This window comes from Liquorilactobacillus sp. (genome assembly GCF_047719775.1).
Lineage (GTDB): Bacteria > Bacillota > Bacilli > Lactobacillales > Lactobacillaceae > Liquorilactobacillus.
The window spans coordinates 57,672-115,342 of the sequence record NZ_JBDNTS010000002.1; the positions used below are offsets into that span (position 1 = coordinate 57,672).

Below are 57,671 nucleotides of genomic sequence, written 5' to 3' on the forward strand. Positions count from 1 at the left end.
TTAACCACCTTATTTTAATCCTGAACTGCTAATACTATTTAAAATATAGCGTTGAAAAATCAAATAAATCAGCAATGGCACAATAATCATAATAGTTGATAATGCCATAGCTAGAGGAAAATTGGTTCCCCCCTCGCTAGAAATATAGTTTTGTAATGCTAATGGCAATGTAAAACTATTCTTGTCTTTCAAAATTAATGTTGGCCAAACATACTCATTCCAAGAATTAATAAAGAAAATCGCTCCTATACTGATAATATTCGGTCGTAAAATAGGAACCACAATGTCCTTCAAAATCTTGTATGATGGAATATCATCAATTCGCACACTCTCTATCAAACTATTCGGAATTTTATCCATTGCTTTGAGAAAGAGCATAATACCTGTGGCATCACAAAGTTGCGGCAGAGCCACCCCTAGAGCTGTGTTCAATAGATTAAGCTTAGAAATCACTAAAAAGTTTGGAATCATTACTACTGTAAACGGAACAAAAATCGTGGAAATGAAAGCAAAGTAAAAAAATTTTTTGCCTTTGAATGAAAAATATTTAAATGCATATGCTGCTAATAAACCAGTAATAATTTTTCCCAATGTTACAATTGTTGCCATAAAAAATGTATTCCAAACTATTCTAAAAAGGTTGATTTGTTTATCCAAAGTCAAATAGTTGCTGAAAGTTGGATGTGTCGGAATAAGTTGCAGCATAGAATGATAAGAATCCTGCAGTGTCTTGAAAGAATTAGAAATCATGAAGAGTACTGGCAGTAGTAAAGTCAAACAGATTACTATCAATAGAAAATGCCAACCACTTTCTCTGAATTTATTCATATCTGTTCGTTCTCCCTTCAACAAATTTTATCTCCAAATAAAGGAGCACCAAAAAGATAACAAATGTAACTATGGCTAATGCCGATGCATTCCCTGTTTTGTAAAGAACAAAAGCATTCAAATAGGTGTGGTACAAAGCATTAGATGATCCGTAATATGGTCCACCTTGAGTAATTACACTAATTGGTGTAAAGACATATTGCAATCCTTGTACAATCGTCAAAATCAGAACATAAAAAGCAATACTTTTATTCAATGGAAGAACAATATCCCAAATCATTCTCCACTTGGGGATGCTATCCATCTTAGTCGCATCAATGATATTTTGTGGTACACTTCCAAGCCCTGTCAGCAGTAAGACAAAATTATAACCAAAAACTTTCCAATTAGTTATCAAACAAATTACTACAACAGCCATTGCTCCTGAATTAGTCCAGTTGGGTAAGGTAAGTCCTAGTCCCCGCATAAAAAAAGCAACCGGTCCCGAGACGGGATTCATAATCCAAGAAAAAAGCATTGCTCCCACTACCAATGAAAATAAACTAGGAATAAAAAAAATTATTTTATAAGCAGTTTGCATTTTACTAATGAAAAATTTAACTATTATTGAAATAAAATATGGAACTAAAAAATTTAAAAAGAGTAATAACAGAATATAGAAAACTGTATTTAAAAGAATCTTGCGATTGACTGGATCCGTAAAAATACTGAAATAATTTTCTAACCCAACAAAATCTTTTGTCGGTGCAATTAAGTTCCAATTAAAAAAGCTGAGATAGAACGTATATATTATCGGGGCTATAATAAAAACCAACAGTATGAGCGCTGTTGGAAAAAGATAAGCAATTGTTAAAGTCTTATTTTTTTTATTTCTGTTGTTCATTGATCTTCTCCTGTGCATTTTTCAATGTTGCTTGCACATTGCTTCCAGATAAAATCTTGTCACGTGCATCAATCATTGTCTGTTCTGCCTGTAAACCATTCTTAGCGAATGATGTCCATGCAACTGCTGTTTTAATTTGGCTAGCAGCGGGTTTCAACATTGGATTTTTACTTAGATAATTTTTAAATGTTTGTGAACTTAACGCACTTTGAGTAGGTGGAAGATAACCGGTTCCTTTACTCCAAGTTACCAGAGAACTATTTTTATACAGATACTTTTCAAAAGTCCAAGCTGCTTTTTGTTTTTCCGTACTCTGTGCAGTAATAGCAAGCATTGATCCTCCGACTGGAACAGTTGCCTTATGTCCTTTAAAGTGAGGCGAGGTAATTGCTTCTACATCAAAATTAGCACTTTGTTTAATATGAGATGCCTGCGCAACAGTAGTATACGCAATCGCAACCTTACCATTTACAAAATCATCAACCCCTTGCGCCCAAGGAGTATGTAATGCAGTCTTATCTTTGATAACCATATCTTGGTAGAATTGATAAGCTTTTACACCTGCAGCACTGGCAAATGCTGCTTTGCCATTCTTTTTGACTTTTGCTCCATTACTTAACTGTAAAGCTTGCTGTGCCCATGTATCAGCTGGTTCTTGGATATAAAGACCATAGTTTCCACTTGCTTCTTTAATTTTTTTAGCTGCCGCACTGACACCTTCCCAAGTTGAAAGACTGCTAGCTTTTATACCATATTTATCAAGCATTGTTTTGTTATAATACAAGACTGGTGTACTTAACGAATAAGGCAATCCAACCAATTTTCCTTTGCTGTCCTTAGCAAAAGACAAAGTTCGGGTAGTAAAATTCTTACTAATGAAAGTCTTACTGCCATCAAACTTACTTTGCGCATCAGTTGGTGTTAAATATTTAAAATTATCAGCAAAATAATTCATATATGCCCAACCAACTTGAACAACATCCGGTACTTTACCTGATGCTTGTGCAGATTGTAAGTTCTGCATTAGTCCCTGATACATATTAGGATTATATTTTGCTGTCACCTTTATGTATTTATGTGTTTTATTAAACTTCTTTACAAGAGCATCTACTGAGGCTCCTCCTTGAGTCTGTGCATTAACATGCCAATAGGAAATGTGAACAACCTTTTTTGAGGCTGCCTTACCACTTGAACAACCAGCAAACAAAACTGCTACCATCATTAAAACTATTATTCCAACTGTTCTCTTAAACAGAGTTAAAAACTTCAATTAAATCTCTCCCTTCATTACTAGTTAATGATAATCCTAGTTTGTATCCATTCTGTTTGAAAAAGGTAACGCGGATGTAAAAAATAAGTAAAGTACTTGTAAGTTCTCATTTGCAATCATCTTTATCTTTAATATTAGGTATACATTTACCATAAGCCTATTCTGAGAATAAAAACTACAAAGAGATCGTGCCATCATAATTGAAGTCTGGCATAACCTCTTTGTTAATTGCTACTCTATCAACATACTCTATAAGCCAAAATCTTTGCTCTAACTTTCGGAATTCGCTTTTATTCTCTATATTTTTGTTTTGCTGTTGGTTATTCTGTTTTGCCAACTCTAAGGTAAATAGGATTCTAAATCCTAATTTTTTTAATTCTGGTAGTTATGATATTTTTTCTAATATATTTTCCAAATAGGCTGTACAAAATCGAGAAAATATGAGTAATTTGAAGTTAGACGGAAAATTCTGACTTATGAAACACATTTATGCGTAATAATATATATAGACTAGATAAAAATTTAACTTTTGACCCAGCACCATAGTAGTTAAGTCTGATTGTGAACAGCGGTCCTAAAATCACTTAGATTATGACATCTTTATATAAAAAACTGGCATCGGTTATTCACCAATGCCAGTTTTTTATATAAGAGTACTACAGTTTAAAATAAGTCATATTCATTACTACTTATTTTTGTCATTATCTACCTCTATAGCCCCTAATATCGTTTTATATTTCAAATCTAGCTTTTGAATCTTCTAAAAAATGCAACTAGAGCAATTAAAACAATTACTAAACTGCCCATTATTGATAACCAAATTCCAGACTCATATCCAGTTTGTGGTAACCCAAATTTATTCTTATCATTAGTCTGCTGCTTATTTGAATTATTAGTATTATTTTGATTAGTTGCTGGTAGATTCTCAGGATAATCTTTTACTGTCAGATTAACTAATTTATTAGTATTTTGAAATTCGACAGTAAACAGTATCTGTTTGGAACTCAGCTTATATCCCTTTGGTGCACGTATTTCAATAAAGTAATAATTTCCTGGTTTCAAATTATCAACTTTGATTTGTCCCTTACCATCAGTTGTCAAGCCACTCGCAATCTTTGTTCCATCTGCTTTATACAGGTCAAAAACCGCACCGGCTAAGACTTTGCCAGTATTTCCATCTGTCTTAGTTAAAAGAACTGAGCCCGTTTTTTCTGTGTTTTCCGCTGATACAACTGCCACCTTGGCCGTTGTTTGTAATTCAACAACAAAACTATATTTAGTGTCTTTATTAAAATCATATCCGGCTGGAGCTGCGGTTTCCTTAAAGTAATAATTCCCTGGTCTCAAGTTATCAACTTTAATTTGTCCCTTGCTGTCAGTTGTCAAACCGCTCACAACCTTCGTTCCATCTGCCTTATACAGGTCAAATGTCGCTCCAGCTAAGGCTTTACCAGTGTCACCATCCGTTTTGGTCAAAATAACTGAACCAGTTTTTTCTGCATTTTCTGCAGATACAACTGCCACCTTGGCTGTTGTTTGTAATTCAACGATGAATCCATAATGCGTGTCTTTATTAAAATCATACCCAGCCGGGGCTTTAGTCTCAACAAAGTAATAATTCCCTGGCTTCAAATTATCAACTTTAATTTGTCCCTTGCTGTCAGTTGTTAAATCACTCTTGTTGATCTTTGTTCCATCTGCCTTATACAGGTCGAAAGTTGCTCCAGCTAAGGCTTTACCAGTATCACTATCGGTCTTGGTTAAGAGAACTGAACCAGTTGTTTCTGCGTTTGCCGCTGAAACAGTCGCAACTTGTGCTGTCGACTGGAACACAACAGTGAAATTCTTCTTACTACTATCGAGCTCATATCCCGCTGGGGCTTTAGTCTCAACAAAGTAATAATTGCCTGGTTTCAAGCTATCAACTTTAATTTGTCCATTGCTGTCAGTTGTCAAATCACTCGCAATCTTTGTTCCATCTGCATTGTATAAATCAAAAGTTGCACCGGCTAGTGTCTTCCCAGTATCACTATCCGTCTTCGTTAAAACAACTGAACCAGTTTTTTCTGCATTTGCCGCTGAAACTGTTGCCACCTTGGCTATTGTTTGTAATTCAACAGTGAAGCCATAATGTGTGTCCTTATTGAAATCATAGCCAGCTGGGGCCGCAGTTTCAACAAAGTAATAATTCCCTGGTTTCAAATCATCAACTTTAATTTGTCCATTGCTATCGGTTGTCAAATCACTCGTAATCTTTGTTCCATCCGCCTTATACAGGTCGAATGTCGCTCCAGCTAAGACTTTGCCAGTATCACTATCGGTCTTCGTTAAGAGAACTGAACCGGTTGTTTCTGCATTTGATGCTGAAACAGTCGCGACTTGAGCTGTCGACTGGAATATAACAGTGAAGCTCTTCTTACTACTATCAAGATCATATCCGGCTGGTGCTTTAGTCTCAACAAAGTAATAATCTCCTGGTTTTAAACCATTGGCTTTAATTTGTCCGTTGCTGTCAGTCGTTAAATCACTTTTGACCTTTGTTCCGTCCGCTTTATATAAATCAAAAGTTGCACCGGCTAATGTCTTCCCAGTATCACTATCGGTCTTGGTCAAAATAACTGAACCGGTTGTTTCTGCATTTGCCGCTGAAACAGTTGCTACCTTGGTTGTTGTCTGTAATTCAACAGAGAAGCTCTTCTTACTACTATCAAGATCATATCCTGCAGGTGCTGCTGTTTCGACGAAATAATAATTTCCTGGTTTCAAATTATCATAAGTGAGCTGTCCGTTACTGTCAGTTGTCAAACCACTCACAACCCTTGTTCCATCTGCCTTATACAGGTCGAAGGTTGCTCCAGCCAACGGTTGATTGGTATCACTATCGGTCTTGGTCAAAACAACTGAACCGGTTGTTTCTGTATTTCCTGCTGAAACAGTCGCTACCTTGGTTGTTGTCTGTAATTCAACAGTAAAATCATAATGTGTGTCTTTATTGAAATCGTATCCTGCTGGAGCTGCAGTTTCAACAAAGTAATAGCTTCCTGGTTTCAAATTATCATAGGTAAGCTGTCCCTTACTATCGGTTGTCAACCCACTTGCAACTTTGGTTCCATCCGCCTTATACAGATCAAGGTTGCACCAGCTAAGACTTTACCAGTATCACTATCGGTCTTCGTCAGAACAACTGAACCAGTCTTTTCAGCATCACTAACACTAAGTTTTTGCTGAATATTACTGCCATCAATTGTGAATGGCTGCTGGGTTGTATCTAGTTCATAACCTGCAGGTGCGTCTGTTTCAACTGCATAATATTCACCAGCGTTCAATCCCGAATAGCTAATCTCACCATTTTCGTCAGTCGTTAACCCTGATTTGACTAACGTTCCATCGTCTTTGTAAAGGCTAAAAACTGCACCAGCTAACGGTTTGGTAGTATCACTATCGGTCTTTTGAATCGTGATCTTTCCTTTTTCATTAGTAATCGACTGAGTGACTTGATTAGCAGCATTAGCAGCACTATAGTTGACAGTGATTTCTTTGCCACTCGCCAAGTCTGATGAGATCACATAACCATCTGGCGCTGAAGTCTCAACTAAAATATATTTACCTGACTTTAAATTATTCCATTGCAATTGACCATCAGAATCAGTTGTTCCTGAGCGCAACAGTTGTCCTTTTGCACCTGAAACATCTGCATACAATTCAAAACTAGCTCCAGCAATTGCAGCCTTGCTGTCTGCATCTGACTTAGTTACTACTAAATTTGTATTCTTCCCCGAAGCTGAGCCGCTATTGTTCACCACATTTGTAGATCCAATTGTGTTGCTTTCAACAGGCTTTTCACCCTGAGCATTTATCGAAGCTGTATTGGTAAGCTGATCATTTGTCAGTGATGAATTAATCAAAGAGCGATAATCAATTGAATATGCTGTGGTAATTTTGTTCTTGAAAATAATCTGTAATGTTTGCTTCCCAGTCAGCTGATCCGTCTCCAAATCAATTGTGTAATCCGTACCTAACTGCAATGGACTACTCTTATCTTCAGTGAAGCTCCCATCAGCTGCGACCTTCCCCGGATAAATTACGATTGAATCTTGATCAATAATTTGATTATCCGAAGGCTCATCCTTAACAACAACACCTGTTAGAGTTGACTGTGCCTTATTAACCCAGATATTCCAAGTAGCATATGCTGCATTGGTTGGGTCCTGTTTACCAGTTTTCTCAACAACATTCCCACTATTTGGAACTGTAACTTGGGCTGCTAAAGTACTCGAATTGCTGTTATTAACATAAGTCGCGGTATTATCATAGGTTGCTTGATCAATAACCTTATCAGCCAAACTCGTATCATACGTTAAAACATATGCTTTAGTGCTTCCTGCTGGCAGATTAGCTGTAATTGTCTTTGAACTGCTGTCATAACTGATGTCAGCATTATTAACCTGACTACCTTGAGTATATGATCCATTCGAATTGATAGTTGCCTCATATAATTTAGCGCTATCTGCCACATAATCTTGATCGCCAATGATTGGATCAGTGATCTTGGCATTTGTCAAAGTCCGTTGGTTATAGTTTGTTACAACATTCCACGTAATCTTTTTTGAGACAGCATTGTAACTACCAGATTTACTGCCATCGTTCTTAAATTCTGTTTTAGGAGTAAAATCAGCACTCCCATTGTTTGTATGCTTTGTACCTGTTTGCTCATACCAAGTTGCAGTTGCAGTATTAGTCCACGTGCTCCCTGTAGGCAGCTTTTGTGTTTCAAAACTAGTCTTATAACTTAATGTGTACCAATCTTTAGCACTGTTAGCCAAATCACCCTTAAAAGCAATTGTAAACCCATTACCATCCTGAGTGACTGTATAATCAGTCCCTTCTGTCAGGATTGTATTTGTATCCTTATCTTTTAAAACAAAGGAGTCATAATCAACCGTCAGACCATCTGGTACTGGATCCGTCATTGACCAATTCTTCATATCCTGACGTGCTTTGTTAATGTCAAAGTTCCATGTAGTGGTTTTGGCATTATAATCAACAGTTCCTAATGACTTGGTTAAGCCTTGTTGACCAACAGTCTGCTCACCTGCATCAGTTGTTTGCTCATCACTAGTAACCGAGTTATTGATTGTGGTGCTACCATCAATAGCTGCCGTCACTTGCGATTGATACGAAATCTTAACACCTTGTGTCAGACCATTGACAAAATTAATTGTCATTATTGACTTATCTGAACTATAACCCACAGTGTAATTGGCTGATGGAACAGTAGTACCATCTTCATAAGTTAATGTAGGCGTACCCGAAAAGGCCTGCCCAGCTGAAAGAGTGTCGACCAATGTTGCCTGATCAGCTGTTAGACTCTTTTCTCCATAATTATAATTAATATGCCAGTTGTACTTTTGACCCCCATTATTATCCTGCCCATCATAGGCTTTTTGGAGTAATTTCCCATAATTGGCACTCACAGTTGCCGTTGCTGGTGAGTCTTTTCCATCATTACTCAAAGTCGCTGTATTTGTAAAAGTTATTTTACCACCATCATTAGGAATAACAGAACTACTGCTATCAATATCCGTTTTATATTCGATTTTGAATGCTTGGTAGGTATCAGCATAACCACCAATGAATGTGACTGTACCATTTGAATCAATTGTATAATCAGTTCCCGCAACCAACGCAGCACCTGTAGCCGTTACTTTACCTGTTTGATCAACTGTTTGTGGATAAACAGCCACCGAGTTTAACTTAGTTCCATTTGGTAATGGATCGGTAACAGTTGCATCCTTCAATTCATTGCTATTAGTATTAATTGTTACATCCCAAGTGATACCGGTTGGATTATTACCAGAACTATTCGCACCGGTTAAAGTCCCAGCTTTTGCAATAGCACTTCCTCCAGTCGGCTTAACAACAATTGGAAAACTGACTGGCCCAGCAGTTGTATCAACTATAATATTTTGTTTTCCCGTTGTATAATCACTTGAAATACTTGAAGTATAATTAAAATCTCCACTAATAGTATCATGAGAATCAACTTTATCATTGAAAGTAAAAGTGACCTTACCATCACTAGTAATTGTGTAAGTTCCAAAGTCTCCTAATGAACCTGTTCCCGGTTTATATTGAACTCCACTTGGAAGACTAAAAGTAAAGTAATCTCCCCCTTTTATCTGATAGTTATCCGTCAGATTATTAGGAATTGACCACTTGTAATCAAAGTTCAAATTGGTCTCAGATGTAACATCATTAGCGTCAACTGCATTCCCCTTTGAATCAGTGAAAGCAAGCGTTGCACTATCAATAATCGTACCATTTGAAGCACTTGGTAGATATTGCGAGATGTCATTGCCACTGTTTACCGCAAGAGATACAACTTTACGAGTTGCTGCGCTTGATGAACTGGCTGAACTCGATGAAGCCGAACTAGAAGAACTGGCTGAACTTGACGAACTGGTCGTATCCGAGCTGGAAGAGCTAGTCGCACTTGATGTGCTCGATGAACTTGATGCCGCTTCCAAGCTAGCCGTAACTTTTTGTGCCTGCAATCCAAATTGTAATGTGCCCGTCAAAGATGAATCATCAGCTAAGTCCAATTTCAAAGTTACCGTTCCTTGTACGTTAGCTTTGCTTGATAAGATTAACTGACTATCCGTAACTTGATATTGTCCAAGTACAGTTGAATTATCGCTAGCAGTTATTGCTTCATTTGTAACCTGCTTCAACTTCACATTGTCTCCCGAACTAATATCTATTTTAGTCGTTTGTTCTTGGTCAGTTGAATTATCCAACTGAACTTTCAAATCAACTTGCTTCTCGTTGCTAGTATCCTGTTGTGCAGATATTAGCTTAACAGATGTTGAAGTATCACTGACTTGATCAGTCGTAGTCGCATCAACAATCGGCGTAAATATCTGCAATAATAACACAAGTGCTAGACTCACCGAATATACCCTTTCAAACCATTTTGTTTTCCTCACATTTGCTCTCCCCTTTAACTTTTTTATACAAATCACTAAAATCCCAAAAGAACAAGTAAACTTTACCCTTTTTTATAAAAGATTACTCATAATTTACATTTTACTTTATTGTATTAAGTATAATCAAGTTTTTATGTAGCATATTTGACTGTTTTTTTGGGTAAATATTTATTGTCCATTTAATTACACTAAAATAAACAAAAAATGAGACTAATAAAAAAGTTAACAGTATGAATAAAAGTCCTAAATAGCACAGCTTTCACCTCATAAACCACAAAAAAGTTATCTTTGTAACCCTGTAATAAACTTTGTAAATTATTGGCAAATAAAAAACTGGTCAATCCGACTCAACAAAATGGCAATTGCCAAAATGTTAGGGACTGTACCAGTTACTTTGTATATATTACTATTTTATTTTTCAACTTTGCCAAAAGACAAACCGACTACACTATCGCTACTAACCCAGCTGCCAGAATTCCTCCCACAAGCGGTCCAACCATAGGAACCCAAGCATACCCCCAATTAGGGTTTGTTTTGTTGGGGACTGGCAAAACTGTGTATGCTAATCTAGGACCCCAATCACGCGCAGGATTGAGGGCAAAACCGGTTGTTCCACCTAATGCCTGACCAACAACCGTAATTAACAAACCAACAATCAAAGGCTTGAGCCCTTGAGTAAAATTGCCTAGATTCAATAAGGTAAAAATAAAAATAAATGTCGCAATAACTTCACTTAAGAAATTAAAAACTGGGTTGTTAATTGCAGGTGCGGTAGCGAATATGCCAACAGTATTGCCTTCTTCAACTGTTTTAGAGTCTTTGAAATGCGGGTAATATTGTACGATAACAATCGCTGCACCGATGAAGGCACCAATGAATTGACCCAGTAAATATGGTAAGACTTGACTCCAAGGGAAAAATCCAAATAATGCAAATCCAATCGTTACTGCGGGGTTAAGATGTCCCAATGAACCGAATGCTCCAGCAACATATACACCAAAGGTCACCGCTAACCCCCATGCAATCGAGATGTACCACCAATTTTGTCCATTAGCATACGATTTTTTTAAGTTAACACCAGCTCCACATCCAACACCAAAGACAATTAAAACGGCTGTTCCAAATAACTCTCCCCAGAAACCATTCATTATTTTTCCCCCTTACTTAATCTTCAATGGTGCCAATTGTTGTTCAATATCTGCAAGTGTGACATCTGCTTCTAACAGAGTGGCTGCTGTATATGCACCCTCTATCAAAGCAACATCATAGATATTCACCTTCTTATCAGACATTTCAACGGCTAATTCCAGATTCATCTTAGAACTTCCCAAATCATAAAAAGCTAACAGTTCCTGTGCTTCGTTATGTTCAAAAGCATCCATGATTTTCCCCGCACTTGTGCCTATTTCATTGTCATCCGTTCCTCCAGCAAATGTAATTGAAACATCAGCTGCAACCTGTTCCAATAACTTAGGTATTCCCATGGCAACTTCTGGCACATGTGAGACGATCACTATTCCAATTTTTTTTGTCATTTAATCCCTCCTGCTGCAATGAAACTTTCAAATAAATACTGACTTGAAACAGCTCCCGGATCCAAATGACCAACTGAACGTTCACCTAAATACGAAGCTCTTCCCTTTTTCGCTACCAAATCCCTAGTTCCTTCAGCTGCTTCTTTCACCTTTTCAACCGATAAACTAGCGGCTGCTAGTGCATCAACAACTGGCGCCCAGACGTCAATCATTGTTTTATCACCTGTTGTTGCTCCACCGCGTTTTTTGATTCCTTCTAGTGCCAACTTAAACAATTCCGCCGGTTCCTGTGTTTCTTCACAATTTTTAGCCATTTCTAGAAATGCCGTTCCATACAACGGGCCAGCAGCTCCACCAACTTTGCTAATCAAGGACATGGCAATTGTTTTGAAAGTCAGCTTTAAATCTGGTTCAGAAAGCTTAGCAAGACCATCCTTAACTCCTTGCATCCCCCTCATCATATTATTGCCGTGATCACCATCACCAATTGGCGTATCAAGTTCACTTAAATATGCTTTTTGTTCGCTAATTTTCTGGTAAAATAATTCCATCCATTTATCCACTATCTCAACTGTTATCATCATATCTCTCCTTCTACCATGCAATCGTTTCAACTGGATAATTCAAATAATCCAGCCATTTTTCATCAACTAAGTCGAAAATTGTCAAGGATATTCCCGCCATATCAATTGAAGTCATGTAATTCCCAACCTTCATAAAAGCTGGTACAATCTTTTTCTTAGCAAGCTCATCAAGCAAATCATGGCTAAACACATATTGTTCCATTAACGGAGTCGCACCCATCCCATTAACCAGTACAGCATATTTATGTCCTGCATCCAACTTTAGCTCGCTATCGATTTTAGAAACTAATTCCTCAACCAGCTTACGCGAGGTCTTAATCTTCTCTCTGCGATAACCAGGTTCACTATGAATTCCGACTCCGTATTCGATCTCATCATCAGCAAGTTCAAACCCAGGCTTTCCTACTTCGGGAACCGTTGCTGCCGACAAAGCCACAGCAATCGTATTAATATGCGGCAATACTTCCTTTGCCAATTTTTCAATTTCTGCCAATGAAGCCCCTTGATCTGCAGCAGCCCCAACTATTTTGTGCATGATTACAGTTCCAGCAACTCCACGCCTTCCCTGAGTATATAGGCTGTCTTCAACCGCAATATCATCATCAACAATGATTGATTTAACCGGGATATCATCTAGTTCAGCCATATCACTAGCCATGTCGAAATTCATCACATCTCCAGAGTAATTCTTAATAACTAGAAATACCCCTTTACCTGTATTTACAGCTTTGATTGCCTCGTAAATCTGATCTGGTGTTGGTGAAGTGAAGACTTGACCTGCAACTGCTGCGCTTAGCATCCCTTTGCCTACAAAACCGGGATGTGCAGGTTCATGCCCGCTCCCGCCTCCGCTTACAATTCCGACTTTTCCATCCATTGAAGCTTTGTCACTTCTCACAACAGCCTCTGTCTCAGGTATGCGAGTTACATATTGCGGATATGCTCTAACCAAGCCATCGATCATTTCTGGGACAACATCTCCAGGATCATTAATTATCTTCTTCAATCTAATTACTCCCCTTCAAAAGTATCTTTCCATAATTAATACGCTTACAAAATAATCATAACGCACCTCTTATACACTTCTTTTTACCATAAATTTACCAATAATTATAGTGAAAAGGCTTACTGCAGTTAACAAATTGGTAAAATAAATGTTTAAAAAATATTTTCTTAACTAACTATATTTTTTATCATGAAGAAGTGTCACATACGACTGCTTAAATTTATATAAAATACAAAACAATTACATTTATCACACAATTCTCTTACAAGCGACAACTACACTTAAGTTGTTATAAATTAAAAATATTAAGGAGTAAGGCAATGTCTATTGAATTAACTAATATTTCAAAAACATATAATGGTTCAGACTTTATACTTTCAGATATTTCTGTCAAGATCGAAACAGGAGAATTCTTTGCGATTGTAGGTCCATCAGGATGTGGTAAAAGTACACTTTTACGTATGATTGCAGGATTAATTCCTATTTCAAATGGTCAGCTAAGAATTGATGATGAAGATGTTACCAACCTTCCTCCTCAAGAACGAGCATTGACCATGGTTTTTCAAAACTATGCCCTTTTCCCCTTTTTGAATGTCAAAGACAACGTGGCTTTTGGTCTAAAAGCACGTAAGATGAACAGCTCTGAAATCAATACTCGTGTTAACCATGCACTTGAACTAGTCAATTTAACAGATTTTAGTGAACGTAAACCAGGTGAACTCTCAGGTGGACAAAGGCAGCGTGTGGCCCTAGCTCGTGCAATTGCTAGCGATGCAAAAATCTGTCTCATGGACGAACCTCTCTCAAACTTAGATGCACAATTGCGCAATAAAATGCGTTCTGAAATTCGTGAATTACAACAAAAACTAGGTCTAACACTCATCTATGTCACTCATGATCAGGTTGAAGCAATGACAATGGCTGACAGAATTATGGTACTTAATGATGCAAAAGCACAACAAATTGACTCAGCTTCAAATATTTACGACACTCCCTCAAATACTTTTGTTGCAAGTTTCTTCGGTACCCCACAAATGAACTTGCTGCCCGTAACTTTAAAAGAAAATAAGCAACTCTCTGATGTTGAAACCAACTTAAAATTCTCTATAACAAATAGTCTAAAGGCAGGAAACTATCTGGTTGGTGTGAGACCTAATGCGCTCGCAATTGACGAAGTAAGTTCCAAGACAAATGCCATAGTAACTAATATTGAATACTTAGGAACACACTCAATTGTACATGCACAACTGGACAATTCACTGGAACTTCGAATCGAGGTTAGCAGTACTCGTAATTTATCAACCACTGAGCGAGTCTCTGTAAGTGTCACAGGAAATCATTACATTTTTAGTGAAGACGGTCAAAAGCTGTTGAATACGAATGGAGGATATACAGATGGAAACGCAAGCCAAGAACCCCAACTTCAACATAGCATCTAAAAAAAAGAAGAGCGCAGAGCTGTCACTTGGATACAATCCTTATGCAAAGGTTAAACTTTATGCAGTACTATTTTTAGGACCTTCGCTTTTAATTCTGGCGCTTTTTGTATTCTATCCGATGCTGCGCACCATCTATCTAAGCTTTTTCTTAACAAACAATCTTGGAAAACCCACTGTCTTCGTTGGACTTAAAAACTATTTCGCGCTATTTTCTTCGAACGCCTATATCAACAGTCTGATTGCAACACTTGTCTATGTTATTGCAGTCTCAATCTTCACAATTGCAATCGGTCTTGTCTTGGCACAGGCGGCTACCAAAAAAGTGGCTGGTATCAACTTCTTTAGAACCATATTCTCTGCAACGATGGGTGTTTCCGTATCAGTTGCAGCAATCTTTTGGCTATTTATCTTCAATCCTTCCGTTGGTTTGTTAAGTCAATTATTCACCGCGTTGAACCTGACACCAATTAATTGGTTGACTGAGCCAGGCTGGGCAATGACTGCCATTGTAATTTCAACAGTCTGGATGAATCTTGGCTTTACCTTTCTTATATTCTTCGGTGCGCTTCAGTCTGTGCCTTACACACTTTATGAAGCTGCACAAATAGAAGGTGTTTCTAAATCTTATCAATTTTTCCATATCACACTGCCAATGATTTCGCCAACAATTTTCTTTGTTTCAATTATCACATTGATTGAATCATTCAAAAGTTTCGGTCTAATTGATTTGATGACTGCAGGAGGACCCAATAATGCCACAAATTTACTTGTATATCGGATATATCAAGATGCATTTTTAAATGGTAATTATGGCTTAGCAAGTACCGAATCTGTCATTCTTGCGGTTATTATTGCACTTTTTACATTCATTCAATTCAAAGTTCTTGAAAAGCGAGTGACCTACTAATGACACAATATAAGAAAAGAAAAAAAATCCAACATATACTTCATTACTCATTGCTGATTATTCTAACAATTTTTATCATCATTCCTTTTTTATTGGGGCTTTGGACTAGCCTATTACCGACTGCAGATATCTCTAAAGGAGCTCTCTGGAGCAGTCATATTTCATTAGATAATTATGTGACTGCGATAACTCAGACACCTATTATTCGTTATCTCTTTAATAGCCTTGTAATTTCTTTATTAACAATGTTCGCTCAAGTCATCTTTTGTTCAATGAGCGCCTATTCCTTTGTCTTCCTCAAATTCAAAGGACGCGACTTATTATTCTATGTATTTCTTGCAACAATGATGCTGCCATTTGAAGCCGAAGTGATTCCTAACTTTACAACGGTACGTGGCCTAGGTCTGCTTAATCATTATGCGGTCATGATTATTCCTTTTCTGACTTCTGCCTTTGGTACATTCATGCTGCGCCAAGCTTTCTTGCAAATTCCAGGAGAATTGAAAGAGGCTGGGGATATCGAAGGACTATCACATTGGCAATATTACTATAAAGTTGTAATGCCTTACTCCAAAATCAGCGTTTATACACTCGCAGCATACAGCTTTCTTTCCAGTTGGAATCAATATCTGTGGCCAATGCTGACCACCTTCAGTGATAATTTTCGCCCAGTTCAAGACGGACTCAGACAGCTGCAATCACAGGAAACATTCAATAATTGGGGGATGATTCAAGCAAGTGCAGCAATCATTATAACCCCTACGTTAATCGCTTTATTCTTTGGCCAGCATTACTTCAAATCCGGACTTAATGAAGGTGCAATTAAATGAAAAGAAAAAGAACAATATTTGCCGCTCTAGTTATTATTTTTCTTGCAATAATCGGCTTTACTTTTTCACAAAAAAGTAGTGCAAAAGCTGACTCACGTATCAAGATTGTCTTTTGGCATGAAATGACTGGCCCTGGACAAGTTCAACTAAATAAATTCGTCAAAGAATTCAATGATTCACAAAACAAATACGTTGTTGTTCCACAATTCGAAGGCAACTACAACGAAGCTGTACAAAAAATATTGAACACACATGGAACCAGTACCTCGCCTGCGCTCTTCCAATCAATGGATATCTCAACAAGCCAGATTTATAACTCTGGCTACACAACGCCAGTTCAAAAGTTCATTGATAAAGAAGGCTATGACACAAGCAAAATTTCAGCTGTCGCACGTGCATTTTATTCCAAGAATGGTACACAACTCTCAATGCCATTCAATACTTCACAACCAGTACTATATTACAATGCAACTCTTCTGAAAAAATATGGCATAACTCCTCCTCCAGTCAATCCGAGCTACAGTGATATTACCAGAGTAGCCACCGAACTTTATCAGAAATCTGGGAAAAAAGTCAAAGGATTGAGTGTTGAAATCTACGGTTGGCTTTTTGAGCAATTTTTAGCTAACGGCGGCGAGTCATTGGCCAATAATGAAGATGGACATTCGGGAGTGCCAACTTCTGTTAACTTTTCAGGTACAGTGGCAACAAAAACAATGAAATGGCTGCAGGAAAATATTAAAAGCGGTGCATTCATGAACTTTGGTGCTGGTTCAAGCGCCTCTGCCAATGAGATGGCGGCATTTCTTTCAGGCAAGCTTGGAATGTTCCTGCAATCATCCGCTGATATTAGTCAGTTAACAGCTGGTACAAAAGATAAACTAGGTATCACCTATTATCCACATGCTGATGGACAAAAATCCAATGGCGTTTCAATTGGTGGAGCTTCACTCTGGATCTCAAACGATAAGTCCAGTGAAGTACAACAAGGTGCTTGGAACTTTATCAAATTCTTGATGAATGCCAAGAACCAGGCTACATGGCAAGTTGCGACTGGATACCTTGCCTTGAATAAAGATTCGCAAGATGAACCTGTACTCAAAAAATTATACAAGAGTCAACCAGAAGCAAAAGTTCCAGGACAACAGTTGCGACGTACAAAACCGAATAATACAAATTCTGGTATCTTCATGCAAGGATTGATTCAAGAACGTACCCTGACTCAGACTGCCATGGAACAAATCTATAACGGCAGCAATATTAAAAATTCGCTCGTTGAAGCGCAAAAGGCAATGAATAGCTATATAACCTCTAATAATTTGGCAAATAAGGTCAATCAAAAATAACACTAATTTCATTTTCTACGCTACACTAGCCAAATAAGAACAAAATAGAAAGGCTGGTCAAAAGTTAACTTTTGACCAGCCTTCTATTTATTCCGTATAAACGTGTTTCATAAATCATAATTCCTTTTTATATCCAACATGAAGAACGACGGCGCCTAGACTGAATTGCTGATAAGTAACTTTCCACAATCCAGTCTCTTCAAACATTTCCTTTAGCCTATTTGCAGAAACAAACTCCTTAGTCGTTTTCTGTAAATAATCATAATCTGCATAATTGTTTCCCCGCACCTTGGCAATCACAGGAACCAACTTGAAGAAGACATTCCAGACACTCTTCACGACCACATTTTGCGGCTGTGAGGTCTCCAAGCAAGCCACAAAACCTCCAGGTCTCACAACTCTCGTCATTTCACTCAGCACTTGACTTGCATCAGGAACATTTCTAAGTCCAAAACCAATTGTTGCTCCATCGAACGAATTATCCGCAAACGGCAACTCCATTGCATCTCCCTGCACTAAATCTATCTTGGCTTTTTGTTTTGTATTAAGCATTTTACCTTCAGCAAGTCTCAACATTTCTTTGCTAAAATCAAGCCCTGTAACATGTCCGCTCTCACCCAATTCGCTTGCTATGTCAGCGGTCCATGCCCCTGTTCCACAACAAACATCTAAGAGCTTTGAATTAGTCTTTATATCAAGCTTTTTCATAGTTTCCCTACGCCAATTTTTCTGTAATCCCATACTAATCCAATTATTCATCGAATCATATTCTGGAGCAACACGATCGAATAACGAATTAACTTTTTCTTCAGGTGTTTTGTTTGTGAGTACCAAATATTAGACCTCGCTTTTTATGATAGCTTTTTCAATTAATGCTATCACATTTTTTTGAATCCGCAAATTGTGCTTTTTAAAAAAGTTTCTAAAAATTAAATTTCCAATTATTGAACTATAAAAAGTAACACTTATAAAAATTAATAATACCTTATCCACTTTTCAGGCGATTCATTTTTGATATTGACTTTTGCTTAGTTCCAGCGATTAAATTTCCATTCAAAGAAAAGATTCAAAAAATGATTGACAATAAAAAATAAAAGAACTAGGATGTAATTGTAATAAAAAAAGTAACAAATAAGGAGAAAATTAATTATGACAACAATAAATGGATATGAACAAAGCGATCGTGAACAAAAATTAGATATTTTAAACTTATCTTCACTTGAAGAAAAAGCCAAAAAAATTATTCCCGCTGGCGGTTTTGGTTATATTAGCGGTGGTTCCGAAGATGAATGGACATTACATGAAAATACAAGTGCATTCAATCATATTCAGATTATTCCTCGTGCTCTTACCAATGTTGAGCAACCTACCACTGCTACTGAAGTTTTTGGATTAAAATTAAAAACACCTATTATGATGGCTCCTGCTGCTGCACAAGGTTTAGCACATTCACGAGGTGAGAAAGCAACGGCGGAAGGTTTGGCCAAAGTTGGCGGACTAATGGCTCAAAGTACCTATTCTTCAACATCAATTGCCGATACCGCTGTGGCTGGTAATGGTGCTCCTCAATTCTTCCAACTATATATGAGTAAAGATTGGAATTTCAATTACAGTCTGCTTGATGAAGCTGTAAAGGCTGGTGCTAAAGGAATTATTCTTACAGTAGATGCAACTGTAGATGGGTATAGAGAATCTGATATTATTAACAACTTCCAATTTCCAATTCCAATGGCTAACTTAGCTAAGTTCTCAGAAGGTGATGGCAAGGGAAAAGGAATTATGGAGATTTATGCCGCTGCTGCTCAAAAAATTGGGCCTGATGATGTCCGTCGGATTGCCGAATACACCAACTTACCTGTAATAGTTAAGGGAATTGAAAGTGCAGAAGATGCTTTGCTTGCAATTGGTGCCGGTGCCAAAGGAATCTATGTTTCAAATCACGGTGGTCGTCAATTAAATGGTGGACCTGCTTCGATTGATGTTTTGCATGAGGTTGCAAAAGCAGTTAACCACAAAGTCCCTGTTATCTTCGACAGTGGTGTTCGTCGCGGATCGCATGTTTTCAAAGCTCTTGCAAGCGGGGCTGATTTAGTTGCCCTTGCCCGTCCTATTATCTATGGGCTTGCTCTTGGCGGCGCTCAAGGTGTTGCTTCTGTAATCGATCACTTAAATGATGAACTAAAGATTGATATGCAATTAGCTGGAACGAAGACAATTGAAGATGTAAAGAAAGCTAAAGTTATTAGAAAATAAATTGTGGCAGACAAAACACATTTATTCGTAATAATATAGAGAAACTAAATTAAAAGTTAAATTTTGAAGTGCTCCATAATCGTTAGACAAAAATCTAATTATTATGGGGTATTTTTGACTTTTAAAACTAACTTAATATTGTTTATTGACAGCGCATTAATAAACAAGTACCCTTAGTGCATATCTATGAACGTTAAGGGGGCGACCTTTCTATGACATTTTTTAGCCCAAAAAAGATAGGGATGTTGCAAATCTGCAACCATACTTATTTTGCCATCAATCATGATTATAGAAAACTCCGTCACTTAATTAATTCATATTGTCTAGAGGGGCAGGGTCAAAAACTAAATTTTAACCTGGCTTCTTTTTTATTCCAGATAAATGTGTTCTATAAGTCTAAGTCAAAATTTTCCGCCTAACACGAAATTTTACTGCTTTATGACACACTTTATAAAACTACATCAATTGGGGGTTTATTACATGAAAAAAGGACTTTTGGTATTATTTGGGACCGTAATAGCTACAACACTTATATTGACTGCTTGCGGAAATAAGCAATCATCTGACACATCAAAGCAACAGGTCTTGACTGTGGCAACAGATGCCGAAATGGCGACTCTTAGTACAACTAAGTATAGTGATACTACTAGTCTTGAAGCATTACAGAACACTTTCGAAGGACTTTATCGTTTTAATTCAAGCAATAAACCAGTCCTTGCTGGGGCTTCAAGTGTTTCTGTCAGTTCAGATGAAAAAACCTACACTTTTACACTTAGAAAGAACGCAAAATGGTCAAATGGTGACGCCGTAACTGCACAAGATTACGTCTTTGCATGGAGAAAGATGGTGGATCCTTCATCAGCTTCTCCCAATTCACAACGTTTTGCATCCATTAAGAATGGTGATGCGATTGCAGCCGGTAAACTATCAGCTGACAAGTTGGGGATTAAAGCACTCAGCACTTATAAACTACAAGTTACACTTGAGTCGCCTATCAGTTACTTCTCAGAACTTATGACTGGTGCACCATTCTATCCACAAGATGAAAAAATTGTTAAAAAATATGGCAGCCAGTACGGCACAAGTGCCGCTAAGACAGTCTTTAATGGCCCCTTCGTTGTAACTAATTGGAACGGGACTAACTTGAAGTGGAATTATGTGAAGAACAGCAAGTATTGGGATAAAAAAGCAATTACACTAAAAAAAGTTAAAGTTCAAGTTGTTAAGGATTCCTCGACAGCCGCTAATCTATATCAGACAAACAAATTGGATTATGCAATGTTAACAACAGATTATATTAAACAATATCAAAAAACAGCTGGTTTTCATTCAAAAACAATCCCATTAATTGGCTACCTGTCATTTAATACTCATCGCCAAACAACAGCCAATGTTCACTTTAGAAAAGCGATTGCTCTAGCCTACAATAAGAATTCTCTAGTCAAGAATGTCTTGCATGCAGGCTCAGCACTAAATGGAATTGTTCCCAAGGACTTTGCCTTTAACACAAAGACTGGCGATGATTATCGTAAAGATGCAGGCAATATGTCAACTTATAATCTCAAAGAAGCTAAGAAACAATGGGCTGAAGCAAAGAAAGAGCTTGGCAAACAAAAAATTTCAATTGAATTATTAACTTCAGATACCACTGATTCCAAACAAATTGGAGAATATCTTCAAAGTCAACTTGAAACAAACTTACCAGGTTTATCGGTCAGTCTTCGTTCTATTCCACTGAAGTCTCGTTTAGCCGCAACAACTGACTATGATTTCGATATCGTCTATGGAACATGGCAACCTGATTATGCTGATCCTGTTAACTTCATCAGTGATGGTGGACAATATCATTTATCTGATGACTACAACAATAGTAACTTCCGCAGCCTGTTAAACAAGGCAGCGACTACCTATGCAACTAATCCAACAAAGCGTTGGTCAACTTTGATCAAAGCTGAGAAGCAGTTAATTACGACAGATACATTTACTGCACCAGTATATCAGGGCGGGATGTCTTATTTACTAAAGAATAAGGTCAAAGGACTCCAAATCTCACCATATGGAACAGTATTATTCTATCGAAACGTCCACATCAAATAGATAAGTGCAAAAAAAGAGCTGGGGTAAAAGTTAAATTTTGCCCAGCTCTTTTTACGGTTTCATTTATTAAACGACTGAAATAAATATTGTCATACTCATAGATTCAATCCAAAAGCAAAACTACTAAATTCTGATATTAAATCTCTTTTCTAAGTACACTTTATACAAATGAAAAACACTATAAAAATGTTTTAAAAGGCGGTCGTTCTCGAAAAGAAGATTTTGAAGTCGTTTATCGAACCTTAATTTGTGACGAACCATTGAATCCACAATATAATGATCATCCGTTGGTCAATCGTAAGCCAGAGCGGGATCTCCATATAAAATCTGATTGGTTATTAATCTATAAATATGATGGTTAATTTATTCACTTTATTGACACTGGATCACATTCAGATCTTTTCAAATAGTTATTAAAAAAACCATATACCTTTTCCTGTTGATAGCTTATGGCTGTAATAGTCTATCGGCAGGATTTTTCATGTGGAGTTGGGGTAAAAGTTAAATTTTAAAGTCCTCTATATATTATTACGAATAAACGTATTTCATAAGTCAAAATTTCCCGTCTAACTTCGAATCACTCATAGCAGAGTTCTCGCTATATTCGTAATTTCTAATTGATACTCAAATTCCACCGACTTATGGCACACACTTCCTTCATTAAAAAATCCATCTACAACATCATTTTTAAGGAGATTCAAAACTTACAAACCTCTTAGACAATTTTATAAAATTGTCGCTCCGTATTAAAGCCTTGACATATATTCTAAATGCTTGTGAAACCAAGCAAAAAGCAGAACTCGAAGCAAGATAGCTTCTAAGTTCTGCATAAAATTATTTACTATAGTTAGGTGATTCCTTAGTAATCTGAACGTCATGTGGATGCGACTCGCGTAAACCTGCATTTGAAATCTGAATAAATTGTGCATCGTCTTGCAATTCTTGCAAGTGTGCTGCGCCAACATATCCCATTCCTGCGCGTAATCCACCAACAATTTGATAGACAATATCTGCAAGTGAGCCCTTGTATGCGACACGACCCTCAATACCTTCTGGAACGAGCTTGTTAGCTTCATTTACACTACCTTGGAAGTAACGGTCAGATGAACCATGCTTGCTGTCCATTGCCCCCAAGCTGCCCATACCGCGATAGGTCTTGAAGCGGCGACCTTGATAGATTTCTGTCTCACCAGGTGCTTCATCTGTCCCAGCCAGCATGCTACCCAACATAACTGCACTTCCACCTGCTGCCAAAGCCTTAACAACATCACCAGAATATTTAATTCCACCATCAGCAATAATTGTTTTGCCATATTCACGAGCCACACTTGCTGCATCATAAATAGCTGTAAGCTGAGGTACTCCAACGCCGGCCACAATCCGAGTTGTACAAATCGAGCCAGGTCCAATTCCAACTTTGACTACATCGACACCAACATCATAGAGTGCGCGTGCAGCTGCTGCGGTTGCAACGTTACCAGCAATCAATGTTGCTTCTGGAAAATGCTCGCGAATCTCACTGATTTTGCGAATTACTCCTGCAGAATGACCATGAGCAGTATCAATTACAATTGCATCAACACCTGCATCTAACAAAGCAGCAGCGCGATCGAAAGTATCACTTGTAACACCGACTGCAGCCCCAACCAGTAAACGACCATGTTCGTCTTTTGCTGCATTTGGAAATTCAACAACCTTTTCAATATCCTTAATGGTTATTAAGCCCGTGAGCTTACCATCTTTATCAATCATTGGTAATTTTTCAATTTTGTGTTTTTGCAGAATTTCTTCTGCCTTTTTCAAAGAAGTTCCCTCAGGTGCAGTCACAAGATTTTCCTTAGTCATTACACCATCAATCGCAACAGTTCGATCTAAAACAAAGCGGAGATCACGGTTAGTAATAATTCCGACAAATTTACGATTTTGCAATGTTTCAACAATTGGAACGCCGCTAATACGATATCTTCTCATTAACCCCTCTGCCTCAGCAACTGTATTCGATGGAGTCAGAAAAAATGGGTCAATGATTACGCCACTCTCAGAACGCTTGACTTTACGAACCTCATCAGCTTGTCGTTCAATCGTCATATTCTTATGAATAACACCTAGTCCACCTTGGCGGGCCATTGCGATTGCAGTCGCTGATTCAGTAACTGTATCCATTCCTGCACTTATAATCGGGATATTTAACTTAATATTTTCTGCAAGTTGCACCTTCAAATCAACATCGTTTGGTAAAACATGACTTTCAGCTGGAATTAATAGAACATCATCAAACGTAAAACCTTTTTTCGCGAACTTGGTATCCCAATTAGACATTACAAAAACGCTCCTTTAAATTTATTTTTATTTTCTAAAATACAAAATATTCTTACTAAAATCAAGTATTCTCATTTATTTATTAGAATGTTGTTGCTAAATAATCCCTTTCTGGCTTTCAAACTAACTAATATCCATTGAATAGTTTAATTCATTATACATTAAAAAAGTATATCTGCTATATTGAGATTTCCTGCGAAATTACTTTATACAAGAAAGGAGCTACATCAAAATTTAACTTTTGATCCAGCTCCACTCTGAATTTATACTATGTTACATTCTTCTCGTTACTTGAAAAATTCGTTCAATCAAACACAAGTCTACTTATCTAATTTGGAATGTCTTGAGGTTTCAAGCATTCTGACATAAACAATTAAGCTGACAAAAACCGCCGCTGACACATAATAAAAGAACCAGCCTTCATGATTAATCGTCTTCAGCCATAAGGCAACGTACTCAACCGTTCCACCAAAAATCGCTACTGTCAGTCCATATGGTAATCCAACACCTAAAGCCCTGATCTCTGTTGGAAAAAGTTCTGCCTTTACAACTGCATTGATTGAAGTGTAACCACTCACAATCATGAGACCCGCCAGCATTAATACAAACGCACTGAACGGACTGTCAAACAACTGCAATCCTTTAAAAATTGGAACGGTTAGCAGTGTGCCTAAGATTCCAAACCAATACAACAATGGCTTACGACCTATCTTATCTGAAAGATGACCAAATACCGGCTGCATAATCATGAAGATTAACAGTGCCAAGAAATTGATTTCGGTAGTTAATCTTGTTGGCAAGCCTAAACTATTGATCATATACTTCTGCATATAAGTAGTGTAAGTATAGAATGCAATTGTCCCACCGAATGTCAATCCAATGACGGTCAGTACTTGTCCTGGATACTTAGCTAATTGTTTCAGAGTTCCCTTCTTCTTACCATTCTTAGCAGATTCCTTGAATTGATTAGTCTCATCCATAGACAATCTGAGATACAGCACAATAAGTGCTCCTAGCGCGCCAACAACAAATGGAATTCTCCATGCCCAAGCACTCAACTGAGCATCATCAAAGAAATACTGTAACAAGATTTGGACAATTAGTGCAAGCAATTGCCCACTAATCAGTGTTACATATTGAAAAGATGCGTAGTATCCTCTTCGATTCGAACTAGCCATTTCCGAGAGATATGTTGCTGAAATACCATATTCACCACCAAGAGAGATTCCTTGCACTAGCCGCACCAGCACCAAAATAATGGGTGAAAGAATTCCAATGGTTTGATATGTTGGAACGATTGCAATGATAAGTGAACCACAAGCCATAATGACAACAGAAAGCGTCAAGGCTGAACGTCGCCCATGCTGATCTGCAAACTTGCCCATTATGAAACTCCCAAATGGTCTCATTAAAAAGCCGACTGCAAACACAGCAGCAGCACTCAATAATTCAACAGTTTGATTGTTGCTTGGGAAAAATGCATTCGCAAAATAAATAGCAAAAGATGCATATATGTACCAATCAAACCACTCGATCATGTTACCCAAAGAACCTTTGATTATGTTACTTGCAATTTTTCTTTCTTTTTTCTTATCCAAGTTATATCCCTCCTATGTCAGCTCTAAAAAGCTCATAATGGGACTAATTATCGCATGTATCATCGCTCTTTGCATCCTCGCACACTTTAAATTCGTTTTATCATGTTATGTCAATAAATGCTACTATGATAAGGATCACTATAATAAAAACTATTTTATATAGATTTTCTGTTTTGCTTTTAAAACTTATTAAGCTTTTTTAATAACTTTTTCACTGGTAAACCTTCAAAAAAAGTTATTATATTAAATTGAAATTAGAAAAAATTTTAAAAAAATCCACAAAAAAGGCTAATCTGAAAGATTTCCACAGAGTAGCCCTTAAATGTTATTGATATTGAATTAAAATCAGGTTTTATGCTGATCTCACTACTGCTTCTGAACGAATGTATTCCTTGTTTAAAGCAGTTTAGCTTCTTCTAATAATTCAGCCAACCAAGTCTTTTTTAATTTTGAAATCCCAATCTTCTTTACTAATCCTGGAATTGGCAAGTTAATCTCATTCAACTGCTTCTTATCATTCAAATAATATACTGCCTTTAATAACTCACGGATATCATAGATAGAATTGAAGACCTCTGGAACGCCCCTTTCAACACCTAAAAGCATATACACTGCTTCCATTGCCGTTCTGACAGAGTACTCGGTCGTAAAAACTGTATCTCTCGTTGGCGATTCAGCAAAATTACCGATAAAAGCCAAGTTAACAGAGCCATCTGGCACAACATCAGGTCGGTCACCCTTTTGTCTTGGCATAAAATAAGAAGTAATAAATGGCATATACACAGGAACCGTATTAATTGACTCCTGAGCCGCTAACTGCTCAATCTTAAACTCTGGAACTCCTAAATGATATAAAAACTCCTCAGTAATTTCTTTACCTGAACAATCAACAATTTTTTTATGGACATAATTACCTTCAGTATCTGAATAAAGTCCATAAATCCAAACTATGGTCTCATTTTCAGATTGTTCTTTAAAATGCGGCTGTCTATGAATTGCAAAACTCATGAGCCAATTAGAATCAGTAATCGTAATTATTCCACCACTATTAACTTTACGATCATGCAAATCCCGCTTAGTTAAGCGTTCAATATATGGTTCAACTGCTGCATTCTTGATTGTTGCCGTTGCAGAAACAAACCAGCTTTTCTCTGGCAAATCTTGATAAAATACCTTAGGATTACCAAAATCTGTAGACTGTTCAGCCAAGTTTTCCCACAAATTCCAGCTACCGCCTAACTCTGTTGTTGCAGGTGCAGGAGTATTATGATCCCCATAAGTTGTACTTTCTGTAATTGACCCATTTGTAACAAGGACTAAGTCATTTTCAGTAAGAACCGTTTCAGTTTGCTGACCAGCTACAGTTAGTAATAATTTCTTTGCAACTTTCCTGCCATCTGTAAAATCAACTTGAATATTATCAACAGTCGTACTGTATTGAACATCGACATTATGTGTCTTCAAGTATGCAAGGATTGGTTTTACCATTGAATCATACTGATTGTACTTATTGAATTTAAGTGCCTTAAAATCAGGCAATCCGTCAATATGATGAATGAAACGCATTGTGTATCGTCTCATCTCAACTGCAGAATGCCATTTTTCAAAAGCAAACATCGTTGCCCAGTAGGTCCAAAAATTACTCTCGAAAAACTTGGGTGAGAAGAAATCTTCAATTGTCTGTGTTCCTAACTTGCTCTCAGGTGTCATAACTAGTTTAATCAATTCGTTTGACGATTTATCAAGTGTGTAGTCACCATCATTTGGCACACGATTACCTCGATCATATATCAATCTGCAATTCGACGAATTCGGATCATCTTTGTCTAACCAATAATATTCATCTAAGTATGATGCACCTTCAACCTCAAGGGATGGAATAGAACGGTACATGTCCCACAAACATTCGAAATGATTCTCCATTTCCCGACCGCCACGAGTAATAAAACCCACATTCGGTCGATTAGCTCCATCCAATGAACCACCCGCAAGTGGTAATTCTTCTAGCAAATGAATATGCTCGCCTTTCATGTGTCCATCACGAATTAAGAAAACAGCAGCAGCTAAGCCTGCTAATCCAGCTCCAACAATATAAGCCTGCTTTTGATCAACATTAGCCGGCTTTCTTGGTCTAGCAAAAGCTTCATAATTCCCATTAGAATAATACATTTTAATCATCCCTTCTTGTGAACTAGTATACAAGTAAAGGGTACTCCTTAACTACAATAATTCAAAATAGAATGGTTCTTATATGTTTGAAGTAATCAAAAATTGGGTTAAGGTTTGGATTAAAAGTTAAGTTTCACCATCTTATGTCACAATACTTAAAGTATTAATTTACAGCAAAAAACAGTTCCAATATTCTATAAATATCGCGAACTGTCTTAATTAATTTTTTAATCATATCTAGTAACTGGGGACTGAGTTAAAAGTTAAGTTTTGATTCAGTTCCTCTATTTATTTCGTATAAACGTGTTTCATAAATCAAAACTTTCCGTCTAACTTCGAATTACTCATAGCAAAGTACTCGCTATGTTCGTAATTTCGAGTTAGTACTCAAATTTTCCCGACTTATGGCACACTCCCTGTCTTAATTAATTTTTTAACCATATCCAGTAACTGGAACTAACTTCTTAAATATTATTTTCCTGATCTAGCATCTTCTTAATAACTGGAACCTGGCCCAAAGTCGTCACTTCATCTTTTGACATAACCACTAAGTTAGTCTTTGATTGTGCTAATTCGGTAAATGCATGAATACTTTGATCCTTGAAATAATTTTCATTGACAGCTGTCAAGCTTTCTTGAATTTTATTGATGCGATAATTCTCTGCATCAGCCTGTGTCCTAGTTGCCTGAGCTTGTGCCTGCGCAGTTTCAACAAGCGCACGGTTACGAGCATCAGTTGTCAACTTGATGTTTTGTGCCTCACCTTGGGCACGTGCAATTGTCGCGATTCGTTCACGATCGGCAGTCAATTGTTTATCCATTGCTTCTTGGATAGAAGTCGATGGTGTCAGCTCATCAATATTTACTCGGTCAACATTAATTCCATAGACATTGGTTAAGTCTCCAATTGCAGCAGCCAAATCCGCATTGATCTTGGAAGTCGAACCCAGCGCATCTGTCAATTCAAGGCGTCCAATAATATCACGCAGGTGTCCTCTTACTAACTGAGCCATTGATTCAACTGAATCTGTATTTTCATAAACGTACTTTTTAGCATCTGTAACATGATAGTTCAAGGTAACACTCGCTTGAATATCTGCATTATCCTTTGTGATTACAGAATACTGTGATAACTGCAACGGACGCATTGCCAAGTTAACTGTCTGGATCCTTTGAAAAATAGGAATATAAAAGTGTAATCCTGCATCGACGCTGTGACTATACTTTCCCAATGTTTCCACAAGACCTTGACAATTTTGATTTACAATCTTTATTCCGAACATTTGAATTCCCCCATACTCGTAATTTAATGTACCATTGGGCGTAGTGTCAAAATATTCCCATTAGCCTCAATTACGATATAATTTATTTTCGAATCGAATTCCAGATTACTTTCAATCAAGTAACGATAATAGATTCCATTTACTTGCACAAGTCCATTGTCTGGATCAATTTGTCTGTTCTCTACAACTTGCCCGATAAATTGGCGCTTTTCTAACGAAACGGCCGCCTGCTCCTTACCATTTAAAAAATCTTCAATAATTGTCTGCAGCAGGCTATTCACACTGCGATTTTGTTCCTTTGCTTTTGCTTCAAGTCTACTTTTTAGTTCTTTGGGTAACCTCAACAAAAAAGTCGCTATATCATCCATTGGACTCACCTCACAATCTTTTCATCTATCGATAACACTATGATATCATACTAATATCATAAAGCAATAAATATTTTTATTTTTTTGTGATATTTATAAAATGACCATACTTTATTGGTTCATTCAACTTCAAATTCAACGAAACGACAGCCTTAGGACGCTTACCAGCTTGACTAATCATCTGTTCCTTTACAGAATCCAAAGCAGCCTGAGCCTTCCCTAAATAATAGAATTTTTTCCCTTCGGCATCACTCTTCTTAAGAAATAGTTGAATTTGCACCTTAAAATCACCATTGTGGTCTCGCTCTAATAGCTGCTGAACTTCTTTTGAATCAATATGTCGTGGGCTTCTGGTATACCATTTGATTAAACCAGTATTGAAGAATTCATTTTCATAGCGTGCACTACGATTCTTTGTTGGATCATCTTTTTCATATGTGATAAAGATTGGGCAAGCATCTCTTCCTACACGATAGCCATACATTGGAGCACTCACATCTTTGCTCCAATTCAAGAGCCGACAGACATCTTTGCGAGAATATTTTTGATAATATGTGAAAGGTTGCTTGGCATTAAAATTATTTGCTTTATACAATCCAGTTGCGATAACATCCATAAACATACGCTTAAAGTCACTTATTCCTTGTAAACTAGCATTAATCACAGAATTAAACCCGTACTTTCCATTTGAATGCTCTACAATAGCTTGCTTCCCGTATTTCTCAGCCTTATTTTCTCTCCCAGATTTGATATCAAAAAAGTGCAGGCTCAAAATGTCATCAACCGATTGCAATACAGCCGCATCTAAATAACAATTATTTTGTTGCAAGGCTTCTGTAAAGTCCTTATCTGTTACCTCTTTTTCCAGTAACAGCCTTAATAGTAAAAGTTCATGTCTTCTCATCCCATTTACCAATTCCTTAGTTGCAAAACTCAATACTTTTGCTTCATACTCGGTTAACTTGACTTGCTCTTTCATCTTAATTAAAAAGCTCGCGTAACTATCAAGTTGATTATTCTCAGCAAAGACTTCAGCATCAATTCCACCGTATTTTTGAAAATCCAGTAATAAGGGAATTCTGCCTAGTCTTTGTTTGAGTTCCTGATAATCTGCACGCAAAGTTGCAAAAGCATCTAACTTCGCAACCTGAATCGCCTCATATATCCGCTGTCTCGCAACTTCAGTAAAGTTAATTGTTGATAATCCTAGAATTGGCTGCATTGTTAAATCTGCACGTGCGCTATCCTTACTGCGTGAGATATCTCCTGTCAGCGCTGTGGGAATTAAATAATTATTTTTATAGTTTCCGATGAAATCAATAATTGTTAAGAACTCTTTACCGATATACTTACGTAACCCTCGACCCAACTGCTGAATAAAAACAATGCTTGATTGCGTATTCCTAAGCATCACAACTTGATTCAAACATGGAATGTCAATTCCCTCGTTGAAGATGTCTACCGTCACGATATATTCGATTTGACCATGCTCAAGCTGGGTAACTACTTGGTTACGCCGCGCAATTGAATCACTTCCATCTAGGCTAACTGCTGGGTGCCCATTCTTCGCCAAAAGCTGAGCAATCTCCTTTGATTCAAGCACATTACTGCAAAAAACAAGTCCATGAACTCGTTTGCCTGAATATCCATAGTACTCAAGTTGTTTTAGCACGTAACTAACACGTTCCTTTGCAACTAATAATCTTAGTGGAGACTTATCATCAATCAACTTGCCATCATACTCATAATCTTGCAGTCCCACATAATGAAATGGCGTCAGCATCTGTTCTTCCAAAGCATCTTGGAGCCGAATCTCATAGGCAATATTGTAATCAAATAGTTGATAAATGCTGAAATCATCTGTTCTCTCAGGTGTCGCTGTCATCCCTAAACAAAAAGCTGGGGTAAAATAATCCAAGATGCGGCGATATGTCTCAGACCCACTTCGGTGCGCCTCGTCAATCAAGAGATAATCAAATTGATTTGGTGCAAAACGATTTAAGACATCTGTCTTGGAGAGTGTCTGCAAAGTCGCAAATAAGTACTTGGCTTGTCTTTCATTCCGATTCCCAGATAAGATTCCATAGTCACTATCTTTTCCACCTAAAACACGTTTAAAACTATCCAGTGCCTTTTGTAGAATTTGTTCACGATGAACTACAAATAACATCTTATTTGGATTAACTTGCTTTACATCAAGCGCAGCTAAAAATGTTTTTCCCGTCCCTGTTGCGGAGATTACCAAACCTCTTCTTTCATTTGTTGCACGCAATTTTGCTAATTCAATTAGCGCTTCTGTCTGCATCTTATTAGGAACAATTGGTGCTTTTTCTTTGACTTCAACCGAATTAATCATCGTTCGTTTTTGCTGGGTATCATTATAGACATGCCGATATTCTTCAATCCATTGATTAGTGAGCTCGACTGCTTGTTGCCACTCAATATCCAGCTGATTCATAATCTGCTTGGTCACTGCACCATCCTTGAGTGCCGAAAAATGCAAATTCCATTCAACGTTGTGCAATAATGCTGCACGCGTCAAATTTGAGCTACCGATAATCATCGAATAATAGTCGTTATGTTCAAAAAGGTAGCCTTTAGCATGGAAGCCTTCTTGCGTAACAATTCTAACCGCAATATTTGGAATCTTAAGTAGTTCCTCAAAGACCTTCGGCTGATTAAATGCCAAATAATTCGAAGTCAGAATTCTTCCTGAGATTCCCTTAACTGCTAAGTCAGCTAACACGACTTTCAAAGGCGTTAGTGCATCTTCGGTAATAAATGCCAGTGCAAAAGAAAAACTCCGACAAGTCTGTAATTCATACCGGAGATGTTCCCACATCGTATCATTCGGTTGATTGCTTACCAGCTGTGGCAATAATTCGCTAGTAGCCCCAGGTTGACTATCATCCAAGAATCCAACTGTTGCTGCCAGCAAAAGATTCTGCTTAATATCTTCATTATTCATCAAATTCCACCTTATTTAAATCCCACTTGCTTAATTTCGCGAGTACCTTCTGATTTGCTGGCAACCACTTCTTATTTTCTAACTGCTGAATTGGCAACCATCCGTATTCCTCATAAATCTTTGGTTCGCCCTCTTTGCTTTCTAGTCGTGCAAAATAAAAATACAGTTTTACATCCCCAAATTGATAATGGTATGCATACTCTGGGACTACCATTGAACCAATAGTAATTTCTGCTCCAATTTCTTCCATTACTTCCCGTTTAAGTGCTTCTTTTATTCCTTCATTTTTTTCAATCTTGCCACCTGGAAATTCCCAGTAGCCAGCCAATTTCTTAGATTTTCTTTTACCTACAAAAATCTGTTTCTTCCGATTTAAGATTACAGCACATACAATTTCTATCTTCATTTATTCCCACCCTAGCTCTTGCTAACTCCACATTTAATTACAGCTATTCTTCCTATATTCTAATTTTTTATTGCATAATAAGCTAGACAAACAGATAGACTGTGTCCTAGAATTAAAAACAGAAGCTATACACATATGGTACGTTTTTAAGTAAAGTTTGAAGTTATTAGCTGAAGAATCTTGGTCTATGAAATCTATATAACATCAATGAGGAGGAAAACCAGTGTCTATTTTTAAGAATATTATGAGTTGGGTATGGCCTATCTTAATCGGCTTATTACTTGCTTTTTTTGTTAAGACTTTCCTATTCAGCCCTGCCAATGTTGTTGGCGATTCTATGAGTCCTAATCTGCAGGCTGGGGAACGTGTCATCATGTTAAAAGCCGCAAAAATCAGACGAAATTCAATCATTATTTTCAATGCTTACGGTGTTGATACTCAGGAACCTAATGTTACTCCTAAAACGAAATATATTAAGCGTATAATTGGGCTGCCCGGTGATAAAATCGAGTATCAGAATAATGGCAAGTTATATGTAAATAATAAACTAGTCTCACAATCATATATTACCAAAAAGCAACAATCTAGCGGAACACTGACACTTTCGACTGCCTTATCACCTGCTTCAGGAGTAACCTTGGGTACAAATAAAAGCTTTACCGTTCCAAAAGGTAAGTATTTTGTTCTCGGTGATAATCGCAAAATCTCAAACGATAGCCGCTATTATGGCTTTGTCCCAAAAGCAAAAATTTTGGGTGTAGTAAAAGCCTTTATTTGGAATAAACACCATAAGTTAATCAATTCTCTCAATAGTAATTAACCAGCTAAGATTTCTTATAACTATCTTGCAACTGTGCATAATATCTTTTTTTATTCTGTAAAAAGTCAATGTGTGTCTGAATTTTCTGTTGCTGTGCATGCAATATTTGTTCTTGTTGTTCCAAGATACTTATTCTTTCCTTAACTGTTTCATCTCCTTGTTCTCGTAGCTTAGAATATTCAATAATTTTTGCCAGTGGCATTCCGGTTGCCTTTGCGCGACTAATAAATTCAATCCATCGCAAGTCTTTATCCGTAAAAACACGGTAGTTATTACCATTGCGTGCAGGTTTCAGAAGACCTAAGTCCTCATAATAGCGTAGTGTTGAAATTGAAAGTCTAGTTATACTTGAAATTTCAGAGATCTTATATGTTTTAATCATCTTATAACTTCCTTTTAAAAATTCTACTTGCTATCAAGTTAACTTGATAGTTTATAGTGATTTTATCACATAGAAGGAGGAATTATTTTGAATAAATATGAAAATGGATTACAGATACGCGAGGAAGTCATTGGACGAAAAGCAAGCCAGTTAGTAACGGACAGCCTAGCAGACATTGCTCCTATTTTAAATCAAAAAACACTTCTGGCTTTTGATGAAGCAAAAACCCGAGGTATCTTAGACATGAAGCAGCGCGAAATGATTACAATTACTACATTACTGACACAAGGTGATACATCCAGTCAGCTTCGCATTCATATTCAAGGAGCTTTAAATGTCGGAATGACACGTGATGAGATAATCGAAACTTTCGTTCATTGCTTACCTTATGTTGGTTTTCCGAGAGTACTAAATGCAATTTCAGTTGCCAAAGAGGTTTTTAATAAAGATTAAAAAAGTGATAAAAGACTGAACCAAAGTGAAACACCCCATAATATCTAGATCTCAAAAAATATAATTATTATGGGGTGTTTTTTATGATCAAATATATAAATAAATTTAAAGTTTATGCTATTTTTTGAACTTCAAATAGACCTTTAGATTATGAAAATGTTACTACTAATGGACTAGATTGAAATGATTCAATTAAAGCCGAGTGAATAGTTAACTTGATAATAACATTATTCTTGAGATCTTCGGATAGCTCTTTTATCTCTGGGTGCACAGCGATTTCGGTAAGCATTTCATTGCCTCCAATAATCTCTGGCTTAATATTATTTGAGCTAATTCTTATTCCTGTTTTCTCATCAAACCAAGTTGTGATTGCTGCGGCTTCATTTTGAATAATATTCCTAACACGGTTTGTCTTACTATCAGAGAGTGTGCCATAAGTCGGGAAAATTTGAGTACTAACTCGAAATTACGAACATAGCAGGCACTTTGCTATGAGTAATTCGAAGTTAGACGGAGAATTTTGACTTATGAAACACGTTTATACGGAATAAATAGAGAAACTGAATCAAAATTTAACTTTTGACCCAACCCCTGCTTAAAAGTAATCACACTTGAACTTACTCTATTATTTTCGAAAATCGTCGATAAAACAATGATATTATCCAATTTACTCAAAGCATTATTAAATTCACTATTACCTTTGGGATTTCCATCCTTGCTAAATTTTTTACGCTGTTTAAGAACTGTCAGTATAGTTAAAGGAATTACTAAAATAATATAACCTACCACAGATAAGGCAAGGGATTGTGCGAAGTATCCTTTAATGCCAAAGTAAGAAACCACCGACATTGCCATGAAAATTGTCAGTAAGAATATTAAAAACAACTGGATAAATCTTTTGGCGTACATCTTACATCACCTTCCATTTTTAATTGGACTCAAGTTCATCAGAATTAAATATAGAAAACATCGAAGTATCTTTGTCTATTTTAACATCAATTATGTTCAACACATTAATTGTATTTAAACAAAGACTCATTCCTTGCCTAATGGTGAAAATTTCGCTCCTACCCCTGTTAAAGTTCGCAAACTACCTGCCAATAAAATAACCATAAACATTGATTGACCATGTGCCAATAATACCCCACCAAACCATGAACCAACAGGAATTGAAGCGTAAGAAACCATCCGCGTAACCGAAACAACTCTTCCCAAAATCTGTTTTGGAACTGTCCTTTGCCTTAAAGTAAAATAAGTAATAACATTAATTGTCCCAAAAAAGCTGATGATGCCTAAAACCACACCAATATAAAAATAGTTAGTACTTACTAGTAAGAGCAAAGTGCTCAAACCAGCCAAAATAGTGCTAGATGATAATAAAACACCTGCCTTAAAATGATTAACAATCTTGCTTCCACCAAAACCAGCAATCAATGATCCAACTCCTCCTATCGACATCGCTAAAGTTGCCTCAAAAAGTGGATAATTCAATAACTTAGTCATGTAGTAAATAAAATTTGCTTCAAACATATTCAATGCAAAGTTAGTAAAAAAAAACATAACTGAACCACTAAAAATTACTTTTTCACGCAAGCTATAACTAGCTCCCTCAATGACATCAGTAGTCAACTTCTTAATTGCAAAATTAATCTGAACTTCTTTATTCTTATCTCTTGGAAGCTGTACCAATATCACTACGGTTAACAAAAAAGAAAATAAATCAATCCATAAGGCATTGTAGCCACCTAGCAATGTTACTAGTGATCCGCCCACTAATGGTCCCATGATTGATAATGTGTTATCAATTGTTTGAATAGTCGCATTAGCTTCAGCAAATTTTTTATCTTCCACTATTTCTGGAATGATGCTCTGGAAGCTTGGATGGATCAACGGGTCAATGGAAGACAAAATAAAAACTGCTACATATAATAAACTAAAGTTAATTTCTTTCTCCATTAAGGTGAACAACAATAAAGGCACAACCAGTGCAGCAAAGAGATTTCCAATAATCAGAATCTTCTTTTTAGCATAATTATCAGCAAAACTACCACCCAATAATGAGAAAACTATCCACGGAATAAATGAAATACCAAAAACAGTGGCAGCATGATAAGCCGAACCTGTTTTGGAAAGAATAATAATTGGTAATGCTAAGCGATACAGCCAATCACCAATTGATGAGATTAAAAAGGCCATACAAAGATAACTAAAATTACGATTTTTTATAAACAAAATATTTACCCCTTAAATAATTAATAATTGCTTTTATAGTACAAGAAGCTTAAAATGAAAAATAAAAAAGTTGCATATAGGTTAAAAAACATGAAAATAGGCCAAATATTCAAGTATTTTAGACGAACAAAACACATTACTCTCAAAGAGGCCAGCCAAGGAATTGTTTCTATTCCTTTTTTATCACGTTTTGAAAATGGATTAACGGATATTTCTTTCAGTCATTTACTAGAATTGCTGAACAGAATTAATGTCCAATTGTCAGAATTTGAATTTCTTTATCAACAAAAGAATCCGACTAAAAATGACTTATTACCCGCTTTTCAGCAAGCATATCAAGCTGGAAATATTGATATGCTAAAAAAATATTTATCTGAATGGCAAGAAAAACAAGGCATGTTCGCTAACTTACAGACCATTCAACTAAAAATGATGTTGGTAACCTTGGGTGAAGGCGAACTCACAAAAAAGGAAATTACAATCTTGGTAACCTATTTTCAGAAAATTGATAATTGGACTTTCTTTGAGCTCTATTTATTTGGACACGCTCTTTCATTTCTAGAATTGCCAATCATGCTTAATTTATTCAATGAGTTGCAAAAAAAAGAAATTATCTATGACGATTTCCGCCACGATAATTTCTCAATTCTTTTTTATATCTATAATAATGTTATTTTGCATTTACTAGCCAACAATTACTTTAACCAAGCGCATACATTGGTCAACCACCTAGAAAATCATTTTTGTGCCCGTGATAAAGATTACTACCATAAAACACGACTCTTTAATTTAAAAGGACTGACATTGTATTTACTAGGACAAAAAGAAGCTGGTCTTAAATTGCTAAAAAAAGCTAATCTGATTACCTACTTAACAAATCACGAGGTAAATTTTCTAAAGAATGAAAAAATATACCTTGCAAAGTATCTAACTGTACAAGAATTAACTGACGTTTTTGATTTCTCGCAGATTTCTTATCTAAAGGAGTAGTCGCTACTTGTTCATCTGAAATAAGATCTCTCTCAAAGCCGTATTTAGTGCCTCACTAATTTGCTGTGGATTTTTAGGTAATCTATCCTTAAAAATGGTATCTAGGAGTACACAAAATCCACCAATTGAGTAGATAATTGCGTAATAATATTGATTATCTGCCCTTTTTTGTCTCCATGGAACTCTGATGTTCAAAAGCGTAGCCGCAATCGTTGAAATATGACGAGTTAGTAGTGGAACAAGTAAATTATGGCGGGCTAGCATCACTACTCTCTGACGATGTGGCCAAAGAAAGTTGATAAAACATTTAGAAATATCTTCTGGTTTCATTGGTACACCCGATAAATACTCCTGATAACTATGTAAATATTTTGCTAACATTTCATCCAAAATGGATGTCTTGCTACCAAAATACCGGTAATAGGTTCTGCGTGAATATCCCGATTCCAGAGTTAACTGCTTGATTGTAATATCTTCGAATTGTTCATGCTCAAGCAAACAAAATAGTGCCTCGACAAATGCGTTCTTTGATTACTCAATCATCTTATCTCTAGTCATGGCACAATCTCCCCTTTTTTATGGCACATACGTTACTTGTATTTATTATGCATGAAAATCATAATACACTACAAGTATAGGAGGTTATCAAAATGACAATCTGGTCTTCGTACTGGTTATTACCATTATTATTTATGTTCCACGATTTTGAAGAATTAGTTTTTGTACCCCACTGGCTGCAAAGAAATGACCCAACTATTTATGGCCGTACATTATTTGGTGGAGTAAATCGCTCGGATATCTTGTCCGCTGGAATTTGGGAAGAGTTCTGTATTTACTTAGCACTCTCTGCCATCGCTTACTGGTTCAATTATCCGCTATTAATAGTTGCTGCTACACTCCCTTATTTCTGTCATCTCATAATGCACATCGGCTTTTCACTGATTAAGCATGCTTATGTCCCTGGCGTTGTAACAGCTCTTATTGAAATTCCTGTGACTATTGCCTATTTACTTATCTTAACTAAACTGACATACTCACCATTTTGGCAATGGCTGCTTGTTATTTTCATGATGTTTGTTTTCCTCATAGGTAATCTTAAACTTATTCATTGGCTAATGGCCAAAGTGAATTTGTAAAAAATACCAAGTACCTATCATAATGGGAGTGCTTCATGCAATTCGTTCGGCTAATTCTTTCTGTGATACATTATTTACATCTTCAATATAATTACAAACATTTTATTCTATCACATCCAAGTTCATCTAAACTATCTTGTCCGGGAAATCTCCACCTAAAAGATTTCTAAAAATAGTATTCTTACTATGCAAAGTAGTTCAGTGACATCCAGATTGGTATGCAATGATTCCTAATATCTGTAATCAAGATGTTTAGGAATCATTTTTTCATAAACCGCACTTTAGCAATTTCAGTCTATTTATCATTAAAGAAGTTATCTATTCAAACCATCTCCTAAAAAGCATATAATTAGCCTAAATATTTATCACTTAGGGAGATGTATAAATAATGATTATCCACCGAGCTTTCAAAGACACGGATGCCGTTGAAGTTGCTAATTTGGTCAAAAAAACTATGTTGACTACCAATATTAAAGACTATTCCAAGGAATACTTGGAAAATGATTTGAAAAAATTGACAGCTTTAGACTTTATTGAAAAGGCTAAATATTTTCATTGCTACGTATTTTCAGATAATACTGCTGAAAATAAAATTATCGGTGTGGGTTCAATTGGAGCTTACTGGGGTAAAAAAGATGAAAGTAGTTTCTTCAATATTTTCGTATTGCCGGAATATCAAGGCAAAGGAATTGGCAGACAAATTATTCAAACATTGGAACAAGATACATTCTTTAAAAGAGCTAGAAGAATTGAAGTTCCAGCTTCAATTACAGGACTAAAATTCTATCAAAAAATGGGTTATTCCTTTAAAAACGGCATTGATATAATTGATGATGAAGGCCTCTATCGACTTGAAAAATTTAATCGGACTGAATAAGTTAAATACTACTTCTATTTTTGTTATAACAATTGTTCAACAAGACCTACCAATTTTAAATCAAATTTAAGGAGAGGTTCAATTATGGATATTAAAATACTTGATTCAAATGATTTTTTATCTTTCAAAAGAATTAGACTTTTTGCTTTGAAAAATGATCCTATGGCTTTTGGCTCTAGCTATGAAGAAGAATCGCAAAAGACTGATAGTTACTTTAAAAACAAAATTAAACAAGAAAAAAATAAATTTACAATTGGTTTTTTTGAATCAGGTCAGCTAGTCAATATCGCTTCTTTTACACAACAAAATAATTTAAAGGAGCAGCATAAGGGTGAAATTACCTCTGTTTATTGCTTGAACAATTATAGAAATCAGGGACTTACTAAAAAAGTACTCACTATTTTATTGGATAAAGCATTCTTAATCCCAGAATTAAAAGTTTTAAAAATTACTGTTTTATCTGAAAATGAACCAGCAAAAAAGTTATACAGCAGTCTTGGTTTTAAAAAATATGGTCGAGAGCCTTATTCATTATTTGATGGTGAAAAGTACTATGCTGAGGACTTAATGTACCTAAATTATGAAGCCTTTATAACCCAACAAAATATCATTACTAGTGTAAAATAACTATCATTCTATCGAATTCAAATTTAAGCATAAATTGTTACACGACAACACTCCGAATAAATGCAATATCCTAAGATTCATTTCAGTGTAGCCTAATTGTATTTTAAATTAAAAATACTGGAGTCAGGAAAAATGGATAAATTAATAAGCACCATTATTACGCAAATTTGTTATACAACTTTGGTATATGGACGAATAAATAAAAAATTATATCTCAACTTATCAAACAGTGAAATCAAAGATTTGATAAGTACAACACTATTAAATGCTACTAACATTGAACATATCGGAAAAAATTACTATGTTTATAATCATCCAGCCAACATCAGAATTACAGTTAATGCACATAACTTTCGGGTTATCACAGCTGATAAGTTGGACAAATAACTGAATAAACATTTAGTTCGTTTAGTAGCACCAACAAAAAAGGACCTGATACCAGTTAATTACCAGAATCAGATCCTAACAATTTAAACTTTCTACTTAACTGCTCCACTGACTACCCCAGAAATGATATATCGCTGGAAAAAGATATACATCAATAACACTGGAGCAAGAACTAAGACGTAAGAAGCAAATGCTAGGTTATAGTTAGTTGAAAATTGTCCTTGAAAAACATACTGTGCTAACTGTAAGGTTTGATCTTTCGGATTACTCAACAATACTAGGGGCATCAAAAAGTCATTCCAAGTCCACATAAATGATAAAATAGCCACTGTCGCGTGCATTGGTTTCATCAGTGGGAAAATAACTTTAAAAAATACTTGCAAAGGTGTTGCACCATCTATAACTGCAGCTTCTTCAAGTGCAGTTGGTATTTGTTTAATAAAGCCTGAATAGAGAAAGGTGTTCATTGGAAGTCCGAAAACAATATATAAAAATGTAATCCCAAAGACATTGTCCATATGAAAGGCACTAACTTCTTTAACTAATGGAAGCATTATTACATTGAAAGGAATAAACATTGCACTAATGAAATAATAGTACAAGACATTAAAGAACTTACTTTTTTTACGATTTCTTGTAATTGCATATGCTGCCATTGAGTTAGTTACAATTGTAAAAACAATATTTACAATTGTAATGAAGAAAGTGTTTAAAAACATTCGCGAATAATCTGTCATTTTCCATGCTTCAGAGAAGTTGCTCCATTGAATATGTTTTGGCAATGATAAAACATTACCCATATCACTCGGATTTTTCAATGAAATTACTAGTGCCATATAAAGTGGACCTAGAATAACAAATATCGCTATTACCATTAAAACAGCAGTTAAGGTGTAATTAGGTTTATTTAAGCGTTTCTTCATTAATGTTTTTTTCATTGCAACCTCTCCTCGCGTTTATTCAAAATATTCAATTGCAATAATGAAATCGCTGCAACAATAATGAATAAAACTACCGCATTAGCAGATTGAATTGCAAACTGTGAACTTTGGAAACCTTGTGTGTAGATTAAGACTGAGATTGATGTTGTACTATTTCCGGGACCACCTGAAGTCATTGCCATAATCTGATCAAATACCATTAAATAACCTTTAACGGACAGAACCAAATTAATTGTAAAGAATGGGGCAATCAACGGAAAAGTAATTTTCCAAAAGCGTTTCCATGGAGTTGTTCCATCAATTAAGGCTGCTTCATAGATTTCATCATCAACTGATTGCAATCCCGAAAGATAAATTAAGATATTAAAAGCCATTCCTTGCCAAATAGTTACGATTAAAATACCAACCCAAGCATGGTCAGTTCCCAAAATATTAGTACTAATACTCGACCAATCAAGTGCTTTCCCAAAATTAGGAATCATTGTGCCAAAAATAAAATTGAAAATAAAACCGACAATTAACATCCCCATCATATAAGGAAGAAAGTAAAGTGCTCTTAAAACTTTCTTATATTTAATATTTGCATTTAGCCCCACTGCCAGTGCTAGTGAAATAGCATTAACAAAAATGGTAGCAAATAGTGCAAACTTAAAGGTAAACCAATACGCCTGGCTAATTTGGCTGTTCGAAAACATATAAAGGTAATTTCTTAATCCAACAAAATGCCAACCACCATAACCTGGCCAATCAGTAAAGCTGTAAAATACACCACGTAAAAAAGGTACCGTATGAAAGATAAAAAATAAAATTGCCAGTGGCAGAACCATCAAGTAAGGTGTAATATCACGTTTTTTCTTTAACCTTTCCATAAAATCATTCCTTAATGTTTGCAGAATTAAATGCTTTGTCTGCATTTTCTAATGATTGCGTTATGTTCTTTGAAGCACTCATGCCGGACTTAGCATTAACGCCAGTTTGAGTTAAAACTTTTGTTAAATCTAAAGCACTTGGATAGTAATGATCTGGATAGTTGACAACCTGTCCTTTTTCCAACTGTGAACTAATTCCAGAGACAAGTTTGCTATTTTGTGTAACACCCTTAATGGCTGAAAAAGCAAATTGTTCTTTAGTATATTGCTTAGCATTTCCATTTTCCATTAAAAATTTAACAAATTTTTCAGCGGCTTTAGCATGTTCTGTCTTGTTAGAAATTGCAAGTGCTACATCTACTCCAGAAGTTACTTTATTTTGAGCGGCTTTTTCATTAACAGGTAACATAAACATTCCTAAATCTGCATTCTTGTTTAACTGTGTAATTCCCGGAATAACAAAATTACCATTAACCATCATTGCCGCCTTGTCTTTAGCAAATGCAGCAACACCATCGTTATAAGAAGTTCCAGTATAGTCGTTTTGACCATAATTTAATAATTCCAAATATTTAGCCATGACTTGTTTATGAGTTTTGGCAAAAGTAGTTTTGTTATCCAACCTTTTATTAATCCAATTTTTTGAAATCATATTGGCTGACAATTGGTTAAATACTGCTAAAGTAGTCCAACTATCTTTAAAGGTAAATTCAATCGGTGTAATATTCTTAGATTTGAGAATTTTACAATCATTGATAAATTCACTCCAAGTTGTCGGTGTTTCCGTAATACCAGCTTGAGCAAAAAGTTTTTTATTATAAATAACCCCCGAAGCATTTATTGCGTAAGGAACAGCATATAATTTGTTACCGGAATACAGCGAAGTAATCATTTTCCGATAAACTGGTTGTGTTTTGCTAACATAAGATTGCCCACTTAAATCTTTCAAGACATGTGCTTTTTCTAGTTGTAAAAAGTTGGCATCCCCACCAACAGCCATCACATCAGGAATAGAATTCTTGGATAAGTAACTTTTCAAAACGGTTCCTGCATTAGACGGAGAAGATAACTTGACACTAATATTTGGATTTTGCTTTTCAAATTTACTAATCAGTTTTTTGTAGGTTGAAGCGTTTTCGGTTTTAGTTGAAAAAAATTGCAAAGTTGTTTTTCCATTTGATGAACTTGATGAACTACAACCAGTAAGAAGTAAACTGGCAGCTGCGATTCCAATAACCCCTGATAGAATATATTTGAATTTTTCCTTAAACATATTTGATTACCCTCTTTTTTCTTTTGTTGTCTGACCTAACTCCAAGCTAAAATTCAGTAACTGACTTTTCATTACTTTCCCGTCATTAATACATGCAATCAACTCTGAGCAACTTTGAATACCCATTTGAAAAAAAGGTTGTTTAATTGTTGTCAAAGTTGGAGATACCATTTTGGCTAAACTTGTCCCATCATAACCAGTAATCGAAAGTTCCTTAGGAATTATAATATTGTTCGCAGCAGCCTCAGAAATTGCACCTAAAGCACACTCGTCACTAACACAGCAAATACAACTAATATCAATTGCGTCCTTCAAATAGTTTCGAACAGCTTTTCTACCAGAAGTGAAATCAAAAACCCCAGTTTGAATCCATTCATCCTGAAATTTAATTCCAGCATCAATCAAGGCTTTTTTATACCCTGCAAAACGCGGTTGTCCCGCAACTTTATCTTGTAAATTAGGCCCTGCTAATCCAATCCTTCGGTGTCCAATACTAATTAAATAATTCGTAATTGCATACATTGCTGAATAATCGTCAACCTTGATATAGGGTAAATCTGAATCTGGGACCATAGTCGAAACCAAAATAGTTTTAATATCATTTTTTTCTAAATATGCCGTTTCTACTTGGCTCAACTGGCTTGAAATTATTATCAGTCCATCCACTTTGAACTCATTCATTCTAATGATTTTCTGCAAAATATACTTACTAGCCGATCCAGTATGTGAAATAATAACATCAAAATTCAATTGTTCAGCAACTTCTTCAATTCCATCAATAATCGGATTAGAGAAGCTTGTTGGCACCGTAGGCATAATTACGCCTATAGTTTGGCTTCTTTTCCTAACAAGTGAACGGGCTAATGAATTTTTTGTATAATTCAGCTCTTTTGAAACCGCTTTCACTTTTTGGTAAGTAACCTCTGAATATCCTCCTAAGTCATTTATAACTCTTGAAACTGTCGCAATTGATACTCCTGCTGCTTTTGCAATATCTTTAATGGTGGCCATCCAATCACCTAAACTTTCATTCAACGTAAACGTTTACGTCAATAAAATAACATTACACTAAAAAATTGTCAAGCATCTTAAATAAATACTTTTTATTTTTTGAAATCGCTTGCAAAAAAATAAATGGCGCTTATAATTCTAATTATTAATAAGCTTGGAACGTTCCAAGTTAATATTTTGGAGGTAATATATATGCAAGCAAAGTGGTGGCAAAAAGCAGTTGTGTATCAAGTCTATCCTCGGAGTTTTCAGGATAGCAATCATGATGGTATTGGAGATTTGCAAGGAATTATTCAGCGTCTGCCTTACATCAAAAAACTTGGGGTTGATGTAGTCTGGCTCAATCCTGTTTATAAAACTTCTAACATTGATGGTGGATATGATATTTCTGACTATCAAGCAATTAATCCTGATTTTGGTGATTTATCCGACTTTCAGCAATTAATTACTACAGCTCACAAAATGGACTTAAAAATTATTATGGACTTAGTTGTTAATCATAGTTCTTCTGAACATCATTGGTTCCAAGAATCCAAAAAAAGCAAATCAAATTCTTATCGCGATTACTACATCTGGAGAGATCCCGTTGATGGGCACGAACCTAACAACTGGGGCTCATTCTTTTCTGGACCTGCATGGACATTTGATTCCGCTACAGGTCAGTATTATTTACATTTATTTGCAAAGGAGCAGCCAGATTTAAACTGGGCAAATCCGCAAGTTCGTACATCAGTTTTTGATATGATGAATTGGTGGGCCTTACAAGGAATTGATGGCTTTCGCATGGATGTAATTTCAATGTTGTCAAAACCAACAGATTTGCCCGATGGTCCTAAGACACCCGGAGCTTTATATGGTGATGGTGGAGCCTTAGTTGCTAATGGCAAACATGAACATGAGTATCTTCAAGAAATGAATCAAGAAGTTTTAAGCAAATATAATTGGTTGACTGTTGGCGAAACTGCGGGAGTAACAATTGACGAGGCACAAAAATACGCTGATTTAAAAGGTTCTGAATTGAATATGGTTTTTCAGTTTGAACATATGGGGCTTGATGGCAATTCTGATCCTCGGCTTGGAAAATGGAGTGACCAGAAAACTTCATTAACAGTTTTACGAGATAATCTGGCGAAGTGGCAAACTGCACTAGCAAATAAAGCGTGGAACAGTTTATTTTGGAATAATCATGATCAGCCACGAGTTGTTTCTCGATTTGGAAATGATAGCGAAGAATATCGTGTCTTATCTGCAAAAATGCTTGCTGCAATGTTACATGGTATGCAAGGAACACCCTATATCTATCAAGGCGAAGAAATTGGGATGATTAATACCAACTTCAAATCTCTTGACGAAGTGGTTGACGTAGAAGCTCGTAATGCTTATCATGAGTTAGTTGAAAAAGAGAAAGTGGTTTCCTCAAAAAAGTTACTACATTATTTTTCACAAAGGTCTCGCGATAACGCTCGAACCCCAATGCCATGGAATAATTCTGCACATGCAGGTTTTACTTCCACTCAACCTTGGATGGCATTGAATCCCAATTATTCACAAATTAACGTTGCTGCTGCTCTTTCAGATAAAAACTCAGTCTTTTATTTTTATCAGAAATTAATCAAGATGCGACATGAGTTGGCAGTAATTACTGATGGGGATTTTAAATTAGTTGCTGGAAACAACAGTGACCCAGATGTTTTTGCTTATACCCGAAATAACGCGGACCAACATTTACTTGTTATTTGCAACTATACTCAAAAACAATTAACTCGTCATTATGAATTACCGGCTCAGGCAAGATTGATTGTTCAAAATTACTCAGAAATAGTTGCTGATCAATTGCGACCGTATGAGACTAAAATTTATTTATGGTAGGTTAGTCGTATGACAAATATTAATGATGTTGCTCATTTAGCTGGAGTTTCACGTGGTTCAGTCTCAAATTATCTGAATGGTGCTAAAATGCGAGAAGTGACCTTCAGGAAGATTGCCCAAGCAATTGCTGAACTAGACTATTTACCAAACGGCACTGCGCAAGCTCTTAAAAAAAAGCAAACTAGATATGCTGTATTAATTTTACCCGAAATTAATACTCCTTTTTTTGCAGACTTAACTGAAAAAATTCAAGCTGAATTTCGAAAAAAAGACTTTTCGTTAATATTGTGTACCTCAAGCAATCAATCTACTTTAGAAATTAAATATTTAGAAATGGCTCAAGTCCAAAAAGTCGCTGGGATTATCACAATGTCTTATTCAGATATTCGCCCTTGGTTAAATGCCAATATTCCGCTTGTAACTCTAGAGCATAGTCTAACGGAGCAGATACCCTTAGTAACTTCCGATAATTATACTGGGGGGCGTATTGCCTCTCAAAAATTACGGGCTTTAGGGGTAAAAAAGCCTTTATTTTTGGGAACTAAACCTATTGAAAATTCTTCTTGGGAAAGACGACAAGGGTTCATTGATGATTGTGAGTTTCATCAATATACTGCGCAGCAAGTACTTTTATCCTCTAATAACTCTTTAGCTATGTTAAAAAACTTTATTGCTGAGAACTTTTCTCCCTCCAAAAATAATTTTGACGGTATTTTTGCAGAAAGCGATGCGCTTGCCTACTCTTGTTGGCATATTTTACAGCAAAAAAACATTCTAATTCCTGCACAAGTCCAAATTATTGGATTTGATGGTGCTCCTTGTTATGGAAATCAACCTTTGTTACTCTCATCAATTAAACAGTCAACTGCTCTGTTAGCTAAAGTCGCTGTTGAAAATTTGTTTAGCTTAATCGAACATAGTCCAGTTCCCAACAAAAAAGTGTTGCCTGTTTTTTTTGCTAAAGGGATTACGACCAAAAATTAATTTATGATATACTAACTTAGTTCAATGGTCTCTATAGCGGTTTTACAATTAATATAGAATAGTATACTTTTAATTTATATTTCGTCAAAAAATCTTCTTTGAATTTATTGTTTTCAAAGAAGGTTTTTAGTTTGTTCTCTTAATATTTACTACAAAATTGCAAGTTCTGTTTTGATATCAAAGAAATGAGCCTTATTTAAGTCAAATCCCATGTCAACCGTTTCTCCAGGTTTCATATAATCACGAGCATCAACTTTTGAAACAAACTCTGTCTGTCCAACCTTACTATAAAGCATTGACTCCGCACCTAATAGTTCGGAAACAATAACCTCAGCATGAATTTTAGCCTGTGGGAAAGTTTCAATAAATGTTCCTTCGGTATGAATATCTTCTGGCCGAACACCCAAGGTCATTTTGCTACCTTCATACCCCTTATCTTTCAATACCTTGTATACCCCTTCCGGAACACCTAAATTTAAGTTATCTTGTTCATCAATCACAAAACCGTCTTTCAAAATTACATTAAAGAAGTTCATCGAAGGTGAGCCGATAAAACTAGCTACAAAACGATTATAAGGTTTATAATAAACCTCTTGCGGTGTCCCTACCTGTTGAATTTTACCATCACGCATGATAACAATGCGGTCAGCCATGGTCATTGCTTCCGTCTGATCATGTGTAACGTAGATTGTGGTTGTGTTTAAGCGGCGGTGCAGTTTCGCAATCTCAGATCTCATTGATACCCGCAGCTTTGCATCTAAGTTAGATAACGGTTCATCCATTAAGAAGATTGGTGCATCACGAACAATTGCTCGACCTAAAGCCACTCGCTGTCGCTGACCGCCAGATAACGCAGCGGGTTTTCTTGCTAAAAACTCTGTTAATCCTAAAATGTTAGCAGAATCTTTAACGCGCTTATCAATATCTTCTTTACGATATTTTCTGAGTTTCAACCCAAAAGCCATGTTATCATAGACTGTCATATGTGGATATAATGCATAGTTCTGAAAAACCATTGCGATATCACGATCTTTAGGTGCCCAATCATTAACTACTTTTTCATTAATCAACAATTTACCTTTCGTGATATCCTCCAATCCAGCAATCATTCTTAGGGTTGTTGATTTCCCACATCCGGATGGTCCAACAAAAACAATAAATTCGCGATCCTTAATATCTAAATTAAAATCAGTAACAGCATAAGAGTCTTTTTCAGCATTATCATATTCCTTGTAAATATGTTCTAATTTAAGTTCCGTCATAATTTCACCTTTCCTTTTCCACTTATTTCTATTATTATTTTACTGTAAGCGTTTACTTAAATACAGCTTGAACTGCACAAAATTATTAGTGCAAAATTGTGCATTCTGCCAAAAGTAAAATCAGATGGCAATGTGACACAAGTCGGGAAAATTTGAGTACTAACTCGAAATTACGAACATAGCGAGTACTTTGCTATGAGTAATTCGAAGTTAAACGGAGAATTTTGACTTATGGAACACATTTATCCGGAATAATTAGCGAAGCTGGGTCAAAATTCAACTTTTGGCACAGCCCCCATACTAAAATATTGATATAATTGGAGGATGAATTATGGAACTAACAGAACTTTTGCACCTCTATCCACAAACCTTTATTACTACTGAACAATTATTAACTGATAAATATCTAATTTTCCCCCTAGAAAAGTACTTTGTTAACTTTTTTAGGGATAGTTTATCTCAAACGGAAAGACATCTGCTCGAGACTCTTTTTCGACAAGGTCAAATTACTTTAAATTCAATATCGCCAATTAATGATCCTTGGAGAGCTTACTTAACAAGTCCCGGTACTACGATGCCTGAAACTGATAAATTAGTTCGCCAAATTTCATTTCACTTAGAATTTAAAACAACCGACTTTAAAATTTCCGATTGGTTAACTGCTTTGTCCCAAATATTACCAAATAATTATTTGACAGCTTACTCTTTGAATGAATCAACTGGAATTTTAATTGAAAGCTGCACGAGTCAAAGTTCATCTTTAAGTGAATTAGATGGTATCAGGCAAATGCTAGACGAAGATTTTTCTACTAAATCACACATGTTCATCGGAAACTTCTGGGAACCTTTGGGTGATCTCAAGAGGATTCTCCAGGCCGAAGAGCAAGTATTTGAAAGCGAATGGTCATATTTCCACGGACAAACTTTTAAATTACAACATGTCTTATTTCATTGTTTATATTGTCAAGCTCTACCAACTCAGCTAGTTGATGCCTACTATAAGTATCTTCTAAATTACCCAGAAGTAATTGAAATCATTCCACAACTTTATCGCCAACAAGGTAATGTTAGTTTGGCTGCCAAAAAACTCTATTTACATCGAAATACTATTCAATATCGAATTGAAAAGTTTTACCATGAAACTAGAATTTCCCTCAAACAAATGGATGACTTAGTTTTCTGTTACTTTTTGTTGACTGCACATTCAAATAATTAATTCTTCTATAATTTACAATAATTATCCAACCAGCAGTTCTTCTTCAAAGTTAATTAAATACTACCTTTATTTTGTTATAATACTTGACTAATAGGGCTTTTCTATTTTAAATCAGGTTAAGTAAACATCAGAATCACAGTTAATACACATAACTTTTCTATTCTATCAGCTGTGATAACCCAAAAGTTATGCACAACAATAATTACTTTAAGGAGCATTTTAAAATGACAATTATCTTTGACAAAGCCCGTGAACAAGACTTACAGCAAATCATGGAAATCGAAAATTCTGGCTTTTCTAAAGCTGAAGCTGCAACTAAAGAAAGTATGTTAGAAAGAATTAAAATAATTCCCGATACTTTCATTGTGGCTTACGATGAAAAGCAGCAGCCACTAGGTTATAGTGTGGGCCCGGCATCAACCAAACGCTATCTTTCAGATGAACTCTTTGAAAAATCTACTCCAAATTCCCCACTAGCTCCCTACCAAACAATTCTTAGCTTAGCCGTAGCACCAAATAAACAAAAAATGGGACTCGCGGGACGGTTATTAGCACAATTAGCCACAGTAGCTAAAAATCAAGGACGTCACTTAATAACACTGACTTGCCTAGAAGAATTAGTCCCTTTTTACGAAAAATACGGTTATCGAGTTGACGGAGTTTCTGACTCTAAACATGCTGGCGAAATTTGGTATAACATGACCCGCTTATTTTAAGATAGATAAAGGGCGTGTGACATAAATCAAAAAAATTTAAGTAATAACTCAACATTATGAACATAGCGAGTACTTTGCTATGAGTAATTCGAAGTTAGATGGAATAAATAGTGATGTTGGAACAAAATTTAACTTTTGGTCACCCCTATCTATTCTCAATAATTGATTTTAAATAATAAATTTCTTTTTCTGCCGCCTGTTGCAGTGAATACCTAGGATAAAATCCTTGTTCTCTTATTTGCAAGTCGTTCCACACGCGAGTTGTTGCAAAGGTCTTATATTCATAGGATTGCATATTCTGTTTATCAGTTGTCTCCGGAATATGCTTATAATTTGTTTTTTGCCCCATGATATTATCCATCGTATTTTTCACTTGTATCCACGTTGCATCAAAGCCTTTTACTAAATAAATGCCCGCAAGCTTTTTTTCACCTATTAATGTCATAGCTTGCCCAATATCACGTGTATCAATAAATGAAGTTCTAGCAGCACCTCGGCCAACAATCGGAAATTCTCCTGTTTGATTAAGCTCAAACATCTTGGCAAAGAAAGAATGTTCCCCACGCTCTCCAATGGTACTCGCTGGGCGAACAATCGTAGTCACCATTTTCTTCGTTTTCCCAGCATTTATAACTATTTTTTCACGTTCTTGTTGAAGAATTTGTGTTGGTGTTTTTATAAGTGGCTGGTAGTCTTCATCAATAATTCCTTCTTTTTCAAAACCATAAATAGTAATAGAACTTAATTGAACAAAATGATGGACTCCCTCATTCAATGCAACGTCAACTAACACCTTTGTTAAAGAAATCTCTATAGCATTTCCTCCATTTTTAGACAGTGCTTTGGTTGATGCTGTACAATTATAAACAATATCTTGGCTTTTCATTGCAGCACTTATTTGCGATAAATCATTATAATTGACTCGTACAACATGTATTCCTTGTTCTTCTAGAAAAGAGGCGTTACTTGTTGGGCGGACAACGGCTGTCACATTATGTTTAGCCTGAAATAAAGAACTGACAACATGACTTCCAATAAAACCACTAGCTCCGAATACAACTACTTTCATCTTTTAACCACTCCATTCGTTATTTATTAACTATCTTAAATGAAGTAGTATAGATAATATAGTACTGACTTTTCTTATATGTACTAACAAAAACTAAAGTATTGGGGGTAATTTTATGACTATTGATCAACCAGAATATCCATGCCCAATTGAGAAAACTATCCACACAGTTGGCGGAAAATGGACTTTTTTAATTTTAAGGAATATGTTCCAAGGCGAAAAACGCTTTAATCAATTACAAAGAAATTTGGATAGTATCAGTCCTCGTACACTATCTTCTCGTCTAAAAGAACTAGAGAATGCTCATATTATTACTCGCCGTGTCTTCCCAGAAACACCACCACATGTTGAGTATAGTCTGACCGCAAAGGGTGAAGATTTACGCCCGATTTTTGAAGCAATGCAAACTTGGGGAAATAAATGGGAGATTATGAAACATAAATTATAAAGCTTTTGTAATATATATCAAAAAAGAGTAAGCAGATAAGTTTGCCTACTCTTTTTTGATGCCAGCACTTAGTCAAAAACATCTATGATTTTAATTGCTTGATGTTTAAAAACTACATTATTATCTCATCTTACAAAATAAATCAGCTAGTCTTGCAACGAATGTGGCTTCCCCTCTTGCTGCAACACATCTTGAACAGCAAGCCTTTTTCTCATAGTAGTATCAAATCTTTGCAAGTTCCCTAAGCCATTGAACTCATATTCTAACCTGTAAAGCCAATTAGTCATAACAAATAAATAAGTATCAGGTACGGAAAAATGGCTATTAACCAAGTACTCTTGTTGTCCTAATTGGGTATCAACAAATTTAAGCCTTGGAAAAACTCGTTTGTACACTAACTCTTTAGATTCAATTGTGTTTGGCAGCCAATTGCCCTTTCTGAAAGGCGAAATAAAGTTTTTATGCAATTCAGTTGCAATATAATTCAACCATGTTCTTTGCTGCCAATAGGTTGTACTCCCATATTCACCAATCAAGTTTTGTGCAGGAACTTTATGAGCAATATATTCTAAAACAACTGCACATTCAGTTAGAATTTCACCGTTATCTAACTCAAGAGCAGGTACATATGATTTAGAATTAATTAAGTTATAATCACCATTATTCCATGTTTTCATATCTAAATTTACTTTCTCAAGGCCATATTTCAAACCGCTTTCCTCTAATAAAATATGTACTGCTAACGAGCTTGCTCCTGAAGCATAAAATAATTTCATAGTATCTCTCCTCTTATTTCTATAATTATCGAAATACGTTCTTAAAAAAAAGACTCATAATGAGTCCAAAAGATTAGGCAAGTACTGCCTAAATGTCGCTTTATTTAACGACAAATACTTAGTCTGTGCCTGCTGCCTTGTCGTCGTTAGTCCTGCCTTGCGTAGCGCTTTAAAGTGATATGAAACGGTCGATGGAGCAATCTGCAATAATTCACTAACTTGACTACAGGTCAACTCTTTATCACTATTCCTCAGGATTTTAATAATCTTAATCCGATTGGGCTCACTCAAGGCTCGAAACAACTCAGCTACCTTTTCTTCTTTGCTTATTTCGATATTCATAAAAACAGTGTACACTCTTACTTCTTCAAATTCAATGAAATAATATCAATACATTAAAAAGAATCCCATGCCTTTTGTAGTTGTTAACCTATTTTTTTCTGTTTTCCAATAAAATTACACCAAAGAACACTACCGCCGCAAATAGAAATTGAAGACCAACTGACATCATTTTAAACATCAAGAGTATCGCACCTATAATTACAAATAATGTCGGTAAAATAAGTGCATACTTCTTTCCTTTGTCACCAGATATGTACTTCTGCCACTCATATTTTAATCCAAGCGAATATGCCTTATCAAAATTATTCAAATCACTCAAAGCCGAAATGGTACATAATAAAATTAATAGGATAAATAAAGATAACCCTCCACTAATCTTAAATAAGTCAAACAAATTTCCTAATAAAACTACAAGTAAGATTACATCAATTAATAAGAGGTTCCGACGAACTGGTCTCAGTTCTTCTGAAACTTCTTTCTTCTCCAAACTTTCACGCATTCCGACATCCTCCTTCAATAAAATATCTAATGAAATATGGTAATAATCGCTTAATTTGATGAGACTTGAAATATCAGGATAAGTCTTCTCATTCTCCCAGCTAGAGATAGTTTGTCTTGTAATAAAAAAATCATTTGCAACTTGTTCTTGGGTCAAATCCATTTCTATCCTTGCCCGCTTTAACCGCTCACTAAATTTCATTAAATCTCCTCCTATGTTCACTCTTAATTGTGCCTATACAAAAAGAAAAGGGCAAGCAGAGATTCATTGCTTCCTCTTTTCTTCTTGTTAAATTTCTAAATTATCATTAAGCTCAAGAATTTCTTCTTACAATTTTGCTTTCTATAAAAGCAGCTAAATTGTTCAAATTAGTATTAAATGAATACTTTGCAATTGGTGCTAATAATTTTAAAGGTAAGAATATATCTGCTTGTTTTTCTACATAGACATCTTCTTGAATCGTTGTTTGCCTATCCTGACCTGATAACAAAAATACAATTCGATACTCAAGTCTGCCGCCTTTACTATTGTATGTCACACTATTATTACCCTTTTCCACTGTAATAGTTTCTTGTTGATTCAAAGCAGGTGCTACCCGTGTAATACTGAAATCATGATTTCCCTTCTCTACCGTTGTAATTTCTGGAATCCACTTCAGCAAGTTTTCTGGGCTTTCTAAAATTTTCCTAACCTCTTCTTCCTCTGCATTAACTAAAACAACATTTGAAAATAATTTTTGATCCATAATCAAGACCTCCTCATAAGTATGGTCTTAATTTAGCGTATCTTGATAATTTTTAAAAATCAGAATACTGATATTTAGAAATCATCAAAGACTCTTTCATCAAAAAGGTTCTTGAAAAGGTCACTGCGTTTCTGTGCTTCTAACTGCTGATCCAAATTCTCGCTGTTTTTTGCAATCTGTGCAAGAAGACAGTAGCAATTAGCAAGCATATAATGAGAATTATGTGTAGTACTGAATCTAATACCTGCTTGAATCCACTTTAAGGCATCCTTATTATTATCAAATTCTAAATAGATTAATGCTGCAATGTAAAAAACAATATTTAAGTTTTCCTCATAAAAAACTTTATCAACTTTTTCAGTAGCTTGTCTCAAAAGATCTAATGCTCGTGTTTGTTGACTTGCTTTTGCCTCTGTCAAAGCTAAAGAAATAAGAGCTACCCGAGTTAGAGTTGTCCTAGTCAACTGCTCTTCGCCACTGGCAATCGCTAATTGCAGATTTTGCCTGGCATTACTCAAATTTGAATCCACATGCCAACAAGCAACACCTAGATAATAATAATATGCTTGGCTTTGTTCCGCCGTTTGGATTTGATCAAAAGTTTCAGAATTCATTAAAAAGGCCTTTAATTCAACATATTTATGCTGATTACATAAATAAGAAAGCTTATTATTAAAGTTTTGGCTACTAGAAATATCAAAATCACTAGCTAAGCTAACGTCATTCAAGTTAATTGCTAATTTTTTACAAAGTGCCAGTAACAACGCTGCATTCGGAGTATATTTTCCATGTTCAATTGCAGATAACATTGATTGTGAGCAAATGTTACTAGCAACCTCTTTTTGAGAAAGTTTTTGTTTCTCGCGAATTTTCTTTAAAGAAACTCCAAGTTGATTTTTCATGACTACCTCCAACTATAATTAAAATCCATTATCTTTTTCGAAATTATTGTACCATACCCCCTCACAATCATTTAAGGTTCACACTAAAATAATTACAGATGTAACATGATAATTGCGTTACATTTAAACCATTTGGTATTAATTTAAATTTATCAAGGAGGTTATATCTATGGAATTCCATAATATTTTGCGCAATAAAAGAAAAGATTTCAATCTAACTCAACAAGAACTTGCAGACCAGTTACATGTCACACGGCAAACCCTTTCGCGCTGGGAAAACGACCTAAGCTATCCAAATCTTGACACGCTAATTCAACTCGGTGAAATTCTTGATATTCCTCTTGATAATTTACTTAAAGGTGGAGAAAATCAAATGGTAAAACAGCTTAGTAATGATGTTCGGGATAAGAAAAAATATGGGCTTTACTTGCGAATAATTCTTAGCTTTTTAATTCTATTAATCGTTTAGCTCGTAATCTTAGGATATGGGCGAGCTACCCAAAATCAGTGGATTGATCTCTCTAATCCATTCTTGAAAACCCAGTACGGTTATGCAATATTACCCGGGAAAGTTTCTGAGAAAAAGCAATGGTCAGATGTTATTGATTCAGGAAGTAAGGATAGTCATGGGGAACTCGTCTCTGTCCCACAAAAGGTTGATGCCTTCGTTTCTGATTCCCCACTTGGAAGCGGAAGTTGGCTTAAATTCAGTACTGGAAGGTACAATAAAAATGAACGCTGGGCTCTCATTGCTCATAAGGGTTCATATGTCTACTCAATTCGCTTATTATCCCATAAACAGATTCCTCTTTTGATGCGTGAACAAGTAGGCACTTTTTATGTTTCATATAATTCAAAGAGCGAACCTCGTTTAGCAAGACGATTCACTTGGTGGCCATTTAATTAATCATTTATAAATATCATTCTTATCCACTTTTTAATAAAAAGCCTAAGAAAAGGTCTTTGAAATTTCAAAAAAACAGATTAATATTAGAATTGAATCCAATTTCAAAATACATGTTTGTTTTTTTGATCTCTTTTTTCAATTCTAATATAAGGTAGGTTTTGCTGTTGAACAAATATCTCTTTAAGTTAACTCATATTTCTTTGCTTCAATTTTGCATGGTATTTCTACAAAAGCTTTCATTTAATAACAAACAAATTTGTACTTTATTGGAAACATTCAGCACGCAAAATCGAAGACTACCAAATTACGAACAGGCTATTCAGTATCTAGACAAACTAAATCCGGATTCTCAAAATTCAGCTATCAAAGCATGCACCTTAGAAGATAATAATTATCACTATGATTTAAAAATAATTGTTGCTGCCTATAATGCTGCAAGCACAATTGAAGAATGTATATCATCCATCTTGAATCAAAAAACAAAATATTCCTTGTTAGTTGAGATTGTTGATGATGGTTCAACTGATAAAACCAAACAATTATTAAAAAAATACACTAATAACGACAACGTAATCGTTACCAGCCAAAAAAACCAAGGATTTTCAGGAGCTAGAAATACTGGTTTAAAAATAATTAATGCAAAATACCTTTGTTTTGTTGATTCAGATGATCTTTTAGAAGATTGTTTTGCAGAGACTTTGCTGGACAAAGCATTCGCAGAACAAGCCGATATCGTTGCTGGGGGTTATCAGCAATTCAATCATTCTGGAGTCATAAGTGAATTTGATTATCAAAACAAAAATGAGTTTAATCCTTACGAATTGTATGGCTACCCTTGGGGCAAAATCTATCGTGTTGATTTA

General features: G+C 35.8%; 55 protein-coding genes (1 of these 55 only partly in view). 22 read left to right on the top strand and 33 right to left on the bottom strand.

The window, feature by feature from the left end:
• Nucleotides 1-9 precede the first annotated feature (9 nt).
• The 9 genes from ABF682_RS01415 to dhaK all read right to left on the bottom strand — a co-directional run bounded on the left by ABF682_RS01415 (nt 10) and on the right by dhaK (nt 13,092).
• Nucleotides 10-828 (bottom strand): carbohydrate ABC transporter permease, encoded by an 819-nt coding sequence (locus ABF682_RS01415; protein ID WP_289980930.1) that lies wholly within the window; start codon nt 826-828, stop codon nt 10-12.
• The gene (locus tag ABF682_RS01420; RefSeq protein ID WP_289980931.1) at nt 821-1,711 is read right to left on the bottom strand and encodes a carbohydrate ABC transporter permease; all 891 of its coding nucleotides are present in this window, start codon (nt 1,709-1,711) and stop codon (nt 821-823) included. Before ABF682_RS01420 ends, ABF682_RS01415 begins: the two co-directional genes overlap by 8 nt.
• Nucleotides 1,695-2,981 (bottom strand): ABC transporter substrate-binding protein, encoded by a 1,287-nt coding sequence (locus tag ABF682_RS01425; protein WP_289980933.1) that lies wholly within the window; start codon nt 2,979-2,981, stop codon nt 1,695-1,697. The genes ABF682_RS01420 and ABF682_RS01425 overlap by 17 nt, the downstream gene beginning before the upstream one ends.
• A gap of 744 nt (nt 2,982-3,725) precedes the next feature.
• Nucleotides 3,726-6,071 carry a SpaA isopeptide-forming pilin-related protein gene (locus ABF682_RS01430; RefSeq protein WP_415618775.1) on the bottom strand — a complete coding sequence of 782 codons (2,346 nt, stop codon included), beginning with the start codon at nt 6,069-6,071 and terminating at the stop codon, nt 3,726-3,728.
• On the bottom strand, nt 6,068-9,967 hold the full coding sequence (locus tag ABF682_RS01435) for a collagen binding domain-containing protein (RefSeq protein WP_415618776.1): 3,900 nt from the start codon (nt 9,965-9,967) through the stop codon (nt 6,068-6,070). The genes ABF682_RS01430 and ABF682_RS01435 overlap by 4 nt, the downstream gene beginning before the upstream one ends.
• A gap of 443 nt (nt 9,968-10,410) precedes the next feature.
• On the bottom strand, nt 10,411-11,115 hold the full coding sequence (locus ABF682_RS01440; RefSeq protein ID WP_289980946.1) for an MIP/aquaporin family protein: 705 nt from the start codon (nt 11,113-11,115) through the stop codon (nt 10,411-10,413).
• Nucleotides 11,116-11,127: 12 nt separating this feature from the next.
• Entirely contained in the window at nt 11,128-11,502 is a 375-nt protein-coding gene (gene dhaM, locus ABF682_RS01445) for a dihydroxyacetone kinase phosphoryl donor subunit DhaM (RefSeq protein ID WP_289980948.1), read from the bottom strand.
• Nucleotides 11,499-12,086, bottom strand: a complete 588-nt coding sequence (gene dhaL, locus ABF682_RS01450) for a dihydroxyacetone kinase subunit DhaL (RefSeq protein WP_289980952.1) — start codon at nt 12,084-12,086, stop codon at nt 11,499-11,501. The genes dhaM and dhaL overlap by 4 nt, the downstream gene beginning before the upstream one ends.
• 10 nt (nt 12,087-12,096) lie before the next feature.
• Complete coding sequence (gene dhaK, locus ABF682_RS01455; RefSeq protein ID WP_415618777.1) at nt 12,097-13,092, bottom strand: dihydroxyacetone kinase subunit DhaK; 996 nt, start codon at nt 13,090-13,092, stop codon at nt 12,097-12,099.
• A gap of 320 nt (nt 13,093-13,412) precedes the next feature.
• Between dhaK and ABF682_RS01460 the strand changes: the two genes are divergently transcribed.
• The 4 genes from ABF682_RS01460 to ABF682_RS01475 are packed head-to-tail and all read left to right on the top strand — an operon-like array spanning nt 13,413 to nt 17,614.
• Entirely contained in the window at nt 13,413-14,531 is a 1,119-nt protein-coding gene (locus ABF682_RS01460; protein WP_415618778.1) for an ABC transporter ATP-binding protein, read from the top strand.
• The gene (locus ABF682_RS01465; protein WP_415618779.1) at nt 14,473-15,438 is read left to right on the top strand and encodes a carbohydrate ABC transporter permease; all 966 of its coding nucleotides are present in this window, start codon (nt 14,473-14,475) and stop codon (nt 15,436-15,438) included. Before ABF682_RS01460 ends, ABF682_RS01465 begins: the two co-directional genes overlap by 59 nt.
• Nucleotides 15,438-16,268, top strand: a complete 831-nt coding sequence (locus ABF682_RS01470) for a carbohydrate ABC transporter permease (protein ID WP_415618780.1) — start codon at nt 15,438-15,440, stop codon at nt 16,266-16,268. Before ABF682_RS01465 ends, ABF682_RS01470 begins: the two co-directional genes overlap by 1 nt.
• Complete coding sequence (locus ABF682_RS01475) at nt 16,265-17,614, top strand: ABC transporter substrate-binding protein (RefSeq protein WP_289980957.1); 1,350 nt, start codon at nt 16,265-16,267, stop codon at nt 17,612-17,614. The genes ABF682_RS01470 and ABF682_RS01475 overlap by 4 nt, the downstream gene beginning before the upstream one ends.
• A gap of 114 nt (nt 17,615-17,728) precedes the next feature.
• On the opposite strand, the gene ABF682_RS01480 is transcribed toward ABF682_RS01475, so the two are convergent.
• Entirely contained in the window at nt 17,729-18,448 is a 720-nt protein-coding gene (locus ABF682_RS01480; RefSeq protein WP_004563413.1) for a demethylmenaquinone methyltransferase, read from the bottom strand.
• A 315-nt stretch (nt 18,449-18,763) separates the two neighbouring features.
• On the opposite strand from ABF682_RS01480, the gene ABF682_RS01485 reads away from it, so the two are divergent.
• From ABF682_RS01485 to ABF682_RS01495, 3 genes are all read left to right on the top strand, one after another.
• Nucleotides 18,764-19,867 (top strand): lactate oxidase, encoded by a 1,104-nt coding sequence (locus ABF682_RS01485; RefSeq protein ID WP_415618781.1) that lies wholly within the window; start codon nt 18,764-18,766, stop codon nt 19,865-19,867.
• Between the two features lie 480 nt (nt 19,868-20,347).
• On the top strand, nt 20,348-21,964 hold the full coding sequence (locus ABF682_RS01490; protein ID WP_415618782.1) for a peptide ABC transporter substrate-binding protein: 1,617 nt from the start codon (nt 20,348-20,350) through the stop codon (nt 21,962-21,964).
• 140 nt (nt 21,965-22,104) lie between these two features.
• Entirely contained in the window at nt 22,105-22,326 is a 222-nt protein-coding gene (locus ABF682_RS01495; protein WP_415618865.1) for a type II toxin-antitoxin system mRNA interferase toxin, RelE/StbE family, read from the top strand.
• A gap of 472 nt (nt 22,327-22,798) precedes the next feature.
• Here ABF682_RS01495 and guaB read toward each other — a convergent pair whose 3' ends face one another.
• The 7 genes from guaB to ABF682_RS01530 all read right to left on the bottom strand — a co-directional run bounded on the left by guaB (nt 22,799) and on the right by ABF682_RS01530 (nt 33,075).
• The gene (gene guaB, locus ABF682_RS01500) at nt 22,799-24,283 is read right to left on the bottom strand and encodes an IMP dehydrogenase (protein ID WP_289981716.1); all 1,485 of its coding nucleotides are present in this window, start codon (nt 24,281-24,283) and stop codon (nt 22,799-22,801) included.
• Nucleotides 24,284-24,603: 320 nt separating this feature from the next.
• Entirely contained in the window at nt 24,604-25,821 is a 1,218-nt protein-coding gene (locus tag ABF682_RS01505) for an MFS transporter (protein ID WP_415618866.1), read from the bottom strand.
• Between the two features lie 456 nt (nt 25,822-26,277).
• The gene (locus tag ABF682_RS01510; RefSeq protein WP_415618783.1) at nt 26,278-28,050 is read right to left on the bottom strand and encodes an oleate hydratase; all 1,773 of its coding nucleotides are present in this window, start codon (nt 28,048-28,050) and stop codon (nt 26,278-26,280) included.
• Nucleotides 28,051-28,514: 464 nt separating this feature from the next.
• Nucleotides 28,515-29,333, bottom strand: a complete 819-nt coding sequence (locus ABF682_RS01515; RefSeq protein ID WP_289979853.1) for an SPFH domain-containing protein — start codon at nt 29,331-29,333, stop codon at nt 28,515-28,517.
• A 23-nt stretch (nt 29,334-29,356) separates the two neighbouring features.
• Nucleotides 29,357-29,701, bottom strand: coding sequence for an Arc family DNA-binding protein (locus ABF682_RS01520; RefSeq protein ID WP_289979854.1), 345 nt, complete (start codon nt 29,699-29,701; stop codon nt 29,357-29,359).
• Between the two features lie 76 nt (nt 29,702-29,777).
• Nucleotides 29,778-32,669 (bottom strand): DEAD/DEAH box helicase, encoded by a 2,892-nt coding sequence (locus tag ABF682_RS01525; protein ID WP_415618784.1) that lies wholly within the window; start codon nt 32,667-32,669, stop codon nt 29,778-29,780.
• Entirely contained in the window at nt 32,662-33,075 is a 414-nt protein-coding gene (locus tag ABF682_RS01530) for a (deoxy)nucleoside triphosphate pyrophosphohydrolase (RefSeq protein WP_415618785.1), read from the bottom strand. Before ABF682_RS01530 ends, ABF682_RS01525 begins: the two co-directional genes overlap by 8 nt.
• A 223-nt stretch (nt 33,076-33,298) precedes the next feature.
• On the opposite strand from ABF682_RS01530, the gene lepB reads away from it, so the two are divergent.
• Nucleotides 33,299-33,895, top strand: a complete 597-nt coding sequence (gene lepB, locus ABF682_RS01535; RefSeq protein WP_415618786.1) for a signal peptidase I — start codon at nt 33,299-33,301, stop codon at nt 33,893-33,895.
• Nucleotides 33,896-33,899: 4 nt separating this feature from the next.
• On the opposite strand, the gene ABF682_RS01540 is transcribed toward lepB, so the two are convergent.
• Entirely contained in the window at nt 33,900-34,277 is a 378-nt protein-coding gene (locus ABF682_RS01540; RefSeq protein WP_415618787.1) for a MerR family transcriptional regulator, read from the bottom strand.
• An 87-nt stretch (nt 34,278-34,364) separates the two neighbouring features.
• On the opposite strand from ABF682_RS01540, the gene ABF682_RS01545 reads away from it, so the two are divergent.
• Entirely contained in the window at nt 34,365-34,730 is a 366-nt protein-coding gene (locus ABF682_RS01545) for a carboxymuconolactone decarboxylase family protein (protein ID WP_415618788.1), read from the top strand.
• Nucleotides 34,731-34,878: 148 nt separating this feature from the next.
• On the opposite strand, the gene ABF682_RS01550 is transcribed toward ABF682_RS01545, so the two are convergent.
• The 3 genes from ABF682_RS01550 to ABF682_RS01560 form a co-directional block, all read right to left on the bottom strand.
• Entirely contained in the window at nt 34,879-35,019 is a 141-nt protein-coding gene (locus ABF682_RS01550; protein WP_415618789.1) for a hypothetical protein, read from the bottom strand.
• 236 nt (nt 35,020-35,255) lie between these two features.
• Complete coding sequence (locus tag ABF682_RS01555; RefSeq protein ID WP_415618790.1) at nt 35,256-35,639, bottom strand: hypothetical protein; 384 nt, start codon at nt 35,637-35,639, stop codon at nt 35,256-35,258.
• 126 nt (nt 35,640-35,765) lie between these two features.
• Complete coding sequence (locus ABF682_RS01560; protein ID WP_415618791.1) at nt 35,766-36,962, bottom strand: MFS transporter; 1,197 nt, start codon at nt 36,960-36,962, stop codon at nt 35,766-35,768.
• A 54-nt stretch (nt 36,963-37,016) separates the two neighbouring features.
• Here ABF682_RS01560 and ABF682_RS01565 point away from each other — a divergent pair, with 54 nt between their 5' ends.
• Nucleotides 37,017-37,952 (top strand): helix-turn-helix domain-containing protein, encoded by a 936-nt coding sequence (locus ABF682_RS01565; protein WP_289979866.1) that lies wholly within the window; start codon nt 37,017-37,019, stop codon nt 37,950-37,952.
• Between the two features lie 3 nt (nt 37,953-37,955).
• Here ABF682_RS01565 and ABF682_RS01570 read toward each other — a convergent pair whose 3' ends face one another.
• Entirely contained in the window at nt 37,956-38,450 is a 495-nt protein-coding gene (locus ABF682_RS01570; protein ID WP_415618792.1) for a TetR/AcrR family transcriptional regulator, read from the bottom strand.
• Nucleotides 38,451-38,602: 152 nt separating this feature from the next.
• Between ABF682_RS01570 and ABF682_RS01575 the strand changes: the two genes are divergently transcribed.
• The 4 genes from ABF682_RS01575 (at nt 38,603) to ABF682_RS01590 (ending at nt 40,979) form a co-directional block, all read left to right on the top strand.
• The gene (locus ABF682_RS01575; RefSeq protein WP_415618793.1) at nt 38,603-39,088 is read left to right on the top strand and encodes an HXXEE domain-containing protein; all 486 of its coding nucleotides are present in this window, start codon (nt 38,603-38,605) and stop codon (nt 39,086-39,088) included.
• 388 nt (nt 39,089-39,476) lie between these two features.
• The gene (locus ABF682_RS01580) at nt 39,477-39,965 is read left to right on the top strand and encodes a GNAT family N-acetyltransferase (RefSeq protein ID WP_289979871.1); all 489 of its coding nucleotides are present in this window, start codon (nt 39,477-39,479) and stop codon (nt 39,963-39,965) included.
• Between the two features lie 84 nt (nt 39,966-40,049).
• The gene (locus ABF682_RS01585) at nt 40,050-40,592 is read left to right on the top strand and encodes a GNAT family N-acetyltransferase (protein WP_415618794.1); all 543 of its coding nucleotides are present in this window, start codon (nt 40,050-40,052) and stop codon (nt 40,590-40,592) included.
• Between the two features lie 132 nt (nt 40,593-40,724).
• The gene (locus tag ABF682_RS01590; RefSeq protein ID WP_415618795.1) at nt 40,725-40,979 is read left to right on the top strand and encodes a DUF3781 domain-containing protein; all 255 of its coding nucleotides are present in this window, start codon (nt 40,725-40,727) and stop codon (nt 40,977-40,979) included.
• 92 nt (nt 40,980-41,071) lie between these two features.
• On the opposite strand, the gene ABF682_RS01595 is transcribed toward ABF682_RS01590, so the two are convergent.
• Genes ABF682_RS01595 through ABF682_RS01610 form a run of 4 tightly spaced genes read right to left on the bottom strand, consistent with a single transcriptional unit; the run spans nt 41,072 to nt 45,073 of the window.
• Complete coding sequence (locus tag ABF682_RS01595; protein ID WP_415618796.1) at nt 41,072-41,917, bottom strand: carbohydrate ABC transporter permease; 846 nt, start codon at nt 41,915-41,917, stop codon at nt 41,072-41,074.
• Nucleotides 41,914-42,789, bottom strand: coding sequence for a carbohydrate ABC transporter permease (locus tag ABF682_RS01600; RefSeq protein ID WP_289979878.1), 876 nt, complete (start codon nt 42,787-42,789; stop codon nt 41,914-41,916). The genes ABF682_RS01595 and ABF682_RS01600 overlap by 4 nt, the downstream gene beginning before the upstream one ends.
• A 4-nt stretch (nt 42,790-42,793) precedes the next feature.
• Entirely contained in the window at nt 42,794-44,062 is a 1,269-nt protein-coding gene (locus ABF682_RS01605) for an ABC transporter substrate-binding protein (RefSeq protein WP_415618797.1), read from the bottom strand.
• A gap of 6 nt (nt 44,063-44,068) precedes the next feature.
• Nucleotides 44,069-45,073, bottom strand: a complete 1,005-nt coding sequence (locus ABF682_RS01610; RefSeq protein WP_289979881.1) for a LacI family DNA-binding transcriptional regulator — start codon at nt 45,071-45,073, stop codon at nt 44,069-44,071.
• A gap of 192 nt (nt 45,074-45,265) precedes the next feature.
• On the opposite strand from ABF682_RS01610, the gene ABF682_RS01615 reads away from it, so the two are divergent.
• Together ABF682_RS01615 and ABF682_RS01620 are read left to right on the top strand one after the other, a co-directional pair.
• The gene (locus ABF682_RS01615) at nt 45,266-46,942 is read left to right on the top strand and encodes an alpha-glucosidase (RefSeq protein WP_415618798.1); all 1,677 of its coding nucleotides are present in this window, start codon (nt 45,266-45,268) and stop codon (nt 46,940-46,942) included.
• A gap of 9 nt (nt 46,943-46,951) precedes the next feature.
• A complete protein-coding gene (locus tag ABF682_RS01620) occupies nt 46,952-47,926 on the top strand; it encodes a LacI family DNA-binding transcriptional regulator (RefSeq protein WP_415618799.1) in 975 nt (324 codons plus the stop codon).
• Between the two features lie 149 nt (nt 47,927-48,075).
• Here ABF682_RS01620 and ABF682_RS01625 read toward each other — a convergent pair whose 3' ends face one another.
• Complete coding sequence (locus tag ABF682_RS01625) at nt 48,076-49,188, bottom strand: ABC transporter ATP-binding protein (RefSeq protein ID WP_289979889.1); 1,113 nt, start codon at nt 49,186-49,188, stop codon at nt 48,076-48,078.
• A 331-nt stretch (nt 49,189-49,519) separates the two neighbouring features.
• Between ABF682_RS01625 and ABF682_RS01630 the strand changes: the two genes are divergently transcribed.
• Together ABF682_RS01630 and ABF682_RS01635 are read left to right on the top strand one after the other, a co-directional pair.
• Complete coding sequence (locus tag ABF682_RS01630) at nt 49,520-50,404, top strand: helix-turn-helix domain-containing protein (RefSeq protein WP_415618800.1); 885 nt, start codon at nt 49,520-49,522, stop codon at nt 50,402-50,404.
• 224 nt (nt 50,405-50,628) lie between these two features.
• Nucleotides 50,629-51,120 (top strand): GNAT family N-acetyltransferase, encoded by a 492-nt coding sequence (locus ABF682_RS01635; protein WP_415618801.1) that lies wholly within the window; start codon nt 50,629-50,631, stop codon nt 51,118-51,120.
• Between the two features lie 145 nt (nt 51,121-51,265).
• Here the strand turns inward: ABF682_RS01635 and ABF682_RS01640 are convergent, their stop codons facing one another.
• Nucleotides 51,266-52,189, bottom strand: coding sequence for an NAD-dependent epimerase/dehydratase family protein (locus ABF682_RS01640; RefSeq protein ID WP_415618802.1), 924 nt, complete (start codon nt 52,187-52,189; stop codon nt 51,266-51,268).
• A 115-nt stretch (nt 52,190-52,304) separates the two neighbouring features.
• Between ABF682_RS01640 and ABF682_RS01645 the strand changes: the two genes are divergently transcribed.
• On the top strand, nt 52,305-52,637 hold the full coding sequence (locus ABF682_RS01645) for a winged helix-turn-helix transcriptional regulator (protein WP_289979897.1): 333 nt from the start codon (nt 52,305-52,307) through the stop codon (nt 52,635-52,637).
• Between the two features lie 146 nt (nt 52,638-52,783).
• On the opposite strand, the gene ABF682_RS01650 is transcribed toward ABF682_RS01645, so the two are convergent.
• The 5 genes from ABF682_RS01650 to ABF682_RS01670 form a co-directional block, all read right to left on the bottom strand.
• On the bottom strand, nt 52,784-53,413 hold the full coding sequence (locus ABF682_RS01650; protein WP_289979907.1) for a glutathione S-transferase N-terminal domain-containing protein: 630 nt from the start codon (nt 53,411-53,413) through the stop codon (nt 52,784-52,786).
• A gap of 54 nt (nt 53,414-53,467) precedes the next feature.
• Nucleotides 53,468-53,755 (bottom strand): ArsR/SmtB family transcription factor, encoded by a 288-nt coding sequence (locus tag ABF682_RS01655; RefSeq protein ID WP_415618867.1) that lies wholly within the window; start codon nt 53,753-53,755, stop codon nt 53,468-53,470.
• Nucleotides 53,756-53,843: 88 nt separating this feature from the next.
• Entirely contained in the window at nt 53,844-54,455 is a 612-nt protein-coding gene (locus tag ABF682_RS01660; protein ID WP_415618803.1) for a helix-turn-helix domain-containing protein, read from the bottom strand.
• Nucleotides 54,456-54,567: 112 nt separating this feature from the next.
• Nucleotides 54,568-54,999 (bottom strand): SRPBCC family protein, encoded by a 432-nt coding sequence (locus tag ABF682_RS01665; protein WP_289979912.1) that lies wholly within the window; start codon nt 54,997-54,999, stop codon nt 54,568-54,570.
• 74 nt (nt 55,000-55,073) lie between these two features.
• A complete protein-coding gene (locus ABF682_RS01670) occupies nt 55,074-55,901 on the bottom strand; it encodes a helix-turn-helix transcriptional regulator (RefSeq protein WP_415618804.1) in 828 nt (275 codons plus the stop codon).
• Nucleotides 55,902-56,070: 169 nt separating this feature from the next.
• Here ABF682_RS01670 and ABF682_RS01675 point away from each other — a divergent pair, with 169 nt between their 5' ends.
• The 3 genes from ABF682_RS01675 to ABF682_RS01685 form a co-directional block, all read left to right on the top strand.
• Nucleotides 56,071-56,370 (top strand): helix-turn-helix domain-containing protein, encoded by a 300-nt coding sequence (locus ABF682_RS01675; protein WP_415618805.1) that lies wholly within the window; start codon nt 56,071-56,073, stop codon nt 56,368-56,370.
• A 63-nt stretch (nt 56,371-56,433) separates the two neighbouring features.
• Complete coding sequence (locus ABF682_RS01680) at nt 56,434-56,808, top strand: hypothetical protein (protein WP_415618806.1); 375 nt, start codon at nt 56,434-56,436, stop codon at nt 56,806-56,808.
• Nucleotides 56,809-56,972: 164 nt separating this feature from the next.
• Nucleotides 56,973-57,671: the 5' portion of a glycosyltransferase family 2 protein gene (locus ABF682_RS01685; protein ID WP_415618807.1), read on the top strand. 462 nt of this gene lie beyond the right edge of the window; the window shows 699 of its 1,161 coding nt (coding positions 1-699); the start codon lies at nt 56,973-56,975; the stop codon falls past the right edge of the window.

What these genes read in the sequence shown, in the direction of transcription:
- ABF682_RS01465 (WP_415618779.1), top strand. Translation starts at nt 14,473, where the DNA reads ATGGAGGATATACAGATGGAAACGCAAGCCAAGAACCCCAACTTCAAC.
- ABF682_RS01440 (WP_289980946.1), bottom strand. Translation starts at nt 11,115, where the DNA reads ATGAATGGTTTCTGGGGAGAGTTATTTGGAACAGCCGTTTTAATTGTC.
- dhaL (WP_289980952.1), bottom strand. Translation starts at nt 12,086, where the DNA reads ATGATGATAACAGTTGAGATAGTGGATAAATGGATGGAATTATTTTAC.
- ABF682_RS01460 (WP_415618778.1), top strand. Translation starts at nt 13,413, where the DNA reads ATGTCTATTGAATTAACTAATATTTCAAAAACATATAATGGTTCAGAC.
- ABF682_RS01660 (WP_415618803.1), bottom strand. Translation starts at nt 54,455, where the DNA reads ATGAAATTTAGTGAGCGGTTAAAGCGGGCAAGGATAGAAATGGATTTG.
- ABF682_RS01645 (WP_289979897.1), top strand. Translation starts at nt 52,305, where the DNA reads ATGACTATTGATCAACCAGAATATCCATGCCCAATTGAGAAAACTATC.
- ABF682_RS01470 (WP_415618780.1), top strand. Translation starts at nt 15,438, where the DNA reads ATGACACAATATAAGAAAAGAAAAAAAATCCAACATATACTTCATTAC.
- ABF682_RS01580 (WP_289979871.1), top strand. Translation starts at nt 39,477, where the DNA reads ATGATTATCCACCGAGCTTTCAAAGACACGGATGCCGTTGAAGTTGCT.
- ABF682_RS01620 (WP_415618799.1), top strand. Translation starts at nt 46,952, where the DNA reads ATGACAAATATTAATGATGTTGCTCATTTAGCTGGAGTTTCACGTGGT.
- ABF682_RS01525 (WP_415618784.1), bottom strand. Translation starts at nt 32,669, where the DNA reads ATGAATAATGAAGATATTAAGCAGAATCTTTTGCTGGCAGCAACAGTT.
- ABF682_RS01590 (WP_415618795.1), top strand. Translation starts at nt 40,725, where the DNA reads ATGGATAAATTAATAAGCACCATTATTACGCAAATTTGTTATACAACT.
- ABF682_RS01575 (WP_415618793.1), top strand. Translation starts at nt 38,603, where the DNA reads ATGACAATCTGGTCTTCGTACTGGTTATTACCATTATTATTTATGTTC.
- ABF682_RS01505 (WP_415618866.1), bottom strand. Translation starts at nt 25,821, where the DNA reads ATGATCGAGTGGTTTGATTGGTACATATATGCATCTTTTGCTATTTAT.
- ABF682_RS01640 (WP_415618802.1), bottom strand. Translation starts at nt 52,189, where the DNA reads ATGAAAGTAGTTGTATTCGGAGCTAGTGGTTTTATTGGAAGTCATGTT.
- ABF682_RS01655 (WP_415618867.1), bottom strand. Translation starts at nt 53,755, where the DNA reads ATGAATATCGAAATAAGCAAAGAAGAAAAGGTAGCTGAGTTGTTTCGA.
- ABF682_RS01530 (WP_415618785.1), bottom strand. Translation starts at nt 33,075, where the DNA reads ATGAAGATAGAAATTGTATGTGCTGTAATCTTAAATCGGAAGAAACAG.
- ABF682_RS01485 (WP_415618781.1), top strand. Translation starts at nt 18,764, where the DNA reads ATGACAACAATAAATGGATATGAACAAAGCGATCGTGAACAAAAATTA.
- ABF682_RS01650 (WP_289979907.1), bottom strand. Translation starts at nt 53,413, where the DNA reads ATGAAATTATTTTATGCTTCAGGAGCAAGCTCGTTAGCAGTACATATT.
- ABF682_RS01415 (WP_289980930.1), bottom strand. Translation starts at nt 828, where the DNA reads ATGAATAAATTCAGAGAAAGTGGTTGGCATTTTCTATTGATAGTAATC.
- ABF682_RS01600 (WP_289979878.1), bottom strand. Translation starts at nt 42,789, where the DNA reads ATGGAAAGGTTAAAGAAAAAACGTGATATTACACCTTACTTGATGGTT.
- ABF682_RS01585 (WP_415618794.1), top strand. Translation starts at nt 40,050, where the DNA reads ATGGATATTAAAATACTTGATTCAAATGATTTTTTATCTTTCAAAAGA.
- ABF682_RS01565 (WP_289979866.1), top strand. Translation starts at nt 37,017, where the DNA reads ATGAAAAATAAAAAAGTTGCATATAGGTTAAAAAACATGAAAATAGGC.
- guaB (WP_289981716.1), bottom strand. Translation starts at nt 24,283, where the DNA reads ATGTCTAATTGGGATACCAAGTTCGCGAAAAAAGGTTTTACGTTTGAT.
- ABF682_RS01630 (WP_415618800.1), top strand. Translation starts at nt 49,520, where the DNA reads ATGGAACTAACAGAACTTTTGCACCTCTATCCACAAACCTTTATTACT.
- ABF682_RS01555 (WP_415618790.1), bottom strand. Translation starts at nt 35,639, where the DNA reads ATGTACGCCAAAAGATTTATCCAGTTGTTTTTAATATTCTTACTGACA.
- ABF682_RS01610 (WP_289979881.1), bottom strand. Translation starts at nt 45,073, where the DNA reads ATGGCCACCATTAAAGATATTGCAAAAGCAGCAGGAGTATCAATTGCG.
- ABF682_RS01670 (WP_415618804.1), bottom strand. Translation starts at nt 55,901, where the DNA reads ATGAAAAATCAACTTGGAGTTTCTTTAAAGAAAATTCGCGAGAAACAA.
- ABF682_RS01595 (WP_415618796.1), bottom strand. Translation starts at nt 41,917, where the DNA reads ATGAAAAAAACATTAATGAAGAAACGCTTAAATAAACCTAATTACACC.
- ABF682_RS01635 (WP_415618801.1), top strand. Translation starts at nt 50,629, where the DNA reads ATGACAATTATCTTTGACAAAGCCCGTGAACAAGACTTACAGCAAATC.
- ABF682_RS01475 (WP_289980957.1), top strand. Translation starts at nt 16,265, where the DNA reads ATGAAAAGAAAAAGAACAATATTTGCCGCTCTAGTTATTATTTTTCTT.
- ABF682_RS01625 (WP_289979889.1), bottom strand. Translation starts at nt 49,188, where the DNA reads ATGACGGAACTTAAATTAGAACATATTTACAAGGAATATGATAATGCT.
- ABF682_RS01515 (WP_289979853.1), bottom strand. Translation starts at nt 29,333, where the DNA reads ATGTTCGGAATAAAGATTGTAAATCAAAATTGTCAAGGTCTTGTGGAA.
- ABF682_RS01665 (WP_289979912.1), bottom strand. Translation starts at nt 54,999, where the DNA reads ATGGATCAAAAATTATTTTCAAATGTTGTTTTAGTTAATGCAGAGGAA.
- ABF682_RS01520 (WP_289979854.1), bottom strand. Translation starts at nt 29,701, where the DNA reads ATGGATGATATAGCGACTTTTTTGTTGAGGTTACCCAAAGAACTAAAA.
- ABF682_RS01605 (WP_415618797.1), bottom strand. Translation starts at nt 44,062, where the DNA reads ATGTTTAAGGAAAAATTCAAATATATTCTATCAGGGGTTATTGGAATC.
- ABF682_RS01550 (WP_415618789.1), bottom strand. Translation starts at nt 35,019, where the DNA reads ATGCTTACCGAAATCGCTGTGCACCCAGAGATAAAAGAGCTATCCGAA.
- ABF682_RS01420 (WP_289980931.1), bottom strand. Translation starts at nt 1,711, where the DNA reads ATGAACAACAGAAATAAAAAAAATAAGACTTTAACAATTGCTTATCTT.
- ABF682_RS01675 (WP_415618805.1), top strand. Translation starts at nt 56,071, where the DNA reads ATGGAATTCCATAATATTTTGCGCAATAAAAGAAAAGATTTCAATCTA.
- ABF682_RS01510 (WP_415618783.1), bottom strand. Translation starts at nt 28,050, where the DNA reads ATGTATTATTCTAATGGGAATTATGAAGCTTTTGCTAGACCAAGAAAG.
- ABF682_RS01490 (WP_415618782.1), top strand. Translation starts at nt 20,348, where the DNA reads ATGAAAAAAGGACTTTTGGTATTATTTGGGACCGTAATAGCTACAACA.
- ABF682_RS01540 (WP_415618787.1), bottom strand. Translation starts at nt 34,277, where the DNA reads ATGATTAAAACATATAAGATCTCTGAAATTTCAAGTATAACTAGACTT.
- dhaM (WP_289980948.1), bottom strand. Translation starts at nt 11,502, where the DNA reads ATGACAAAAAAAATTGGAATAGTGATCGTCTCACATGTGCCAGAAGTT.
- ABF682_RS01615 (WP_415618798.1), top strand. Translation starts at nt 45,266, where the DNA reads ATGCAAGCAAAGTGGTGGCAAAAAGCAGTTGTGTATCAAGTCTATCCT.